The sequence below is a fragment of the Microcystis sp. M169S2 genome (genome assembly GCF_020245865.1).
In the GTDB taxonomy this organism is placed as follows: Bacteria; Cyanobacteriota; Cyanobacteriia; order Cyanobacteriales; family Microcystaceae; genus Microcystis; species Microcystis ichthyoblabe_A.
Genome location: NZ_JADBUB010000091.1, coordinates 1 through 56,416 on the forward strand (window position 1 = coordinate 1; position 56,416 = coordinate 56,416).

61 protein-coding genes (1 of these 61 cut by a window edge) are annotated in these 56,416 nt (G+C 43.1%); 33 read left to right on the forward strand and 28 right to left on the reverse strand.

All coding sequences use genetic code 11. The features are described 5' to 3' along the window. The first annotated feature begins 664 nt into the window (after positions 1 to 664). The 3 genes from IM485_RS09035 to IM485_RS09045 are packed head-to-tail and all read left to right on the forward strand — an operon-like array spanning position 665 to position 3,052. Positions 665 to 1,327: a potassium channel family protein gene (locus IM485_RS09035; protein WP_287701944.1), complete on the forward strand. Its 663-nt coding sequence runs from the start codon at positions 665 to 667 to the stop codon at positions 1,325 to 1,327. Between the two features lie 33 nt (positions 1,328 to 1,360). After that, a complete protein-coding gene (locus IM485_RS09040) occupies positions 1,361 to 2,137 on the forward strand; it encodes a DUF2092 domain-containing protein (protein WP_287742528.1) in 777 nt (258 codons plus the stop codon). A 21-nt stretch (positions 2,138 to 2,158) separates the two neighbouring features. Beyond that, on the forward strand, positions 2,159 to 3,052 hold the full coding sequence (locus IM485_RS09045; protein WP_104396905.1) for a DUF6515 family protein: 894 nt from the start codon (positions 2,159 to 2,161) through the stop codon (positions 3,050 to 3,052). Here the strand turns inward: IM485_RS09045 and IM485_RS09050 are convergent. After that, positions 3,049 to 6,111 (reverse strand): sll1366 family intein-prone helicase, encoded by a 3,063-nt coding sequence (locus IM485_RS09050; RefSeq protein WP_287742530.1) that lies wholly within the window; start codon positions 6,109 to 6,111, stop codon positions 3,049 to 3,051. The genes IM485_RS09045 and IM485_RS09050 overlap by 4 nt on opposite strands. Positions 6,112 to 6,312: 201 nt before the next feature. Between IM485_RS09050 and IM485_RS09055 the strand changes: the two genes are divergently transcribed. Continuing rightward, complete coding sequence (locus IM485_RS09055) at positions 6,313 to 7,101, forward strand: pentapeptide repeat-containing protein (RefSeq protein WP_287742532.1); 789 nt, start codon at positions 6,313 to 6,315, stop codon at positions 7,099 to 7,101. Here the strand turns inward: IM485_RS09055 and IM485_RS09060 are convergent. Together IM485_RS09060 and IM485_RS09065 are read right to left on the reverse strand one after the other, a co-directional pair. After that, positions 7,098 to 7,532, reverse strand: a complete 435-nt coding sequence (locus IM485_RS09060; protein WP_172456225.1) for an ArsR/SmtB family transcription factor — start codon at positions 7,530 to 7,532, stop codon at positions 7,098 to 7,100. The two genes, IM485_RS09055 and IM485_RS09060, sit on opposite strands and share 4 nt — an antisense overlap. A gap of 35 nt (positions 7,533 to 7,567) precedes the next feature. Next, positions 7,568 to 7,732 carry a metallothionein gene (locus tag IM485_RS09065; RefSeq protein WP_287742536.1) on the reverse strand — a complete coding sequence of 55 codons (165 nt, stop codon included), beginning with the start codon at positions 7,730 to 7,732 and terminating at the stop codon, positions 7,568 to 7,570. Between the two features lie 654 nt (positions 7,733 to 8,386). Between IM485_RS09065 and IM485_RS09070 the strand changes: the two genes are divergently transcribed. Next, entirely contained in the window at positions 8,387 to 9,031 is a 645-nt protein-coding gene (locus IM485_RS09070) for a Uma2 family endonuclease (RefSeq protein WP_287742539.1), read from the forward strand. 87 nt (positions 9,032 to 9,118) lie between these two features. Here the strand turns inward: IM485_RS09070 and IM485_RS09075 are convergent, their stop codons facing one another. Then, positions 9,119 to 9,691, reverse strand: coding sequence for a DUF2808 domain-containing protein (locus tag IM485_RS09075; RefSeq protein WP_287742542.1), 573 nt, complete (start codon positions 9,689 to 9,691; stop codon positions 9,119 to 9,121). A 197-nt stretch (positions 9,692 to 9,888) separates the two neighbouring features. Here IM485_RS09075 and recF point away from each other — a divergent pair, with 197 nt between their 5' ends. Then, on the forward strand, positions 9,889 to 11,016 hold the full coding sequence (recF, locus tag IM485_RS09080) for a DNA replication/repair protein RecF (protein ID WP_287742545.1): 1,128 nt from the start codon (positions 9,889 to 9,891) through the stop codon (positions 11,014 to 11,016). Between the two features lie 98 nt (positions 11,017 to 11,114). Here the strand turns inward: recF and rpiA are convergent, their stop codons facing one another. After that, positions 11,115 to 11,825: a ribose-5-phosphate isomerase RpiA gene (gene rpiA / locus IM485_RS09085; RefSeq protein ID WP_002780520.1), complete on the reverse strand. Its 711-nt coding sequence runs from the start codon at positions 11,823 to 11,825 to the stop codon at positions 11,115 to 11,117. 72 nt (positions 11,826 to 11,897) lie between these two features. After that, the gene (locus tag IM485_RS09090; RefSeq protein ID WP_002757731.1) at positions 11,898 to 12,425 is read right to left on the reverse strand and encodes an RNA recognition motif domain-containing protein; all 528 of its coding nucleotides are present in this window, start codon (positions 12,423 to 12,425) and stop codon (positions 11,898 to 11,900) included. A 565-nt stretch (positions 12,426 to 12,990) separates the two neighbouring features. Between IM485_RS09090 and IM485_RS09095 the strand changes: the two genes are divergently transcribed. Further along, positions 12,991 to 13,191 carry an NblA/ycf18 family protein gene (locus IM485_RS09095; protein WP_002739006.1) on the forward strand — a complete coding sequence of 67 codons (201 nt, stop codon included), beginning with the start codon at positions 12,991 to 12,993 and terminating at the stop codon, positions 13,189 to 13,191. 133 nt (positions 13,192 to 13,324) lie between these two features. Continuing rightward, positions 13,325 to 14,206: a universal stress protein gene (locus IM485_RS09100; RefSeq protein ID WP_287742549.1), complete on the forward strand. Its 882-nt coding sequence runs from the start codon at positions 13,325 to 13,327 to the stop codon at positions 14,204 to 14,206. A 79-nt stretch (positions 14,207 to 14,285) separates the two neighbouring features. On the opposite strand, the gene arsC is transcribed toward IM485_RS09100, so the two are convergent. From arsC to IM485_RS09120, 4 genes are all read right to left on the reverse strand, one after another. Continuing rightward, entirely contained in the window at positions 14,286 to 14,681 is a 396-nt protein-coding gene (gene arsC, locus IM485_RS09105) for an arsenate reductase, glutathione/glutaredoxin type (protein ID WP_287742552.1), read from the reverse strand. Between the two features lie 23 nt (positions 14,682 to 14,704). After that, positions 14,705 to 15,352 carry an arsenical resistance protein ArsH gene (arsH, locus tag IM485_RS09110; protein WP_002793734.1) on the reverse strand — a complete coding sequence of 216 codons (648 nt, stop codon included), beginning with the start codon at positions 15,350 to 15,352 and terminating at the stop codon, positions 14,705 to 14,707. A 9-nt stretch (positions 15,353 to 15,361) separates the two neighbouring features. Then, positions 15,362 to 16,507, reverse strand: a complete 1,146-nt coding sequence (gene arsB, locus IM485_RS09115) for an ACR3 family arsenite efflux transporter (protein ID WP_002737294.1) — start codon at positions 16,505 to 16,507, stop codon at positions 15,362 to 15,364. A 125-nt stretch (positions 16,508 to 16,632) separates the two neighbouring features. Then, complete coding sequence (locus IM485_RS09120; RefSeq protein ID WP_002737698.1) at positions 16,633 to 16,971, reverse strand: ArsR/SmtB family transcription factor; 339 nt, start codon at positions 16,969 to 16,971, stop codon at positions 16,633 to 16,635. Between the two features lie 194 nt (positions 16,972 to 17,165). Between IM485_RS09120 and psb30 the strand changes: the two genes are divergently transcribed. Both psb30 and IM485_RS09130 read left to right on the forward strand, forming a co-directional pair. Next, positions 17,166 to 17,285: a photosystem II reaction center protein Ycf12/Psb30 gene (gene psb30, locus IM485_RS09125; RefSeq protein WP_002736367.1), complete on the forward strand. Its 120-nt coding sequence runs from the start codon at positions 17,166 to 17,168 to the stop codon at positions 17,283 to 17,285. Between the two features lie 276 nt (positions 17,286 to 17,561). Further along, entirely contained in the window at positions 17,562 to 19,118 is a 1,557-nt protein-coding gene (locus IM485_RS09130) for a M16 family metallopeptidase (RefSeq protein ID WP_287742555.1), read from the forward strand. 165 nt (positions 19,119 to 19,283) lie between these two features. On the opposite strand, the gene IM485_RS09135 is transcribed toward IM485_RS09130, so the two are convergent. Next, positions 19,284 to 19,685 (reverse strand): sll0565 family protein, encoded by a 402-nt coding sequence (locus IM485_RS09135; protein ID WP_002735395.1) that lies wholly within the window; start codon positions 19,683 to 19,685, stop codon positions 19,284 to 19,286. A gap of 72 nt (positions 19,686 to 19,757) precedes the next feature. On the opposite strand from IM485_RS09135, the gene IM485_RS09140 reads away from it, so the two are divergent. Next, entirely contained in the window at positions 19,758 to 20,039 is a 282-nt protein-coding gene (locus IM485_RS09140) for a DUF6439 family protein (RefSeq protein ID WP_104396893.1), read from the forward strand. On the opposite strand, the gene IM485_RS09145 is transcribed toward IM485_RS09140, so the two are convergent. From IM485_RS09145 to menA, 4 genes are all read right to left on the reverse strand, one after another. Then, entirely contained in the window at positions 20,036 to 20,437 is a 402-nt protein-coding gene (locus tag IM485_RS09145; RefSeq protein ID WP_104396892.1) for an ATP-binding protein, read from the reverse strand. The genes IM485_RS09140 and IM485_RS09145 overlap by 4 nt on opposite strands. A 341-nt stretch (positions 20,438 to 20,778) precedes the next feature. Beyond that, positions 20,779 to 22,146: a 23S rRNA (uracil(1939)-C(5))-methyltransferase RlmD gene (gene rlmD, locus IM485_RS09150; RefSeq protein ID WP_104396891.1), complete on the reverse strand. Its 1,368-nt coding sequence runs from the start codon at positions 22,144 to 22,146 to the stop codon at positions 20,779 to 20,781. A gap of 82 nt (positions 22,147 to 22,228) precedes the next feature. After that, positions 22,229 to 23,923, reverse strand: a complete 1,695-nt coding sequence (locus IM485_RS09155; RefSeq protein ID WP_002737662.1) for a helicase HerA domain-containing protein — start codon at positions 23,921 to 23,923, stop codon at positions 22,229 to 22,231. A 187-nt stretch (positions 23,924 to 24,110) separates the two neighbouring features. After that, positions 24,111 to 25,019, reverse strand: coding sequence for a 2-carboxy-1,4-naphthoquinone phytyltransferase (menA, locus tag IM485_RS09160; protein ID WP_287742557.1), 909 nt, complete (start codon positions 25,017 to 25,019; stop codon positions 24,111 to 24,113). A 229-nt stretch (positions 25,020 to 25,248) separates the two neighbouring features. Between menA and IM485_RS09165 the strand changes: the two genes are divergently transcribed. Continuing rightward, entirely contained in the window at positions 25,249 to 25,542 is a 294-nt protein-coding gene (locus IM485_RS09165) for a hypothetical protein (RefSeq protein ID WP_002760270.1), read from the forward strand. Here the strand turns inward: IM485_RS09165 and hrcA are convergent. Both hrcA and IM485_RS09175 read right to left on the reverse strand, forming a co-directional pair. Further along, on the reverse strand, positions 25,529 to 26,605 hold the full coding sequence (hrcA, locus tag IM485_RS09170; protein WP_287742559.1) for a heat-inducible transcriptional repressor HrcA: 1,077 nt from the start codon (positions 26,603 to 26,605) through the stop codon (positions 25,529 to 25,531). The genes IM485_RS09165 and hrcA overlap by 14 nt on opposite strands. Positions 26,606 to 26,985: 380 nt before the next feature. After that, a complete protein-coding gene (locus IM485_RS09175) occupies positions 26,986 to 27,324 on the reverse strand; it encodes a rhodanese-like domain-containing protein (RefSeq protein WP_002760272.1) in 339 nt (112 codons plus the stop codon). 208 nt (positions 27,325 to 27,532) lie between these two features. On the opposite strand from IM485_RS09175, the gene IM485_RS09180 reads away from it, so the two are divergent. From IM485_RS09180 to recJ, 5 genes are all read left to right on the forward strand, one after another. Continuing rightward, on the forward strand, positions 27,533 to 27,760 hold the full coding sequence (locus tag IM485_RS09180; RefSeq protein WP_004163204.1) for a hypothetical protein: 228 nt from the start codon (positions 27,533 to 27,535) through the stop codon (positions 27,758 to 27,760). Continuing rightward, positions 27,760 to 28,209 carry a type II toxin-antitoxin system VapC family toxin gene (locus IM485_RS09185; RefSeq protein WP_104396888.1) on the forward strand — a complete coding sequence of 150 codons (450 nt, stop codon included), beginning with the start codon at positions 27,760 to 27,762 and terminating at the stop codon, positions 28,207 to 28,209. Before IM485_RS09180 ends, IM485_RS09185 begins: the two co-directional genes overlap by 1 nt. A gap of 285 nt (positions 28,210 to 28,494) precedes the next feature. Beyond that, positions 28,495 to 31,518: an exonuclease subunit SbcC gene (sbcC, locus tag IM485_RS09190; protein WP_104396887.1), complete on the forward strand. Its 3,024-nt coding sequence runs from the start codon at positions 28,495 to 28,497 to the stop codon at positions 31,516 to 31,518. A 19-nt stretch (positions 31,519 to 31,537) separates the two neighbouring features. Next, on the forward strand, positions 31,538 to 31,792 hold the full coding sequence (locus IM485_RS09195) for a MoaD/ThiS family protein (protein WP_046662990.1): 255 nt from the start codon (positions 31,538 to 31,540) through the stop codon (positions 31,790 to 31,792). Between the two features lie 276 nt (positions 31,793 to 32,068). Beyond that, entirely contained in the window at positions 32,069 to 34,351 is a 2,283-nt protein-coding gene (gene recJ, locus IM485_RS09200) for a single-stranded-DNA-specific exonuclease RecJ (RefSeq protein ID WP_287742566.1), read from the forward strand. Positions 34,352 to 34,615: 264 nt separating this feature from the next. Here the strand turns inward: recJ and IM485_RS09205 are convergent, their stop codons facing one another. Further along, on the reverse strand, positions 34,616 to 35,563 hold the full coding sequence (locus tag IM485_RS09205; RefSeq protein ID WP_287742569.1) for a fused MFS/spermidine synthase: 948 nt from the start codon (positions 35,561 to 35,563) through the stop codon (positions 34,616 to 34,618). A 174-nt stretch (positions 35,564 to 35,737) separates the two neighbouring features. Here IM485_RS09205 and accA point away from each other — a divergent pair, with 174 nt between their 5' ends. Further along, a complete protein-coding gene (gene accA / locus IM485_RS09210; RefSeq protein ID WP_002737858.1) occupies positions 35,738 to 36,727 on the forward strand; it encodes an acetyl-CoA carboxylase carboxyl transferase subunit alpha in 990 nt (329 codons plus the stop codon). Between the two features lie 232 nt (positions 36,728 to 36,959). Here the strand turns inward: accA and IM485_RS09215 are convergent, their stop codons facing one another. From IM485_RS09215 to rplU, 3 genes are all read right to left on the reverse strand, one after another. Beyond that, positions 36,960 to 37,892: a phytanoyl-CoA dioxygenase family protein gene (locus IM485_RS09215; RefSeq protein WP_287742571.1), complete on the reverse strand. Its 933-nt coding sequence runs from the start codon at positions 37,890 to 37,892 to the stop codon at positions 36,960 to 36,962. Positions 37,893 to 38,039: 147 nt separating this feature from the next. Further along, complete coding sequence (gene rpmA / locus IM485_RS09220) at positions 38,040 to 38,309, reverse strand: 50S ribosomal protein L27 (RefSeq protein WP_002744094.1); 270 nt, start codon at positions 38,307 to 38,309, stop codon at positions 38,040 to 38,042. A gap of 34 nt (positions 38,310 to 38,343) precedes the next feature. Continuing rightward, on the reverse strand, positions 38,344 to 38,733 hold the full coding sequence (gene rplU / locus IM485_RS09225; RefSeq protein ID WP_002785944.1) for a 50S ribosomal protein L21: 390 nt from the start codon (positions 38,731 to 38,733) through the stop codon (positions 38,344 to 38,346). 195 nt (positions 38,734 to 38,928) lie between these two features. Here rplU and murQ point away from each other — a divergent pair, with 195 nt between their 5' ends. The 9 genes from murQ (at position 38,929) to IM485_RS09270 (ending at position 45,762) form a co-directional block, all read left to right on the forward strand. After that, positions 38,929 to 39,849: an N-acetylmuramic acid 6-phosphate etherase gene (gene murQ, locus IM485_RS09230; protein ID WP_287742573.1), complete on the forward strand. Its 921-nt coding sequence runs from the start codon at positions 38,929 to 38,931 to the stop codon at positions 39,847 to 39,849. A gap of 27 nt (positions 39,850 to 39,876) precedes the next feature. Next, a complete protein-coding gene (locus IM485_RS09235) occupies positions 39,877 to 41,367 on the forward strand; it encodes a site-2 protease family protein (protein ID WP_287742575.1) in 1,491 nt (496 codons plus the stop codon). A 180-nt stretch (positions 41,368 to 41,547) separates the two neighbouring features. After that, on the forward strand, positions 41,548 to 41,913 hold the full coding sequence (locus IM485_RS09240; protein WP_287657242.1) for a DUF4164 domain-containing protein: 366 nt from the start codon (positions 41,548 to 41,550) through the stop codon (positions 41,911 to 41,913). A gap of 109 nt (positions 41,914 to 42,022) precedes the next feature. Next, positions 42,023 to 42,601, forward strand: a complete 579-nt coding sequence (locus IM485_RS09245; protein WP_046662998.1) for an esterase/lipase family protein — start codon at positions 42,023 to 42,025, stop codon at positions 42,599 to 42,601. Positions 42,602 to 42,695: 94 nt separating this feature from the next. After that, positions 42,696 to 43,034, forward strand: a complete 339-nt coding sequence (locus IM485_RS09250; protein ID WP_287742577.1) for a ssr2422 family thylakoid membrane protein — start codon at positions 42,696 to 42,698, stop codon at positions 43,032 to 43,034. 69 nt (positions 43,035 to 43,103) lie between these two features. Beyond that, positions 43,104 to 43,562: a 50S ribosomal protein L9 gene (gene rplI, locus IM485_RS09255; protein WP_002737358.1), complete on the forward strand. Its 459-nt coding sequence runs from the start codon at positions 43,104 to 43,106 to the stop codon at positions 43,560 to 43,562. A 99-nt stretch (positions 43,563 to 43,661) separates the two neighbouring features. Further along, the gene (locus tag IM485_RS09260; protein WP_287742580.1) at positions 43,662 to 44,246 is read left to right on the forward strand and encodes a chromophore lyase CpcT/CpeT; all 585 of its coding nucleotides are present in this window, start codon (positions 43,662 to 43,664) and stop codon (positions 44,244 to 44,246) included. Between the two features lie 22 nt (positions 44,247 to 44,268). Continuing rightward, positions 44,269 to 45,069 (forward strand): exodeoxyribonuclease III, encoded by an 801-nt coding sequence (gene xth / locus IM485_RS09265; protein WP_287742587.1) that lies wholly within the window; start codon positions 44,269 to 44,271, stop codon positions 45,067 to 45,069. A gap of 138 nt (positions 45,070 to 45,207) precedes the next feature. Next, complete coding sequence (locus tag IM485_RS09270; protein ID WP_104396876.1) at positions 45,208 to 45,762, forward strand: hypothetical protein; 555 nt, start codon at positions 45,208 to 45,210, stop codon at positions 45,760 to 45,762. Here IM485_RS09270 and IM485_RS09275 read toward each other — a convergent pair whose 3' ends face one another. The 4 genes from IM485_RS09275 to IM485_RS09290 form a co-directional block, all read right to left on the reverse strand. Further along, positions 45,763 to 46,080, reverse strand: coding sequence for a hypothetical protein (locus IM485_RS09275; RefSeq protein WP_002782546.1), 318 nt, complete (start codon positions 46,078 to 46,080; stop codon positions 45,763 to 45,765). It lies immediately after the preceding gene. A 122-nt stretch (positions 46,081 to 46,202) separates the two neighbouring features. Continuing rightward, positions 46,203 to 47,093 carry a beta-carotene hydroxylase gene (crtR, locus tag IM485_RS09280; protein WP_104396875.1) on the reverse strand — a complete coding sequence of 297 codons (891 nt, stop codon included), beginning with the start codon at positions 47,091 to 47,093 and terminating at the stop codon, positions 46,203 to 46,205. 259 nt (positions 47,094 to 47,352) lie between these two features. After that, positions 47,353 to 47,760, reverse strand: a complete 408-nt coding sequence (locus tag IM485_RS09285) for a PIN domain-containing protein (RefSeq protein ID WP_104396874.1) — start codon at positions 47,758 to 47,760, stop codon at positions 47,353 to 47,355. After that, complete coding sequence (locus tag IM485_RS09290) at positions 47,750 to 47,971, reverse strand: hypothetical protein (RefSeq protein ID WP_104396873.1); 222 nt, start codon at positions 47,969 to 47,971, stop codon at positions 47,750 to 47,752. Before IM485_RS09290 ends, IM485_RS09285 begins: the two co-directional genes overlap by 11 nt. A 371-nt stretch (positions 47,972 to 48,342) precedes the next feature. Here IM485_RS09290 and IM485_RS09295 point away from each other — a divergent pair, with 371 nt between their 5' ends. The 6 genes from IM485_RS09295 (at position 48,343) to gltB (ending at position 55,023) form a co-directional block, all read left to right on the forward strand. Beyond that, positions 48,343 to 48,894: a PEP-CTERM sorting domain-containing protein gene (locus IM485_RS09295; protein ID WP_287742592.1), complete on the forward strand. Its 552-nt coding sequence runs from the start codon at positions 48,343 to 48,345 to the stop codon at positions 48,892 to 48,894. Between the two features lie 119 nt (positions 48,895 to 49,013). Beyond that, positions 49,014 to 49,313: a nucleotidyltransferase family protein gene (locus IM485_RS09300; protein WP_190381225.1), complete on the forward strand. Its 300-nt coding sequence runs from the start codon at positions 49,014 to 49,016 to the stop codon at positions 49,311 to 49,313. A 47-nt stretch (positions 49,314 to 49,360) separates the two neighbouring features. Beyond that, complete coding sequence (locus tag IM485_RS09305) at positions 49,361 to 49,534, forward strand: hypothetical protein (RefSeq protein WP_287742595.1); 174 nt, start codon at positions 49,361 to 49,363, stop codon at positions 49,532 to 49,534. Between the two features lie 79 nt (positions 49,535 to 49,613). Beyond that, complete coding sequence (locus tag IM485_RS09310; protein WP_061430510.1) at positions 49,614 to 49,895, forward strand: DUF433 domain-containing protein; 282 nt, start codon at positions 49,614 to 49,616, stop codon at positions 49,893 to 49,895. Further along, the gene (locus tag IM485_RS09315) at positions 49,892 to 50,239 is read left to right on the forward strand and encodes a DUF5615 family PIN-like protein (protein ID WP_104396871.1); all 348 of its coding nucleotides are present in this window, start codon (positions 49,892 to 49,894) and stop codon (positions 50,237 to 50,239) included. Before IM485_RS09310 ends, IM485_RS09315 begins: the two co-directional genes overlap by 4 nt. Positions 50,240 to 50,448: 209 nt before the next feature. Beyond that, a complete protein-coding gene (gene gltB, locus IM485_RS09320; protein ID WP_287742601.1) occupies positions 50,449 to 55,023 on the forward strand; it encodes a glutamate synthase large subunit in 4,575 nt (1,524 codons plus the stop codon). Positions 55,024 to 55,089: 66 nt separating this feature from the next. Here the strand turns inward: gltB and IM485_RS09325 are convergent, their stop codons facing one another. The 3 genes in view from IM485_RS09325 to IM485_RS09335 are tightly spaced (at most 20 nt apart) and all read right to left on the reverse strand, a layout consistent with a single transcriptional unit that may run on beyond the window. After that, positions 55,090 to 55,689: a hypothetical protein gene (locus IM485_RS09325; protein WP_287742604.1), complete on the reverse strand. Its 600-nt coding sequence runs from the start codon at positions 55,687 to 55,689 to the stop codon at positions 55,090 to 55,092. Between the two features lie 20 nt (positions 55,690 to 55,709). Next, the gene (locus IM485_RS09330; RefSeq protein ID WP_287742607.1) at positions 55,710 to 56,087 is read right to left on the reverse strand and encodes a hypothetical protein; all 378 of its coding nucleotides are present in this window, start codon (positions 56,085 to 56,087) and stop codon (positions 55,710 to 55,712) included. Then, positions 56,071 to 56,416 carry the 3' end of a TIGR04255 family protein gene (locus tag IM485_RS09335; protein WP_106909646.1) on the reverse strand. The gene runs 446 nt beyond the window's last position, so only the last 346 of its 792 coding nucleotides appear in the window; its start codon lies beyond the right edge, outside the window — the gene reads right to left on this strand; the stop codon is at positions 56,071 to 56,073. Before IM485_RS09335 ends, IM485_RS09330 begins: the two co-directional genes overlap by 17 nt.

Here is a 56,416-nt window from a genome sequence, read left to right on the forward strand (position 1 = left end):
GCTTTCAAGACTCGGTTAACAATTTGTAATATTCCTTGTTGACACCCTTACTGACAAAGAAAAAACTGAAATCAAGTCAGGATAAGGGTTGGAGTGCTTACTGCAAAAATTGTTAAGAAAGATCCCTATAAGGGATAGCTTGATCAGGGGGGTGCCGATAGGCGGGGGGATCTGAAAGTTTTTAATACCTACCTACTTATCAAGGGGGAGCGATCGCTATACTGAAGAGAGGGACAACCAAATAACCTCCGATGCTTACCTTCCCCAGCGACTGAGGGCAGCTGCTCCCGCCGCCCTCAAGTTTTTCTCCTGTCAGAGTTTGATACAATTGTCTAGCATGAAGCCTTCTGCAAGGGATTGGGATTATACGGCTGATTGAGCCATGAGGTATCTATTTCATACTCAGACCCTCAATGAATAGGCTGAAGCAGTTGAGGTTGCTCAAGCGTTCATAAACGCGATCGAGGATACAGTTTATCGAATTAGGGAGTTTCCAACCCGTTAGGCTGTCATTATTATAGTTGGAGGGGCCTGTCTCTCTTTCGCCAACACTTTGTCTTTTTTGTCAAGTACACTTTATGCCATTTTACATAAGCTTACCCTGAGAGAAAAGCCCTCAAAGCGAGAGTTGATATATGGTTAAGTCAATTAAAGGTTCGCTGCTATGAAATTTCGTCAATTGATGCGGGCAACAGAAAATAAATACAATCGGCTGCTGGCAAATCTAGTCTTGCTCTACATTATTTACCCATTTTTAGTATATCTACCCCTGGGAGATTTGCTGATTTTCTTTTTCTTCTCCCTCTCCCTGATCATCGCCGTCTATCAGATTGATCGCAGTAAATTGGCTTTAAGATGTAATATCAGTCTGTTTGTAATTGCACTTATCCTGAGAGTATTCGGCAGGATTATCCCTATTTATAGCGATTTAACCGGTTGGTTCGATCTGTCTAGTACATTAATTTCTCTAGCTTTTATTAGTTTATGCGTGTACTCGATTTTACGAGAATTAATTCTCGCCGAACAGGTAACATCCGATATCATCAAAGGGGGAATTTGTGTCTATTTTCTCCTAGGATTTTTCTGGGCATCCGCTTATAGTATTGTTCAGATTTTCGAACCCGATTCCTTTAGCTCCGCCGCTAAAACCGTCAACCAGGCGGATATAATTCATTTCAGCTTTACTACCCTAGCTACGGTTGGCTACGGTGATATCGTTCCTACCAGTAAAGTCGCTAGAGTTTTGGCCAATTTAGAAGGAATGGCTGGAGTTCTGTATCCCGCCGTTTTTATCGCTCGTTTAGTCAGTTTACACAATGGTCGTTAACCAAAACAATCCAGCGCCTTGGGGGAATATTAGATGATTATGCGTCGCTTCATGCCGATTCTTTCTTTACTTTTGCCTTGGATCACTGCCGCAGGAGTCTTGGCGGAAATACCGACTCTGGCCCAGGAAATCCGCCCAAAAACGGCGGAACAGGTGATCGAGCAACTCTGTGCTAATTTAATCAAACAGCGAGGGTTCACTGTCAATATGGATGTCACCTATGACGATGTACTCGACTCTGGGGCAAAAGTTCAGTACAGTGCCTATCAAAACATCTGGGTAGAGAAACCCGATCGCCTGCGCTCGGACTACACTGGAGATGAACGAGTTACCCGCTTTTTTTACGACGGTAAAACCTTCACCCTTGCGGATATGGAACGGGATCTATACGTCACGAAACCGGCTCCGAATACTCTAGATGAAGCCTTAGACCAAGTAGAGCAAAGGTACGGAATCACCATTCCCATGTCAAATCTAGCGGCGAACGATCCCTGTGCAGATCTAATGGCCGATGTCGGGCAAATTATTTTTATCGGCAACAACATGGTCAACGGCGAACAGATGTATCATCTGCTGCTGATCGGTAGCGATCGCGATTATCAAATCTGGGTCACGCAGGATGCCACCCCCCTACTGAGGAAAGCGATTATCACCTATAAAACTCTACCCGGTTCACCCCAGTACACGGCAATATTATCCGATTGGAATTTTAATCCCAGTACCTCCGCCGATACTTTCACTTTCCAACCGGGATCAGAGTCGATCCCTATCGAACTTCTACCCCCTAGGGATAATCAATCCCAGCCATAAAAAAATCAAGGAGTCCGGGCCATGAAAAGATCTTTATGTCAAAACTTATGTGTTCTTGCCGCCCTCCTCTTGGGTACAAGTTTACTGATCACGGATTATGTGGACGCTCGCGGTGGCGGTGGCGGCGGTAGTCGTGGCGGTGGCGGTGGTAGTCGTGGCGGTGGTGGAGCTTCCCCACGGGTCAACCGCAGTAGTGATCTGCAAAACCGGGGGAATTTTAGTAATCGTTCCCAACCTTCCAGAGATTTTTCTGGAAGACAGGGGGAACGGCAAACCAGTCAACAAAACCGTCAAGGGGAACGCAGCGCAAGACAGGGGGAAAGACAAACTAATCAACAAACTCGTCAAGGGGAACGCACGGAAAGACAGGGTGAACGGCAAACCAGTCAACAAAACCGCCAAGGGGAACGCACGGAAAGACAGGGTGAACGTCAAGGGGAACGCAGCGAAAGAACCGATATCCGTCAAGGGGAACGCAGCGAAAGACAGGGTGAACGGCAGCAGCAGGTTAGCGATCGCCAACAGAACCGTCAGAACTTTATTGACGATAATCGCAACGGTTACTGGCGTGGTGGCGGTTGGTACGGTGACGGTTATTACGTCCCCCCGGGTTGGGGTTGGGTAGGGTTAACCACTGGCTTAGTCATCGGTTCAGCGATCGCCACTCTCCCCCCCTACTACAATACCGTCTATGTGGGTTCCACTTCCTACATTTACTCGGACGGCATCTATCTTCAGCCTAGCGGCAGTTCCTACACGGTGGTGGCCCCGCCAATCGGCGCAATTGTCACCTATATCCCAGACGGCTGCACCACAATTACGGCTGACAATACACTTTATTACAATTGTAGCGGTATCTACTATCAGCCCCTGTTTGAGAATGGTTCCACGGTTTATCAGGTGGTTCGCTTCTAATCGGTTTCTTCTTCATCAATAATTGCCGATCGATCTAATAATAATAAATCTCGCAGGCGATCGGTATCTAATTCGGTTAACCAATTTTCCCCAGCATCTACGGTTTGTTCCGCTAATTGTTTTTTGCTTTCGATCATCTCATTAATGCGTTCCTCTAGGGTTCCCGTACAGATGAATTTATGTACCTGAACATTGCGTTTTTGTCCGATGCGGAAAGCGCGATCGGTGGCTTGATTTTCTACGGCTGGATTCCACCAACGATCGATATGAAAAACGTGATTAGCGCGGGTTAAATTTAATCCTGTTCCCCCCGCTTTCAGGGAGAGAATAAAAATCTTTGGTCCTTGGGGATCATTTTGAAAGCGCTCGATCATTTCTACCCGATCTTTTGTTTTGGTAGAACCGGAGAGAAATAATATTTCCTCGGCTAATTTTTTCTGGAGATGGGTTTGTAGGAGTTTTCCCCACTCGGCAAATTGTGTAAAGATTAAAGCTCGATCTCCTTCTGCTATCACTTCCTCTACCATGGCTTCTAAGCGTAATAATTTACCCGATCTTTGACTGCTTTCTAAACTATTTTCTTTCAAGAAATGGGCGGGATGATTACAAACTTGTTTTAGTTGCATTAGCAAGGTTAAAATTAATCCATGTCTCTGAATTCCTTGAGTTTCTTCAATTTTCTGTAGCGTTGTCTCGACTAATTGTTGATAAAGTTGTCCCTGTTCTTTTGATAAACCACACAGGACATTCATTTCCTGTTTTTCTGGTAAATCTTCAATAATAGTTTTATCGGTTTTTAATCTCCTTAAAATAAAAGGACGGACAAGGGAACGCAAATTGTGCAGGGATTCTTGATCGCCGTATTTTTCAATGGGAAGGGCAAAACGACGCTGAAAAAAGGCTTGAGTTCCTAAAAAATTGGGATTGAGAAAATCCAAAATTGACCATAATTCCGTCAGGCGATTTTCTACGGGAGTTCCCGTTAAGGCAATGCGAAATCCTGCGGGTATTTTTCGCACTGCTTGGGATTGTTTTGCCGTAGAATTTTTGATATTTTGAGCCTCATCTAAAACTAAACCTTGCCATTGTACTGCTCCCAAAGTGGAGAGATCGCGATAGATTAAAGGATAACTGGTAATAACAACCGATTTATTTTTTACCTCCTGAGCAAAAGCTTGACCTTTTAATCTTTTTTCGCCATGATGCACAAAAACCGCTAGGGTGGGAGCAAATTTTCTTAATTCATGTTCCCAGTTATTGACCACAGAAGTGGGAGCCACCACTAACACGGGATTAACTAACATATCCTCTTCTTTTAATGCTAGTAAAAAAGCGATTAGTTGCGGGGTTTTTCCTAAACCCATATCATCGGCTAAACAAGCACCTAAACCCCACTTTTCTAGGAAAGCTAACCAACTAACTCCCTTGAGTTGATAGGGACGTAATTCCCCCCGAAATTCCCTCGGTGGGTTGATTAATTGAATCCCTTGATTGTTATTTAAATTATCAATTAATTCCCTTAATGCTCCCTCCGCTTGGAAATTGACTACCGGCAGTTTAGCCATGACGTTATTATCCCCTGAACTCAAACGCAGAGCATCTTCCACCGAGAGATTCAGGGGAGCGATGGTATTATTTAAAATTGCCTGGGCTGCTTTAACATCGGTAGGCTGTAGGATTAACCATTTGCCCCCCACTTCCACCACTGGCGATTTTTTCTCTAATAACTTATCAAAATCTTTTTTCGATATTTCCTGTTCCCCTACCACTAATTTAAGCTGAAAGTTTAATAAACTGGTTAAACTTAATCTTTCTCCTTTTTTGGGAGTTACACTGGCAGCAATCTTAATTCCTAATCTTTGTTCATTACTACCGGCAGTTAAACCCGTGGGCAAAATTACCCCTAATCCCTGATCTTGCAATTGCCAAGCGATTGAGCGAATAAACTGATAAACTTCGATCGAATCAAGAGAACATTCCTCTGGGTGTCTCTGCTCTAAACTAATTCTAATCGGTTCGTACAATCGCGCCGCTAATCCCAATCCTTTTAAGAGAATTTCCTGGGGATTATTGACAACTCTTTGATAACTATGATAACTTTCTTTACCCTCTAACCAAATCAACTTGGCACTAATGAGAAATTCGGGATCATCTAACGCTTGTAAATAATAGGTGAGTTTCCATACTGTCCCTAAACTGGGAGGTTGTAAGGATAGACAGACACGGTATTGATTCTCGATTAATTGGCGATTATTGCCATTAACTAAACTTTCTTGGATAGGAAACACCCAGTTATTATAAGCATTTTCTATGCGCTGTAAATTCTTGGCTTCTAAGGCAATCTCATGATGATCACCGCTTAAAGATTGTAGCCAGGGTTTCACCATCAATGACGGCGAAATATTAACAGTACTATCTATTTTTTGTCGCAAACGAGCATCGACAATATTTTTTAAGCAATCGAGAATAATTGTTTGTGGTTCGCTATTTTCTTGATAGGCAAGACAAACTGGGGGGATGGTTTGGATAAACTTAGCTAAACGAGTGCGATCGATGGTACTATCTAGCAGGGGATACCAGCAACTTTGACCTTGATTTATTCCCGCTAAAAATTTCCCCCTTGCTAATAAATCTAAACTCCAACGGTGCAAATACAGCCAAAATCGTAGATCATTGCCGATAAATTCGGCCTTAGCTAGGGGGAATTTCTCCCATAACCGCACTATCATCCCCGCAGAAAAAGTTAATCCCGATACCTGCCATGGTTGCCAAGACAAGGATTTAGGTGTGGGTTCGAGAATTTGCCCCGACAGCAGCGGTAAAAAATATTTTTTCCTAGGGGGAGAATAACTAGGCAAACTGAGCTTGATTGATTCTGGAGAATACTGGTTAAGCGGAGGAGAAAATTTCTCGATAAATTGGGCTAATGCCCCAGATTCTAGACAAAAAGGATGATTTTCTTGGGTTTCACTTAATTCCTTCCCTTGCCACTGTTCACCCCAAAGAAAAAAAACACTATCCTGCGAACCAATCAGCCAATTACCGTGTAGAGTAGTCATTATAAAATAGGGAAATTCCTCTAAAAAACCTGCTGTTGAAAAGGCAAAAAATCTCGATTTTGTCGCTTCTTCTGACCTTAAGAGCCTCTAATCTTCTATTTTAGTGGACAAGGGCTAATTTCTCAAGCAGAATCTAGTTCAGCGATTAGCCCCGATCAAATGGTTATTATCAATAATAATAAATAGAGTTATTTTTAAACTATGTACAAATCGATCGCCCTAACCCTCGTCCTCAGTCTTCCCCTGAACTTCTCCCTAGTTGGTCAGACGGAAGATCTAAACCACCTACAGCAATTATTATCGACCCGAAAATGTCCCCAATGCGATCTGAGCGGTTCGGGGTTAGTGCAATCGAATCTAGTCGGGGCAAAATTAAATGGGGCTAATCTCGTCGGTGCTAATCTTAGTCAAGCTAATTTAAGTGGAGCGGATCTGAGTGGAGCAAATTTAACTGGAGCCTCTCTTTTTGGTGCTAATCTGACTGGAGCGAACTTAACTGAGGCAATCTTGACGGGTGCGGATTTAAGAGGTGCTTATCTCAATAATGCTAACCTCGACAACACTAAACTAGACACTGCCTATGTGCAGGGTGCGGTGGGAATTCCCAGTAGTGCTGGTACTCCTGAACTATTCTACGGACTAGGGATGGTGGAAGGAAAACAGGGACGCACCAGCACCGCTATAGAAAATTTTAATAAGGCCTTGACAATTAACTCGGAATATGCTCCAGCCTACCTGGCCCGGGCCATGGCTCACTATCGTCAGGGACAAAATGCTCTAGCAGCCCAGGATGCTCAAATGGCTTCGACTCTCTTTGAACGGCAAGGTAACACCCCCGGTTACGAAGCAGCAGAGAATTTTATTAAAGGCATGGAAATCGCCCTAAAACCACGAGAACAAGGTGGTGGCAACGCTCAATTAGACCAAATGGTGCAGGGGATTGGTTCTCTGCTCTTACAGTTTGTTTTACCCGCTTTGGGACTGTTTTAATCCTCGTCCGCCGGTTCTTCTAAATGTTCCGAGACCGCGTAATAAAGGTCAAGAACATGATGATCGGCAAGACGATAAAAGACTCTCCGTCCCTGTTTTTGGTATTTAACTAATCTTAAGGCTCTTAGGGTTCTTAACTGGTGCGATACGGCCGATTCACTCATCCCTAAATCGTCGGCTAAGTCACAAACACATAATTCTTGTTTGGCTAAAAGCGACAGAATTCTTAGGCGGTTGGCATCCCCCAAAAGGCTGAAAAATTCGGCCATTTTTTGGGCTTTTTCTAGTTCTAATCCCTGCAAGTGCTGGAATTTCGCCTCTTGGTGATGGGATTCCCCACAAACCGGCACTATTTTCTCTATGGCCATGTTTTTTCCTGATCGGTTATTAAGGGAAAGTTGAGAAAGGGAGGTATCGCTCGAATCTTCCATGCCGATACTTGTCCCCTTCTCCCCAATAACTAAATTTAACCGCAAATACAGCCCTGGTGTCCACAGCCTTTCCCGTCAACGTGACCATCGGCACAAGCTTGGCAACAGTAGTATTGATCGTTTTTTTTGATGGCATCGGCGATCGATACTTGACACTCACAGGATTTACAAGCACATTTCATGGTGGTGACAGCGATCATGGTTACTACCTCTGAACTTCTTTACTGAGTTTAGTATAACATCTGAACAGATGTTCATGGATTGAATAAAGTTAAATTTTTCTAAAACTCAGACGGGAAAGTTGAGGCCGTTATCTCAAGGGTGAGGTGGGAAGTTATCAGTGATCGGTTATCAGTGGGTAAGTTAACAGTTATCAGATGTGAGTTTTTAAGTGTGCAGTATTAAATAGGGTCTGCTGAAAAAGTTTATTGGTGGGGTTAGGAGTCAGTAGCCGGTAGTCGGTCGTCGGTCGGGGAAGTCAGAATAACAGAATGACCTCGCAGGTCTGGAAGCGGAACCCTTCGAAATCGAAGAGCGAAAGTGCAAGGGTTTTGAGTCCCTCGGATCGATTTCTCAACGTTTGTTTATTGCACTTTTTTGGCTAAAAAAGTCGCAAAACCGTTTTCTAGTAAGGCTTCCAGTAATTTTCAGCAAACGCTATATATAGCGTTTCCTAAGCTAGTGAGGTACACATATTTTTCTTCCCTTTTGACTTTTGCCTCTTGCATGAGTGCCTAAAACCCATAACTTTTGTACCTCAGCAGACTGAAAAACGCTATAATATAATCTAAGGTAGAAAAAAGTTAAATACTGACTAAACCGCCCAATCATAACAACTGAGGCGACAAATTCTGATGTTATTAGCATTAAAACAACTAACTGTTACCCCAGGCGACCGCCTGTTGTTAACTTCACTCACTTGGCAAGATTATGAAAAAATTCTTGACGAATTGGGAGATCGACGGTCAATTCGCCTATCTTATAGTCAGGGAACTTTAGAAGCAATGACTCCTCTTTTTATTCATGAAAATACCAAAGTTTTAATCGGGGATTTGGTTAAAGTTCTCCTGGATGAATTAGGGTTAGACTATGAACCCGCCGGATCAACAACCTTTAAAAATCAACAAATGGATCAAGGAATAGAACCAGATGAGTCTTTTTATATCGAAAATTGTAACGCTATTCGGGGAAAAACGCGACTTGATCTGGCGATTGATCCCCCTCCCGATTTAGCAATTGAGATTGATATTACTAAGCGAACCCGATTTAATAATTATGAGCGATTGGGTGTTCCTGAATTGTGGCGATATAATGGAGAGAGACTGGAAATCAATGTTTTGCAAGGATCAGAATATGTTGAATCTTGCCAAAGCCGACTATTTTCTCAATTTAATCTAATAGAAAAAATTCCAGAAACGCTACAAAATAGTCAAAAAATCGGTAGTGCAATGGCATTAAAACAATTCCGAATTTGGGTCAAGCAAACGCTTAATCCCTAACTTCAAATGGACAACGAAGTCAGGGAACTGAGGTTTACTAATGTCTTTTTACTGCTGACTGATTGCTGTTTTTAGACGCAGAACGACCTACCAGCGATCGCCAGCATCATAAATTGCTAAACGTCCGACACCTAGATATAATCCTGGAGAATTTTCCCCGGGGGGATAAGCAGTGATTCCAAACTGATAGATACCAGCATAATCGGGATTTCGTACTGGTTTCAGACCGATGGAAACGGTATTACCAGGGGGGACAGGAGGATCAAAAATGACCGTAATCGTCTGAGTATTGGGGTCAAAAGTAGTGGATTTTAGGGTTAATTTTTCGCCTCGCTGATTGCGATCGCCAAGAAAAGCAAAGGTTTGATCAACAAGAAAAGCAATAGTTTGAATATTAGGCTGCTGTTGTAGGGTTACTTTGCCCAAGGGGGCCCCGAGAGACGGCGGCAGAGCGATGGTAAGATAGTATTTTGCTCCCCAAGCACGCACGGATTGGAAAGTAGCGAAGAAATTAACCAGAGTGGGGGAACTCTCAAAAAATACTCTGCCATCGGGAAATTGTCCTGCGAGAGAGACAGAAGCATCAAAAGCGAGTATAGCAATCAAAGCCAGCTTATACAGACTTTCAATCTGTTTTAAAGACAAAAAAGGGATTTTCAAAGCAAAAGCTACTATAAAATAGTGATTGTCAAGGGGAATTATACCAAATTCACTTAACCCTCAACCGCTGCCATTGTCAGTGATCAGGAGTCAGGAGTCAGTATTCAGTATTCAGGAGATTATTTTATTTATTATCCCCACTTCATAATTCATAATTCATAATTGATAATTCATAATTCCCCAACCCCCAACTTGCAATGTATCTAGAACACCTGCACCTTCACAGTTTTAGAAATTATGCCGAACAGGTGCTAAAATTCGAGTCCAAAAAAACAATATTATTGGGCAATAATGCTCAGGGAAAATCCAATTTACTAGAAGCGATCGAACTTTTGGCGACTCTCAAGAGCCATCGAGTCAGCAAGGATCGGGATCTGGTGCTAGAATCGGACTCAGAGGCGAGGATTTTTGCTCGAGTTAATCGTCTTTATGGCGCATCAGAATTAAGTTTAATTCTCCGTTCTTCCGGTCGTCGTACCGTGATCCGTGACCGTCAACCCCTGCGCCGTCATCTCGATTTTTTGGGCGTGATTAATGCGGTGCAATTTTCTAGTCTCGATTTGGATTTAGTGCGCGGTGGTCCGGAAGCTCGCCGAGATTGGTTAGATACTTTATTAATTCAATTAGAACCCCTATACGTTCATATTCTACAGCAATATAATCAGGTTTTACGACAAAGAAATGCCCTCTTAAAAGAGATTCGTAAACAGGAATTAGAGGGAAAAGTTTATGGAGATTTATCCCAACTAAAACTCTGGGATTTACAACTAGCAGAAACTGGTTCAAGAGTAACGAGAAGAAGGGCGCGAGTCCTGCAAAGATTAATTCCTTTAGCCCAAAAATGGCACGAAAGTATTAGCGGAAAAACCGAACTTTTAGAATTACAATATATTCCCAATGTGCCTTGGGTAGAAGATGATGTCCATGGGGTACAAAGGGCTTTTTTAGATAAGATTGAAACCCGTCGTTTGGCAGAGAAACAACTAGGGACATCGGTAGTCGGTCCCCACCGGGATGAAGTGGATTTTTTAATTAACCAAAACCCCGCTAAATCCTACGGTTCCCAAGGACAACAAAGAACCTTAGTTTTAGCCTTGAAATTAGCGGAATTACAGTTATTAGAGCAGATTATCGGGGAACCTCCCCTACTACTCCTCGATGATGTTTTAGCGGAATTAGATATCGAGCGACAAAATCAATTATTAGATGCGATCGAAGACCGTTTTCAAACTTTAATTACCACGACTCATCTCAGTTCTTTTGAGTCTCGCTGGTGGCAATCTTCCCAGATATTTTCTGTCAAAAAGGGACAGATTTTTTATTAGCCTATAGCCTCTCTTTATTTGTCTCTTTGTCTGTATGCACCCATAATAATAAAACAGGCCTGCGGCCTGTTTCACTATTAGATTAAGAATAATTAATCCTACCTAATCTCGCGGACTACCGGCTTACCGTCGATAATTTCACCGACGAGAATCAGATCAGCAACCCCGACAAATAAACCATTTTCTAAAACCCCCGGCATATTATTAATAGTTCTTTCCAAATCAGCCGGATCATCGATACTATCAAATTTAACATCGATAACTAAATTGCCTTGATCTGTCACCACGGGGCCAGCTTTTTTCACTCCCATGCGCAGGGAAGGTTTACCACCGAGGGCCTCTAATTTCAGCATCACTGGAGTCATGGCCATGGGTAACACTTCCACCGGCAAAAGAAAAGTCGATCCCAACTTATCCACCAGCTTATTGCCATCCACTACCACGACAAAAATATCGGCGAGACTATCGACAATTTTCTCCTGAGTATGGGCAGCACCGCCGCCTTTAATCAGGTTTTTCTGGGGATCCACCTCATCGGCCCCATCGATAGCGATATCCATCTTGGCGATGACATCGAGGGTAGTGAGGGGAATTCCGTACTTCCTAGCCAAAACTTGCGCTTGAAAAGAAGTAGGAACCCCGACAATATTGCTGATTTCCCCGCTTTGCAGTCTAGCGCCCAGATACTCGATCGCGTAGGCCGTCGTTGAACCAGTTCCCAATCCCACGACTGAATTAGATTGAACTAGATTAGCGGCGGCCTTACCGACCTCCTGTTTCATAAGAATGACCGGATCGATTGCTGTCATGATGCACATTCCTAAAAGCGATATTTTGAACCTCTTAGTTATCGGCTATCCCTTGCCCTCTTGTCAATGGAATTAGGGATTAGTGGCCTGAGCTGCTAACATTTCCTTGAGTTTAGCCAATTCATTGGCCCAACGGGGATCTGGCTGTAAAGCGTCACCATCGCTGGTAACTTTCGGGGCATTATTGCCACCCCGTTCAGCCTTGCGTTTTTTGCCGCCGCCACCACCACTACTGGATTTGCGCGGTGCTGCCGTCGTCGGTTTCGGAGTCGGTCTTTCGACTTTTTCCGGGGTTTCTACGCTGGCCTCCGTGCCTTCTGCTTCTTCTCCTTCTTCTTTACCTCCCTTGCTGCGGGGGAGAGCTTTCTCGATTTTGATCGGGTTTTCCATGAAGGATTGACCGTTGTATTTTTCGATAAACTGGTCAGCTAGTTCATCGCTAGGGACGGTAACGAAGGCAAAACCGCGACATTTGCCAGTTTTGCGATCTTTGATGACTTTAGTGGTGATCGTATCCCCTTCATCGGCAAAAAGCGCCTGTAATTTTTCGCGCTCGACGGATTCTTTGGGCAAATTACCAACGTATAGACGAACGGACATGATGGATTCCTCCAAGTATAGGTTGATGTAAAAACTTGTGCGACATTCCGTGCCTGTATCCTGATTTTTTTAAGGCAAACAGAGCTAGGGAGAATTTTCCCCAGCGATAAGCTTGTAGTTTCTGCACGATAGCGGCTGTGGCCGTCAATTTTGACTATCCTTAACGATTTCAACGAGAGGGACGGAATCTAGGGGTTACGTTTTTAGCTTTTAACAGGCCTAATCATTCAACTTACCCGATTTATGTCGCTCTCTTCGATTATTACAGAATGTTTACACAATTTGTCAAATATTTTCTCTCGCTCTGGGCTGCCTAAGTATAACTACTTAAGTATTTGTTCACAGTAAGCAAAATTTTATGAAAACTCTTGCTAAATGTATCATTGTATGCTTCTTTGCTTTTGGCGGCGGGGTATCCTAGCTAACAGGAAGGAGAAAGCAAAACCCTCTCTACAGATACATTGACACTTTGTCAAGTATTTGTTACATTAGTTAAAGAAAAGAGGTGATACCAATCACCCATCTCGCTTGTGATCAACCACTGTCTTCATCGAGGAGGAACACCATGTCTCAACCGATCGAACTTTCCTTAGAACAACAGTTCAACATTCGTTCTTTTCAGACTCAGGTAGAAAAAATGAGTCAGGAGCAAGCGCAGGACTTCCTGATCAAGCTCTACGAACAAATGATGGTCAGAGAAAATATGTACAAAGCTTTTCTCAAACACCAGTGGGGTCTAGATTCTAATCCCTGGGCCCCCCAGTAACTCATTTCACCCCTTCGGGCGACCTCTTTCTCCGGCTGGGTTTCTCCGGAAACGAGCTAGGGATGCGGGGCGCATTTCTTCACCTTTTTAGCTATTCTTAGGGAAGAATAACCGAATTGCTAGGGGTTAATTTATGTTCGAGCGCGCTTTGATCTGTACAGATCTTTTCGATGGTCTCCATCGTCTTGTCCATTGTGTGCCACACTTAGCCCTGAGCGGCTTAAAACAAGTTATCTTCCTCCACAGTATTCCGGTTTGGGAACAACCCACCCTAGCTGCCGTAGATCAAGGAAAAATTGACGCGGCTAAAGAAAAATTATCCCCAGCTTTAGCAAATATTCCCGACGGCATGACAGTTATTGTCGAAATCTCTAACCGTCGTCCCGTGGATGCCGTGCGGGAAATCCTCGCGCATCACTCTATTGACGTGATTTTGATGGGCAATCCCATGCGCGGTGCCGTCCAAGAAAAATTATTCGGTAGTACCAGTTTAGCGATCGCAGGTATGACCGATATTCCGCTGCTGATTTTCCGACCGCAATTATTATCAGTTTATACTCGCGATGAATTGGCCCTGCGCTGTCAGCATCTCTGGAAACATTTATTAATTCCCTACGATGGCAGTCCCGACGCGATTTATCTAATTGAACAGATGGAAAAATACGCCCAAACCCGCGCCCCCGGTTCTTTTGAGCAATGTCTCCTCGTCCGGGTAGTGGAAAATATCAGTCGCGATCCCAGTGTCACCGAATCTCGTTTAAATGATGCCCGTCGGGAATTAGAATCGGTGCAAGTGCGACTAGAAAAACTCGGTTTGCAAGTACAGAGCCAAGTGCGACAAGGAACACCTGTATTAGAAGTTTTGACGGCAGCGGAAGAAGATGACATCAGTGCCATCGCAGTGGCTACCTGCCATCGTTCCAATATGTTGGAATGGTTAGCCGTGCGTCGAATTAATGAAGATATTCTTCATCAACTGTGGTTCCCCTTATTATTTTTCTCCCCCAAGGGATAGGCTAGAAAAAAGATCCTCTTGGGGAGAAACCACAGAGACACAAAGGACAGAGAGAAGAGCCGAAAATTTTTTGGGAAAATTAACTTAACTGCTCGATTAATCCAATAACTTTATCCTTAATTTCATCGCGAACTCGGCGAAAAGTTTCGATGGGTTGACCATCGGGATCATCAATTAACCAATCCTCGAAAATTTCCTGTAAAACCCATCCTTCCGGCAGATTGACACCGCAACCACATAGGGAGATAACGGCATCATAATCTTCGGGATTAAAATCCCTAATTGGTTTAGAAGTTTGGTCGGTAATATCGATACCAATTTCCCCCATAACTGCGATTGCTCCGGGGTGAACTTTGGCCGCTTCTAATCCGGAACTGGTGACAGCAATTTTACCCGCACCTAAAGTTTTAGCGAAACCTTCGGCGATTTGGGAACGACAGGAATTTTTTCTACAGGCAAACATGACTTTTTTCATGATTTTAACTCCTAGAAATTGATTTAATTAATAGCTTTATGGGCAATTGTGGCTATTTCTTGGGCGGCTTTTTCTTTCCTTTCACTATAGCGATCAGTCAGATAATCTACCTGATCCCGCAGGAGAATGGTAAACTTATAAAGTTCCTCCATTACATCAATAACTCGATCTCGATAGGGGGAATCTTTCATCGTGCCATCCTCGTGAAACTCTTGATAAGCTTTAGCCACCGAAGACTGATTGGGAATAGTAAACATTCGCATCCAACGACCAAGAATTCGCAGAGTATTAACCGCGTTAAAAGATTGGGAACCTCCGCTTACTTGCATGACTGCTAAAGTGCGTCCTTGAGTAGGTCTAACCGCACCAATACTTAAGGGAATCCAATCAATTTGGTTTTTGATAATGCCGCTAATATTGCCGTGAAGTTCGGGAGATGACCAGACTTGACCCTCAGACCATTGACTTAATTCTCGTAATTCTTGCACCTTGGCATGAGTATCGGGAACACTGCCATAAATCGGCAATTCACGCGGATCAAAAAAGCGCACTTCTGCCCCATATTCAGTGATAATTCTGGCAGCTTCTTCTGCTAATAAACGACTGTAGGAACGTGGCCGTAAAGAACCATACAGGAAAAGAATTCTCGGTTTGTGAGTCGATTGGATCATGGTGAATAATTATTTATAAGAACTCAAGCAACGAGGATCAAGAAGGGTGGCTTTTTCTGGATCTCTGGGAAACCAAAAGGCGGTTTTTTTACAGAATTCTACCAACATTAACATCACAGGTACTTCAATCAATACCCCCACTACTGTCGCTAAAGCAGCCCCCGAATTCAATCCGAATAACATCACCGCAGTGGCGATCGCTACCTCAAAATGATTACTAGCACCAATTAAAGCAGCGGGAGCGGCATCTTCGTAAACTAAATTGAGTTTGAGAGCGGCCACATAACTAAGTAAAAAAATCAGATTAGTTTGAATAAACAGGGGAATAGCAATCAGGAAAATATGCAGGGGATTACTAACAATTAAATCGCCTTTGAAAGCAAAGAGGAGGATTAAGGTTAACAATAAGGCAGTGATTGCCACAGGACTGAGATAGTGAAGAAAACGCGATTCAAACCAGGCGCGTCCTTTATGTTTAAAAATCCAGTGACGGCTATAGATACCAGCAATAAGCGGTAAACCAACGTAGATTAACACAGAAAAAACAATGGTCTGCCAGGGGACTACAAAATTATTAGCTGCCAGCAACCATTTACCTAGAGGAGCGTAGAGAAAAAGCATCGCTAGGGAATTGACTGCTACCATAATTAGGGTATGACCCTGGTTACTGTAGGAAAGATAGCCCCACATCAAGACCATAGCCGTACAGGGAGCAATTCCTAGTAAAATAGCTCCAGCAGTGTAGGAACTAGCTAAACTTACCGTCTGTCCTCGGATAATCTCCGTTTGACTCAACCAAGGCAGAAACAGCCAGCCGAGAAAAAATTGAGCCAGCGCCACCATGGTAAAGGGTTTGATCAGCCAATTAACCACTAAAGTTAAAATAACTGGTTTGGGAGTACGGGCAGCCCGGAGAGCCTGAGAAAAGTCGATCTTAACCATGATCGGATACATCATGAAGAAAAGACAGATGGCGATCGGAATAGAAACGTTATAGATACTCATGGCATCTAAAGTCCGCGCTACGTCCGGAAATGACCGACCGAGGGCAATTCCCGCCAAAATACAGAAAATAACCCAAAGGGTAAGGTATTTTTCAAAAATACTAAGGCTACCGCCAGCTTTGGCGGCTTTAGGATTGATTTGATTAGTCATCGCACAAAGGTGGAAAGAGAATAATGGGAGATTGGGTAATCCACCTTTATTATTTCAAAAAAAGTTGATATGTCAAGAGGAAAAGCTAGTTATAAAGCTTTAATATTTCTAAAAATCTTGATTGGTTACTGATTTTCCTCGCAGAAACGAGCGGGGACAAGGGCGGCAAAACGACGATATTCGGATAGATATTCTTCTAGGAGAAGAAATTGAGATAGATTTAGGCTGTAGTAGATCCAACGACCCTCTTGACGACTGCGGACTAAATTAGCTTCTTTTAGCGTTTTTAGGTGAAAAGATAATTTAGATTGGGCGATATCGAGATGATCGCGCAATTCACAGACGCATAATTCCTGATGTCGCAACAGTTGCAAAATTTGCAGCCGTAGGGGATCCGAGAGTGCCTGAAAACCAGTATAAATCTGGGTTAACGAGTCGGGAGATGTGGTCAGAGAGTTGAACATTGAGATAGTCCCTCGGTGGGAAGGAAATAAGAAAGCGGGAAAATTCAGAATTGCAACAAAACTTTATGTATTTTTGTATCGAATCAGGAAAACCAGCGAATCATCCCCTGTATGATAGACAATGGTTTTGACCAGAGACAATGGTTTTGACCAGATTAGCCTTTTAAATCATTGTAAACAGGTTAGGAGACATCATGGAATTATTTGCGGCTCTCAATTTAGAACCCATTTTTCAACTCACCTTCGTGGCGCTAATCATGTTAGCTGGCCCCTTTGTCATTTTCCTACTAGCTTTTCGTGGTGGCGACCTATAAAAATCGCCTCCCCCCCATTGTTATTCGTGCTTTTTTGACTTCTCTCCTCTTTAGGGAGAGATTTTTTGTCTAAAAGTTAGGAGATAGGAGATAGGAGTCAGGAGATTGCTTTTATTTATTCTCCCCACTTCCCCACTTCCCCACTTCCCCACTTCCCCACTTCCCAATTCATAATTTATAATTCACAATTCCCACTCCCCCTCTCCTAACAATCGACTGCTAAGATCGAACAGAGCGATCGATCTCTCGCTCCCACGATACCTGATAAAACTATCTATGATCATTAAAAATAACCCCTATTATCGGGCTGTAATCGGCTTTTGGGTCGCTTTTCTTGTGTTTTGGGGTTTTGGGAGTTTCTCACCCCTTCTTGCCCAAGCGAAAGAGGAACCAGCCGATGTACAATCGATTACCCCCTACCTTAAGCAATTTCAACAAAAAATTACCGAATTTAGCCTCGATAACGGAATAAAATTCATTATCCTAGAAAATCGCGATGCCCCGGTTATTTCCTTTGTCACCTATGCGGATGTGGGAGGTGCCGATGAACCGGACGGTAAAACAGGAGTTGCCCACTTTTTGGAACATTTAGCCTTTAAAGGCACAAAAACCATCGGTACTAGCGATTATCTTAGCGAGAAAAAAGTCCTCGATCGCCTTGAAGCTATAGATAAAGAACTGCAAGCGGCCAAAAAAGCGGGTAAAAGCGCAGAAGTGGCTAAATTAACGGAAGAATTTCAAAAAACTAAGGCAGAGTCCGAGAAATTCGTCCAACGCAACGAATACGGGCAAATTGTCGAAACTCAGGGAGGAGTCGGTTTAAATGCCACCACTTCCAGCGATGCAACTAGCTATTTTTACAGTTTCCCGTCGAATAAATTGGAATTGTGGATGTCTTTGGAATCGGAACGATTTTTAGAACCGGTGTTCCAACGGGAATTTTACAAAGAAAAAGACGTAATTCTGGAAGAAAGACGGATGCGGACGGATAATAGCCCCTTGGGTCTATTAATCGAAGCTTTTCTCGATCAAGCTTATACTGTCCATCCCTACAAACGTCCCGTTATCGGCTACGATCGAGATATTCGCAATCTGGAACCCTCAGATATCCAAAACTTTTTCGATAAATTTTATCCTGCCAGTAATTTAACCATAGCTATCGCCGGGGATGTGGACCCAGAACAGGTCAAACAGTTAGCTAAGGTTTATTTTGGTCGTTTTCCCGCTAAACCGAAACCCCCACAGGTGACGGTAGTGGAACCGAACCAAACCAAAACAAAGGAAATTACCCTAAAATTAGCCTCGCAGCCTTGGTATTTAGAAGGATACCATCGTCCCGCCCTCAATCATCCCGATCATGCGGTTTACGAGGTTATCGCCACTTTAATGAGTGAAGGAAGAACTTCGCGACTGTATAAAGCTTTAGTGGAGGACAAACAACTGGCCCTCGCTGCCCAGGGATTTAACGGCTTTCCGGGAGATAAATACCCGAATTTGCTGTTATTCTATGCTCTGAGCGCTCCTAATGCCAGCCTGGAGGAAGTAGCGCAGGGTTTAAATTTGGAGTTGGAAAGATTGAAAAATGAACCGGTTTCGGAACAGGAATTAGAACGGGTTAAAAATCAACTACGGGCAGCCCTATTAAGAGGTCTTGATTCTAACATGGGCATGGCGCGATCCTTGATCGAATACGAGGTAAAAACCGGCGATTGGCGTAATTTATTCGCCCAATTAGATGCTTATAATGCTGTCACGGCAGCTGATATTCAACGGGTGGCTAAAGAGACTTTTACCCCGGAAAATCGCACTATTGGCCGAATTTTACCGAAATAGAGAGATGGGGAGATAGGCGATTTTTCAGTGAGCGGTATTAAGTGAGCATGATTAAATGGCAGTTTTCTCCTGTCTTTTCACTGATTACTGTTTACCGATCCTTGAAAAAACCTACCTTCTCTCCTCCCCAGTGCAGTCTTAACAAGTAATTTAGATACCAGTTCATCACCCACTGCAGGATCGCAGAATCCAACCCAGTAAGACTCCAATACCACCAAAGCGGACAATTTGCCAAAAAACTTCCCCCAGCAGTCCGCGACGGATTCCTTCCCAGAATAGGCGCTTTAATTCCCCTTCTTTAAGTAAATTGCTTTCTAAAATTACCTCTAATTCTTGAATCTGTTCGCGAATTTGTACTAATTCCTTTTCTAGTTCAGGTAGGGGATTTTCGCGCCATTGGGGTTCTATTTGGCTAAATTGTGCTTCTAGGTCTTTTTTTTGCTGTTCTGCTTCGTTGATCTGTCGATAACGGTCTTTTAGTGATGCGATCGCCGCTTCGACTTCTTCAATCGCTTCGGTAAATTCTGCCGATTCATCGTTAGGGTATGGGTTTTCTTCTAAGGACATGGACTCGATCCGATTGCCTGCGTCTAAACTATAGTTATAGACGATTTTACGGTTTTACGAAACCTTTTGATTATGATTCCATCCCCTGTCTCTTCCTCATCTCAGACTATTGATGATCTATCTACCTTGGAATTGGCGCGGATTTTGGCGGAACGTTTGGCGATCGCACCGATTGACTGGCATCGTCTGAAGTCCAACCGTAATGCTCGGGCCGCTGAACAATTAGGGACGGCTTTGGTGTTTTTATTAGATAATCAGCCAGAAGAAGCACTTCCTCGGCTACAACAGGCTACAGGCTGGCTCGATCGCTCGATTTCTGCTCCTCCCTGTCCTTCTCACGGTCATGGTCATTAATTAAACCAGCGTTCCTGTTTAATTTGTTTACAAAGTTTCAGTTGGGTTCCTTTTTGATTCCAGTGAACTTGGTCGAAGATTTGATATAACATACACAGTCCTCGGCCATTTTCCGCTTCTTCGGGGGGAAAATTGGGACAATCGCAACTACAGCCATGATGGTGACAACCTGGCGTAAATCCACAACCTTCGTCGGTAATTACCCAAGAATACTCGTCTTTACTGCTAGAAAATTGAACGACCACGGTTTTGCTGGGATCGAGATGATTGCCGTGTTTAGCGGCATTAACTAAAGCTTCCTGCAATCCTAATCTAATTTCTGGTTCTAATTCTTCGGGAATACTAGCGGTCAATAAATCTAAAATCGGACAAAGATACAAGGTGGAAGCGAAACTCATAGTGTTCCAGCTTCGTTTGCTTGTTGGCAGTGAAATAGCAATCACACGTTTTACCTCTAGCTTTTATTAAATGACTGTTCTCTTACAGAAAGATTAAGGTCTCTTAACCGTCGATCTAGATGATTGCCATACCTAATGAGTCATATTTTGTCCCTTTTCTGTCTCTGAGATTGATTAGATATTTTTATGATTGATCTACACACCAATCGAGAATCAAGGCAGCTTTGAGAGAGTAGTTAATCAAAAAAGTAGTTAACTGGAACGGGGCTTAATATGCTATTATCCTTAACCGTTGACTTTTCAGCTATAAACGGCTAAAGGGTCGGGTTTTTCCCCTTATTTCATCCTACCATATTTGTGTTTTTTTGTCTAAGAAAAGCAGCGCATTCGACGTGGGGAGTTTGGGGAAAGAAATCGGCGGTTTGCACTTCTAGCAGTTGATAATCGCCTGTTTGACAGAGATATTGCAAGTCTCTGGCTAAAGTTGCACTTTGACAACTTATATAAACAATGCGTTGACTTTGCAGCTGTAACAGGCTATCAAGGACAGAGCGATCGCAACCTTTGCGGGGCGGATCGAGTAGAATAATGTCGGGTTTAACTGTCAGTTGCGGTAAAGTTTTTTCTACGGCCCCTAAAATAAAGGTTGTGTTGGTAATATTATTTAATTGGGCGTTAATCTTGGCTCGATCGAGGGAAAAGCTATAGGATTCTAGTCCAATCACCTCTTTAACCCGTTTAGCAAGGGGTAAAGTAAAAGTACCGATACCACAGTAGGCATCAATAAGAATTTCTTCACCTTTAAGCTCTAATTTCTGGCAAATAAGCGCAAATAAGGCTTCAGCAGCCTCTGTATTAATCTGAAAAAAGGTATCGGCAGCCAATTGATAGGTTAATCCGGCGAACTTTTCGTTAATATAGTCCCTTCCGGCGATAGTTGTGGTCTGAGTGCCAAAAATAGCATTACCTCGATCGGGGTTATAATTCAGGGTTACACCGACTAAATTGGCGTATTTTGCCAGCCATTGCTGCGCCTGTGCCTCAATTCCCTGTAAATTATTATCGGTACTAATCAGGGTTAATAAAATTTCTCCGGTGTGGCGGCCAATTCTTAGGGATAAATGGCGTAATTGTCCTTGATGGGTCTTTTCATCATAAATTGACCAGCCTTGCTCCTGAATATCCTGTTTTATCTCTGCTAGAAACGGATTTAAAGCCTGATCTTGAATCGGACATTGATTGAGATTAATCAGATGATGGCTGCCGCGACGATAATAACCTGCTTGCACATTGCCGGTGGGGGAAAATCCGAGGGGATAGGTAGCTTTATTGCGATAAGCGAGGGGAGAATTACCGGTGAGGGGAGGATAAACCAAAGGATCGGTAAAACCACCAATTCTGGTTAATACCTCTTGTACTTGCTCTTTTTTGACCTGAAGCTGAAATTGATCCTCGATGTGTTGCCATTGACAGCCACCACATTTATCGGCAACGATGCAGCGGGGCCGGATACGATGGGGAGATGCTTGGAGAATAGTTTGTAGTTTGCCGATCGCATGACTTTTTTTGATATAGGTGATGCGAGTTTGAATGCGATCGCCAATGACCGTATCTGGCACAAAAATCACCTGTCCTCGGTATTTTCCCACACCTTCGCCCGTATGGTTGAGGTCGGTAATCTCGATCTCGATTAAATCACCTTGTTGCATAGTTAGGGAAACCAGTTTTCATCTAGGGTTTCTTCTCAGTAAAAATAACCCAACTCTATTCTACAATCAAAAATTAATTTTTCTAAAATCCTAGATCAGCTTTGGCAATTTTGGCCGCCGCCAAAACTTCCTCATCGGGTAATTCTCGCCAGTCGGTCGCACCTATTTCAGTATAGAATTTTTGATCGTAGGCGCGAGTACGAATTACTACCGGCATGGGGACTGCATGACCTAAAACTAAAGCCTGTTGTTTTGAGTCTAATTTCGCTAACACTGATCGCAAACTTCCCCCTCCAGAAACACCAGTAAATATGGCTTCGATGTCCTTTTCATCGTTTAATAAACAGGTGATTCTCGTCCCTACCTGAGACATAACTTCGTTATCAATTCCTGAAGGTCTTTGATCGACAATTAAGAGAGTAACAAAGTATTTTCGCATCTCCCTGGCGATAGTTCCAAAAATAGTTTGATGCACCACGGCAGAATCGAGAAATCGATGAGCTTCTTCAATGGTAATCACTAACTGTTGCGGCCGATCAACGGGGTTTTTAGTTTGTAAAAAATATTCAGCTTTTTTAACATAATTAGCATGAATCCGACGGGTGATCATATTGGTGGCTAACATATAGGAAAGCATATTACTTTGGGAGCCAAATTCAATGACGACGTGCTTACCTGCATCTAAAGCTTGCAACACCTGATCGATATAATTGTGGGGACAAGAACTTCTTAAATATTTCAAACTATCTAGACGCATTAATTTTCTCTGGAGGGACATGATTGATCCCGCATGGCCCTGTTTTTCGGTACAGAAGATTTTAATATCCTCGTTACTCATATTCAATAACTGAGTAATCCAAGATTCTCCATACTCGTTATAGAGAATATTGGCATTATCTAAACTAGCTTCCGAGATGCCTAATTCCCGACCGATTAAACGAATATCCTCGATTTCAATCTGATTATAACTTAAGAATAATTCCTGCGCTCCTCTTACTCCCCGGCGTTTGGTAGAATCGGGATCGAGGGTATAAATTTCTACCTGTCCGGGGAATAATTGACATAATCCTTTCACCGTAGAAACCTCCTTCCCTTCTTTCATCGCTTCCCAACCGTATTCCGAGTGCATATCAAACATGAGGTTAACCCCTGCTTGTTTGCGAATAATACCCGAAATTAAGAGCCTGGTTAAAAAGGATTTTCCCGTCCCGGATTTGCCAAAAACGCCGTTACTACGTTCCACAAAGCGATCAAGATTAATACATATTGGCACGTCCATGTCAAGGGGTTGACCAATAGCAAAATTCTTTCTGGTGGGATCATCTTCCCAACCGAAAACCATGCGAAAATCCTGCTCACAAGCTTCATAAACTTGGCTAAAATGCGCGGGAATAGTTTTAACTGGCAGTAATTCTAAATCGGCGCTGGTTTGGGGTTGAAAAGAGCCTAAGGAAGTGTCGGAAACTGCCGGGGAATTACCTCCAGTCGGAGTAAACATGAGCATAGGTGATAGTTCAATAGTACCATAAGTACCGCTACCCGCTAAAACATCCCGCATAAAACTATCATCGGGATGGGGAGGATTCGCGATAATCCGGGGACTGGAGTTACCCAGGGAGACATCGGTGAGGAGACAGAAAAAACGCGAGCGAGTGCCTTGCACCACTAAAAATTTACCGACGCGCATATCCTCCACGGAAATATCCGGATAAAGACGGATTTCTAAACCTTCACTCAGGGAACCTTGAATAACCGATCCGAGGGGTTGTTCACTCATGCTAACCTTTATTTGTGGCGATCTATCTCCCTATTCTGTCACTTTTCCGTTAATCGGTGCAAACTCGATCGGGTACAGTCATCAGTGATCAGTAAACAGTAATCAGTGAACTTAAAACTCAAAACTAATAACTGATAACTGATAACTGATAACTGATAAAGGGGTTTAAGAAAAAAAATCGGGTTGATCAACGGGAAGCAAGGAAATAGCCAAGGGAGAAGAGAATGCCACTAAAAAAGTGAAGATTAACCGCTATAAACTTGCAGTTACTGACTAGCTGAGGTTGATCGTGATTTTGGTTAACGTGGTGGACTAATTGCCAAGCGAAAGGGAGACTAAGGAAGATTAAAAGGGTGAGAGGAGGATAAACTTGCAGCAGGACAAAAACTACCGTTAAAACGTAAACGAGAACCGTCACCACCGTTAAAACTTTAGAACCTTTTAAAGTACCTAAACGAGCAATAGGTGATTTTTTACCCGCTTTGAGATCATCGGCAACTTGATGGAAATGGGAACAAAAAAGGATGATAGAAGTGGTAATCCCGATAATAATTGAAGCCGCTAGACTAGAGACAGAAAAAGCACCAACTTGGGAATAGTAGGCAGCGGCAATCGCCAAGGGTCCAAAAGTAAAGAAACAGATAATTTCCCCTAATCCTTGATAACCGAGACGGAAGGGAGGCCCTTGATAGGTATAGCCCAAAAAACAGCAGAGGGCGATTAATTCTAGGATAGTCCAATCACCTCGCCAATAACTAATAGCAAAAATGCCAGTAATACCGACTAATAGAAAAAGATTACTGAGCCAGAAAATTAAAGATTTATTGCCAGTTAAATTAACGATCGAATGTGCCTTATTAACATCGATCCCAGTATCGGCATCAAAAACATCATTACTGAGATTTAACCAAGCGAGAATTAAAATAGCTGAGAGGATAAAAGTGGCAAAAATCGGCAGAGAAAATCCACCTGTTTCCTGATAAGCGATCGCTGTTCCCAAAATAATCGGTATAATCGCCACACTATACATTGGTGGTTTAAGGGCTGCTAACCAGAGTTTTTTGGGTGAGGGATTGGTGATAGTATCGGTGGTCATAGCTGAATAATAATCAGGAAAACTCGATCGCTCTAGGGATAAAAAATGAGGGTTTAAGGTAGAATTATAGCTTTTTGTGCCTCAACTAGAAAGACGACATTTCCTATTTGTGGTGATCAACAGAAGTTATTAAAAATGGTAGGGGTGCAGGGGATGCGCCCAAAATTTCCTATAGGGTGTTATTCTCTAGACGGTAAGCTGAAAATTCCTATAACTTTCCTAGCCACCGATGAGAGCGATCGCTAAAGATGATATTCTTTATATTCACCATGAAGATGTGCCAGTTTATAAAAAAGGCGGTTCGGTGGTGAGAAATAGTTATTTTTGGGCGCTAAAATCGATCGCCTGTGGAGCGCGTCGGGGACAGGATTGGGAGTTTGATGCAGAGGTGTGGGTGGCGCTGGTGCGGATGTTGCTCTGTTTTGCCAATTCTGGCTATTTGGGGGATGGTGAGACAATTTTAGAGTTTACTGTCGATTGTCCTATTCCCGAACCTTTGCGGGGGATATCTACTTACTTATAGCCTCGCTGAGATAGTTAGCGGTGGATTCCACTAGGGGAATAGTATTTTCGTATAACATTCGCGTCGGTCCGATAATGCCGACACTACCGACGGGAGTATCTCCCTGTTTATAAAAAGCGGAGATAAGAGTACAAGGGCGCATGGATTCCAGAGGATTTTCGGAACCAATGGTGATTTTGACTTTTTTAGCTGATTTTTCTAGTTCTGGTCTTTGTAAAATCAGGGGTAAAAGGCGATCCTGTTCTGCTTCCAATAGATGCAGTAACATTTGTACTTGTTGCCATTGGGCGAATTCTGGCTGTCGAATGACTTCAGCGACACCATGGACGATAATCTCCGGGGTGGCAGTGGATTGGAGACTAGCGCTGATTTCTTGGCTTAATTGTTGGAGAAAATGGGTATAACGGGTAAATTCTCGCTCGATTTGCTGCCAATCGAGGTTAATTAAATCTGCCAAGCAATAACCCTTTAATTTTTCCCCGAGAAAATTAGACAGGATTTGTAATTCTTCTGCTAATCCATCCTTCTTGTCCGTTGCCATAGACTCAGGAATTTCTATCATAACTGAGCGTGTTTGTAAACTATCTGTAACAATAATTAACATAATCTGCCGGTTCGAGACGGGGATTAATTGCAGATGACGCAGGGTATTAGTGAGGGTGTGGGGAAGGGTAACGATAGCGATATAACCGCTTAAACCAGCTAAAAACTGGGTGGCCCGTTGCAGCAGACTTTCGAGACTCCAAGCGGGAGATTTAGCGTTTTGATGCAGATAATAGCCGATTTTTTCGCCGATACGGTCATCGGGAGTCATTAACTCATCGACGTAGAGACGATAACCCCAATCGGAGGGAATGCGTCCGGAGGAAGTGTGGGGTTGATAGAGTAAACCTTCTTTTTCCAGTTTACCGAGAGCATTGCGAATCGTGGCGGAACTAACAGTAAATTTGTACTCCTCTAGCAGAGTTTTCGAGCCAACCGGTTCGGCTGTGGCGATATAATGTTGGATTGTCGCCTTTAAGATATGTTGATAGCGATCGCTGAGATGGGTTCTAGCGGACATAGGGGAATAATCTTAACAAAAGATTTATAACATTTTTCTAGACAGTATAACGCTTATTCAGTTATCAGTTATCAGTAATCAGTTATCAGTAGTCAGTTATCAGTAATCAGTTATCAGTAGTCAGTCATCAAGGTTCTTCGTTACTTGGGATGGTTCGATCGGGTGGCATAAATCGACTATATCCTTATCTGGCCAGAGATTTAATTGATTAGTTCGCTCTAGATCAAAAACAATTGACAAAAATCGCGGCAATGTCTGTCTCTATAAGGGTTTCATTCCTTATAGAGACAGACATTGCAGAAGACAAACCGAAGGACCGTAATCAATGGGGAGAAGGGGGATAGTTTACCCCGCTCTTTTCCCGATGGGGGCGATCAAAATTAGTAACGGGGAATATTAGGATCGACGAGGAGGGAATAAGCATCAATGCCGCCGTTAATATTTTTAACATTGGTAAAACCCTGACTTTGTAGCCATTGGCACATCTGTAGGGATCTCATGCCATGGTGACAGATAACGAGGGTTTCCGCTTGGGGGTTGAATTGGCTGGCAATAGTGGGCGACCATTCTTGGTATTGACTCAAGGGTAAAATGGTAAAATTGGCCACAGATGCCATGGCAACTTCCTCCGGTTCGCGCACATCAATAAGTTGTAAATTAGGATCATGATCGGCTAAACGGAGAGCGAGTTCATGGACGCTAATTTCGGGAATGCTCATAGATTTGGTTTTAAGAATCGGTTATCTTTCCTTTAGAGTAGCAAATCGAGGGACCCTGAGCGGTTAGGGACTTGCGTAGGAATAATATCGCAGCCAAGTGGGGGGATTTGGTCAGTGCCAGAGCGGGGGGTGATATAATGGGGAAACGGCAGGTATTGAAGAGATTGATGCTTTTTAGTACGCCGATTAATCGACAAGCTGAATTTTGATGAATATTGAACAAGCCGTTATCGAAAACTTGCGAAAACTTCCTTTAGAAAAACAACAAGAAGTCTTAAACTTCAGCCAATTTCTAACTCAGATAACTTCGCCAAAAATTGAAGAGATGACCTCCCAAGAAAAAGCAGAAGATTGGCTAAAATTTCTGGAAAGTCAACCCAAGGATACCCCGGGATTACCTGATGAAGCCTTAGGGCGTGAAACTATCTATGACTGATGGCTAACTATCTATTTGATACCAATATTTTCCTGAGGCTGAGTGACCGAATTTCCGCTAATTATGCCTTAGCAAGAGATGCGACCTATATCTTAATAGAGCAAGGACATAAATGCTGCTTGACCTCACAAATTATCATTGAGTTTTGGGTAGTTGCCACCCGTCCTACTGAGGTTAATGGGTTAGGCTGGACTCCTGAAAGAACTAAAAATCAAATCAATCAATTTCTAACCAGATTCACTGTCCTCGAAGAAACGCCAGAGATATTTACCCTTTGGTTTCAATTAGTCACTGACTATAACATCAAGGGAAAAAGGACTCACGATATTAGGCTTCTGGCTGTTATGAAAGCTCATAGTATCACTCATTTATTAACCTTTAATCCTGATGACTTTGTTCCCCTTCCTAATATCATCATCCTTCAGCCGCAAGACTTACTTAATCCCTAATGGTGAGGGGAATTCTGGGGAACAGAAAAAAGCGCATTTGCCCCCGGCTGGATTTCAGTTAAGCTTTGATCAGAGGTTATTGCAGGAGGGAGTTATTGATACCGAATAGATTCACCCAGATGTATTGCGCTGAAGCTATCTTTTCCCCAGTTTTTTATCCTCTGATTAATTTCTAACTTATACTGCATTCTCCCCACTTCCCCACTCACCATCTCCCCATCTCCCCACTTCCCCACTCACCATCTCCCCATCTCCCCACTTCCCCACTCACCATCTCCCCAACTTATGATTCCCCTACAATTAACCCTAAAAAATTTTCTCAGTTATCGCGAGGCAGTGCTAGATTTTCGCGGATTACATACTGCCTGTATTTGTGGTGCCAATGGTGCGGGAAAATCCTCTTTACTCGAAGCAATTACTTGGGCAATTTGGGGAGAAAGTCGCGTCTCGATTGCTGATGATGTGATTCATGCGGGCAGCGATTATGCGCGGGTAGATTTCGAGTTTAGTTATGGGGGAGAAATCTATAAAATTATCCGTAGTCGTCACCGGGGGGGAAAAGCTTCTGGTTTAGATTTTCAGGTGATTAATGATCAAAGTTTTCGTCCTTTATCGGGTAAAAGTATTAAAGATACCCAAGCACAGATTAATACTTATCTAAAAATAGACCATAAAACTTTCATTAATTCTGCTTATTTACGACAGGGACAAGCGGACGAGTTTATGAAACAGCCTCCTAGTGGTCGTAAACAGATTTTAGCAGAATTATTACAGCTTGATCGCTATGAAATTTTAGCAAATAAAGCCAAGGAAATATCGAAACAATTTGATGGACAGTCCCTCCAGATCGAGCAGCAAGTAGAAACGATAAAACTCCGTCTTCAGGAGAAAAATTCTTATCGGGAACACCTGCAAGAGTTAAGCACCCAAATTAACCAAATTAATCAAGAACAAGAGGTAAATAATCGGCGTTTACAGCAACTGCAAGGGGAAGAAAATCAGCGTCAGAATTGGGAAAAACAGCTGCAGTGGCAACGAGAACAGGAGCGAGCTTTATTAGCGGAAATCGAGAGATTAGACCGGGAAAAAGTTAGTCTAGATAATCAATTAAATCAAATAAGTACTATTCTTCATCGCAAAAATGACATTATTACCGCACACGAGCGCCTAATCAATTTAGACCAGAAAGAGGCAAGTTTGTCAAGTCAATTGCAAGCTTGGCAACAGGCCCAGTATGATAAACAACAATTAGAACAGAAATTACAGCAAAAAATTAACGAATTTACCCTTCCCATCCAACAAACGAGCGCTCGTTTAGAAGAATTGGGAAGACAGGAACAAGAAACTCAAAAAATTATCGAGCAAGCGGGGGATATTCAAGCAGCATTGGAGAAGTTAAATTATCATCGTCAACGTCTTCAGGAATTGGATAGATTAGCTTTAAAATATGCTCCTTTAAATAGCCGAAAAGCTGATCTAAATATGCAGTTGGAACGGGAAAAAGCCAGGATTAATGCTCGTCGGGAACAACTGCAAAGAAATCGGCAACAATTAGAGACAGAAATCGCTCGTATTCCTCTACTAAGAGAGGAGGCTCTCAATTTAGCCAAACGGATTAAGGAACTAGACAAAAAACAAACCTATTGTGAACGAGTGGAAGAAAAGGAAACCGTTAAACAAGTGGATAAAAAAAGTTTATTGGAGCAACAGAAAAGATATGAAGAACAACTTTTAGAGTTAACTGATAAATTGGAAAAATTGAATATTCCCGATTCGGTTTGTCCTTTATGTGAACAGAATTTAGACAGTCATCACCGTCATCAGGTAATCAGGAAAACCCATCAACATCAAGAACAAATTCAAGAGCAAATTTGGTCCCTACAGGAACAGATGGCAGACTGCGATCGAGATTTAAAACGTTTAGGGGAGGAATTAGCCCAAATTAAACAAGAATTGCCAGCAAGATTGAATCTACAACAAAAATATGTGCAGTTGGAAGTCAAGTTAGAAACTATTGAAGAAAAGGAAATAGAACTAGAGAAAACCGAGGAGATACTCGTCCAGTTAGAAGCACTTTTAAGCAGTGGTAATTATGCCTTAGAACTACAGCAAGAATTGCAAATTGTCAATCAAGAAATCGCCTTCTTAAACTATGATGAACAAAGTCATGCTTTAGTCAGAGGAGAAGAAAAAAGATGGCGTTGGGCAGAAATTCAAGAATCAGAACTTAAGCAAGCAAACCGTCGTTTAGCTAATATCAAGGCTGAGAAACCTAATTTAATTAATCAATTAGCTAGACTAGAACAAGAGAAGCAAGAACTAGGTCAAAATTCCCCAATTAAACAGGAAATTGAACGCTTAGAAAAGCTTATTCAAAACTTAAATTATGATCGCAGTGAACATCAGAATATTCAAAATCTGATCCGACAATTACAGGGGGTAAGATTACAGTATCAAGACTGGCAACAAGCAGAAAAAAATTATCCAGAAATAGCCGCTAAAATCGCTGACATTGAGCAAAGATTACAGCTGCGAAATGAGGATCGCCAAAAGATAAATCAGGAGTTAGCAAATATTAATCAAAAGATTGGGACTTTGACCGACTATCGCCAAGAAATCGCTGCTTTATCGACTAATATTCAACAGCGAAGACAGATAATTGATGGATTGCTCTCCCAAAAAGGTCGGGTTGAGGAGAAATTACATCAACTAGAAACTTTAGGTAAACAACTGACAGAAAAAGAAAGCGATTTAGCTAAAGTTAAAAAACAATATAGAGTTCATAAAGAGTTAGCCCTAGCTTTCGGCAAAAATGGTTTACAAACTCTGATGATTGAGAATGTTTTACCAGAGTTAGAAGCCCAAACTAATCATATTTTAGCTCGCTTAACTGGTAATCAATTTCATGTGCATTTTTTAACCCAAAAAAGTGGTAAAGGTACTAAGAAACAGCAACAAAAGTCAATCGATACTTTAGATATTATTATTGGTGATACCCGGGGATCCCGTCCCTACGAAACCTATTCAGGAGGGGAAGCTTTTCGGATTAATTTCTCGATTCGATTAGCTTTAGCGAGATTATTGGCACAAAGAGCCGGAACAGCCCTACAAATGCTCATTGTTGACGAAGGATTCGGAACTCAGGATGCGGAAGGATGCGAGCGCTTAATCGCGGCAATTAACGCTATATCCGCCGATTTTGCCTGTATTTTGACTGTAACTCATATGCCCCAATTTAAAGAAGCTTTTCAACATCGCATCGAAGTCCGCAAAACCGAACAGGGTTCCCAATTGATGTTATTATCCTAGGAAAAATATTGATGTAAATATGGAAAAAATTACGGTTACAGTAAAACTATTTGCTATTTATCAAGAAGTCTATCAAACTTCACAATTAAACCTCGAATTTCCTGCCCACACTTCCGTGGCAGCAGTGTTAAACTATATTATAGCCCCCTATCCTCAATTAGAAAGATGGCGCGATGTTACTCGTTTTGGAGTTAATCTTCAGTTTGTTTCGGGAGAGAAAATCCTCGAAAATGGCGATGAGATAGTTCTAATTCCCCCCGTTAGTGGTGGCTAAATGGGGTTTGCTGAAAAAGTACGGGCGAAGCATTCGGATAGAAAATCTACGGTTTCACCGATAGGTTATTGTCCGAATGCTTCGCCCCTACAGGACGCGGGCTGATGAAGACGCAAGGTTTTGAAGCACGATTCTCTCAAAATCTTGCACCTGTTTCGCGAGAAAAGCCACAAAACCCTTACCTTGCCTACATTTCACATTTGTTCAGCAAGCCCTAAATGGAGATAGGGAAAATCACAAAAACTGCCACCTTTTTTACTTTTTCCCTGATATCCCGTGTCTAACTGGCAAATTCCCCCATCGGTAGCTCTTCCCCAAGAGTTTTTAAAAATAGTCCAAGACTACACCCCAGAGTCGGATGGCAGCGTCGTGGCACAAATATTATGGCATCGCGGTGTCCGGGATGGGGCGACTCTGCGGACGTTTCTGGATGAGAAAGCTTATCAGTCAAAAACTCCCTTTGATTTTGGGCAAGAAATGAACTTCGCCGTCAAAAGACTGGAAAAAGCCCTAAATAAAGGCGAAAAAGTGACTATTTGGGGTGATTTTGATGCCGATGGTGTCACCGCTACCAGTGTCCTCTGGGAAGGATTGGGGCAGTTTTTCCCACCCTATCAACAGTTAGATTATTACATACCCGATCGCCAAAAAGAATCCCACGGCCTCAATTCTCCTGGTATCGAGAAACTAGCGCGTCAAGGAACCAGTTTAATCGTCACCTGTGACACGGGAAGCACGAATATCGCCGAAATTGACTATGCAAACAGTCTAGGCATCGATATTATCATCACCGATCATCATACCCTACCCGACGAGCGCCCCGAGGTGATTGCCCTGATTAATCCCCGCTACTTTGTGGAAACCCATCCTTTCTATTATCTTTCTGGGGTTGCTGTTGCTTATAAATTAGTGGAAGCGATGTATATAACCCTGCCAGATATTCCCAGAAAACCCCTAGAAAATTTACTGGATTTAGTTGCGATTGGTTTAATTGCCGATTTAGTCAAATTGACGGGAGAATGTCGTTATTTAGCCCAAAAAGGTATTCAAAAACTCCAAAACACTCAGCGTTTGGGAGTTAAAAAATTACTCGATTTATGTAACAAAACCGGAGATAGACCGATGGATATATCCTTCGGTATTGGACCGCGAATTAATGCCGTCAGTCGCATTTATGGCGATGCTAGATTTTGTGTGGAATTACTTACCAGTGAAGATGAAAAACGTTGTCACGAATTAGCTGAACAAGCGGAATTAGCCAATATTCGTCGCCAAGAAATCCAACGGGATATTATTAAACAAGTTCAGAAAAAACTAGAGAGAATTGATCTTTCCACCACTAATGTAATTATTTTAGATGATCCCCAATGGCCAGCGGGAATTTTAGGATTAGTTGCGGGACAAATTGCCCAAGAATACCAGCGACCAACAATTTTATTAAGTACCAGTGAACCACCTTTTGCTAAGGGTTCCGCTCGGTCAATTCGCGAGATCGATCTCTATCAATTAGTATCCTCTCAATCCCATCTTTTACATCGTTTTGGTGGTCATCCTTTGGCCGCAGGTTTAAGTTTAACCATAGAAAATTTACCCCTATTTATTGAGGGAATTAATCAACAGTTGCGACGCACAGGAATTGATTTAACTTCCCTTTCTTCCCAGATAGAAGTGGATGCGGTGGTGACGGTTTCCCAATTGGGAAAAAATCTATTTAGAGAATTAAAATTACTGGAACCCTGCGGGATGGGTAATCCGACACCGAAGCTATTAGTTCAAAATTGTTATTTTCAAAATCTTTGGCATAAAAATCTTGAGGATTTCAAAGGCAAAAAAATCGCTTATCCCCGGACAACTTTTGAGATCTGGGATAGTTCAATCGAGCAGGGTTTCCCCGGTATGTGGTGGGGTCATCACAAAGACGAAATTGCTGCCGATACCCGTTATGATGCCGTAGTTGAATTAGATTTTAATACCTACAAAAATCGCTATGAAGTGCGCTTAATTGCCCTGCAAACTTATCAACAACAATCCCTAACCTATAGCAATAAAAAAGATTTTTTAATCGACAATCGCCATCGAGAAATTAGTCAAGAAGTTAACCAATTAAATCCCCTTTTTCTCCTGGAATGTCCCCGGGATTGGACAAAACTTTCCAGGGAATATCAACAGGCAATTTTACGCGACAAAAAGTTAGTTCTTGCCTATGCTAGTCCTTTAAAAAAATCCGCTCACACTCCATGGATAAACCTTGTTGGCATTGGGAAATATTTAGCTAGAACTAAAACCAGTATTTCCCATCAACAATTACAAAATCGCTTAAACCTCAGTTATTATACCCTAGAATTAGGATTAATTTCTCTAGCAGAAAATGGCTTTAAAGTCAAGAAAAATCAAGAAGATTTATCCTTTGAATTAGTCAATCATGAGGCGAAAATTAATAAGATTGAGCAATTTCTAGAAGCGGTGGACCTAGAGAACTTTCTCCAGCAATACTTTGCTACTGTTCCCCTAGAAATTCTGCAAACAATTCTTAATCATGAAGACTCGATCGATTTCTAATTAGGGTTTGCTAAAAAAGTTTGTTGGTGGGGGGTGGGAATTATGAATTATGAATTATGAATTATGAATTATGAAATGGGGAAATGGGGAAATGGGGAAATGGGGAAATGGGGAAATGGGGAAATGGGGAAATGGGTAAATGGAGCATTTGGCTGAAATTTCCCTAAACCCCTAAACCCCTAAACCCCTAAATCCCTATCACCCTATCACCCTATCTCCTGACTCCTGACTCCTGACTCCTGATAACTGATAACTGATAACTGATTACTGATTACTGATTACTCCTTGACCGAAGAATTTCGGGGGTTTTGCTAGGGTATAAACTTCCGTATTTTGTGCGATTGCTTGACGAATATAGAGAGGAGTTTGTAATATTCCGAGCAAAGTCATGCCATCAATTAAACGTAATCCTCCCGTAGTTGTATCGCTGATTAATTCATCCACCACATCGGGATCGGGACGAGTATTTAAAGGATGATTAGCACAGAGAGTAAAACCCCAAGGGGAACCATAACTAGGAGTAGGAGCGCAATAGGAATGAACGTAGGGAAAAACTGCTTTTAAAGTATTCACCAAACGCGCATGATACATCACCGAAGGAGGAGAAACCGGGCCAGATTGGACAACAACAATGCCATTTTCGGCCAAAACTCTTTGTAGTTTTTCAAAGTATTCTTTCGTGAATAGGGGGAAAGAAGGACCCTCTCCGATGGGATCAACCAGATCAGAAATAATAATATCCCATTTATCATTAGTGGTGTCTAAAACCTCTAAAGCATCAGCGACAACTAACTGAAAACGAGGATCATCAAAAGTGCCTTGGTGCATTTCGGGAAGATGTTCCTTACAAGCTGCCACCACATCCCCATCGATATCGATCATCATCACTTTTTCGATTGTTTTCCAACGCAATAACTCCCGCGTTGTCGCACCTTCACCACCCCCCAGAATTAAAGCAGTTTTTGCTTCTTGGTGGGCAATCATTGCCGGTTGCACTAATGCTTCATGATAAATAAATTCATCCCCCGTACAGGATTGCCATTTGCCATCCAGTACCAAGGCTTTTCCATAGGCCCCCGATTCAACAATATACATCTCCTGAAAAGCGGTTTTTTTGTAGGCTAAAATCTGGGAAACCCCATGACTATAAATGTCCCAGGGGGTAATATATTCGTTAACCCATAGATCCGCTTTTAGTTCACTTCCTGCCATAACTAATCCTCCTTGGGGTGAAAAAGGCACGATCTACTATTATACGACAATTGACAGATTTAGATCGTTAACCTGAAATTATCTCCAGGTAATCCCGAAGCTGCCGATAATCGATCGCTGAAAAACGGTAAGCTAGAAAAGATTAGCTTCAAGTAAACTTCTAGCCACTAACCTATGACTAAAAACGAGACTACCGAGAAAAAGATTTTTCTCCTAGATTTTGAGAAACCCCTTTACGAATTAGAATCCCGCATCGAACAGATTAAAGAATTAGCCCAAGAAAATAGCGTAGATGTCTCGGAACAAATTAGTCAACTAGACGAACGAGCTAATCAATTACGTCGCGAAATTTTTAGCAATCTCACCCCTTCCCAAAGGCTACAATTAGCCCGTCATCCCCGGCGCCCCAGTACCCTAGACTATATTCAAGCCATCACCGATGAATGGTTCGAGTTACACGGGGATCGCGGTGGTTACGACGATCCCGCCCTTGTGGGGGGTGTTGCCCGTTTTAACGGTCGTCCCGTGGTGATTATCGGACATCAAAAAGGCCGGGATACTAAGGATAATGTGGCTAGAAATTTCGGCATGGCTGCCCCCGGGGGTTATCGTAAAGCCATGCGTTTAATGGAACACGCCCATCAGTTTAATCAGCCAATTTTAACCTTTATTGACACCCCCGGCGCCTGGGCGGGGGTGGAAGCGGAAAAATTAGGTCAAGGAGAAGCGATCGCCTATAATCTTCGGGAGATGTTCCGTTTAGATGTGCCGATCATTTGTACTGTTATTGGCGAAGGTGGTTCCGGCGGCGCTTTGGGCATTGGGGTCGGCGATCGCCTATTAATGTTAGAGCATTCTGTCTATACTGTGGCGACTCCCGAAGCTTGTGCCGCCATTCTCTGGAAAGATGCCAAAAAATCCGATAAAGCAGCAGTTGCCCTCAAAATTACCTCGAAAGATTTAAAAGAGTTAAATATTATCGATCAGATCGTTCCTGAACCCTCCAGAGGGGCCCATGCTGATCCGATTAAAGCGGCAGCCAATTTAAAAGCCGCTATTAGTGAAAATTTAGAGACTTTATCTTTGTTAACTCCCCAACAACGGCGCGAATCTCGTTATCAAAAATTCCGCAATTTAGGCGTATTTTTAGAGGCTACAGCTTAATCAGTGAGCAGTGATCAGTTACGGCAAATTCTGTTTAAAAAGTAGAAGCATTCGGATAGGAAATCTACGGTTTCAGCGATAGGTTATTGCCCCAATGCTTCGCCCCTACTTTCAAAATCTTGGACCTGCTTCGCAAAAAAGCCCCAAACCCCTTACCTCGTCTATATTTTACCTTTATTCAGCCAGCCCTAATTAGTCCGATTATTTCCGAGTTATTATTGGTACATTAATCTTACCAATTAAAAGGCCCCAAAGCCCGATCGTTGTAATCGCCACCCTCGGCAATAAAATGAATTACCATCGATTTACGGGTTAGCAGGTTATTATTAATCTTCCCCCCACCATGAATTAACATTCCGTGCCAGAGAAGAATCTCTCCTTTTTTAGCAGTAAATGATTGACAATCATAATTCTGAGCGCGATGGTTAACATAATCTTGGTATTGGGGAATTTGAGCGGCAGTAATATTTTTAAGATTGACGGCGGGATAGTCTGGAAAAAAGTCAGTTACTTTGATATTTTTATGAGATTTAGGATAAAAAATTAGTGGGCCAGCATCGGCGGAAATATCTTCCAAGGCAATCCAAACACCGACTAAATGATTAGCAGGATGAACATAAAAAACTGCCATATCCTCATGCAACCCCTGCTCTGTACCGTGCAGAAAGTTGATGGAATATCTCGGTTCGCAGGATTTGCCAATAATTAAATTAACTAAATCTCTCAGATTTTGATTGTCAAAAATTGCTCGAGCAGCGGGGGAAATCTCATGAAAGGCATGGAGTCGCCAAATAGAATTAACTAAGGCTTTTCTTTGCTCCATATCTAGGGCTAAAACTTGCTCGTGACTTAAACTCGCCGGTAGATTTTCTGCTTGAATGCCTTCAATTCTTAATCCAGGGATAGCCGATTCTAGGAAAAATAAATCGGCTAATTCTGCTACTAAATTATCGATCGCCGTTGCGGGAATTAAATCTTTGACAATACAATAACCCAATTCTCGCCAATGGTCAAGGAGTTGATATTCTCGTTCGGAAATTCGCCGTTGTTGACGAGCTTTTTGCAGGGATTTTTCGGCTTGCGAGCGATCTAACCAGGGTAATTCGGCAGTAGAATCGAAAGACCAGGGCAAATTTTTTAAGATATCGGCAATTTTAAGAATCATACTCAGTTCATCTTTTCCGAGCTACTTTCGGACTATTTTAATCTATGAGCGCTCGATCTACCCTGTCAACAGATATAAATTATCTGAAAAAACCCCCTAGGATGAGTTAGGAGGTTACAGGGAAAAAATTAATCAGAGTTGATGGGATTAACTAGCGCTAACTTCAGCGGGATAAACGCTAACTTGACGGCGACTTTTATCCTTGTATTCAAATTTGACCACACCATCAATTAAAGCGAATAAAGTATCATCGCCACCACGACCAACATTTTTACCCGGGTGAACTTTAGTACCCCGTTGACGGATGAGAATATTTCCCGCTTTTACCACTTGACCACCGTAGCGCTTAACGCCTAGGCGTTGGGAACGAGAATCGCGTCCGTTGCGGGTACTACCCGTACCTTTCTTATGAGCCATAATTTCTCTCCAAATGCTTTTTTGATTCTAAAAGTTATTCTTCTTCATCGCTACTATCTTCCACAACTTCAGCACCGGAGGTAGCAGCAGTGGCGACTAGGGTCTTACCGTTATAATTGATTGAATCAATCATAAAACGGGTAATTTCTTGACGATGACCGCGTTTTTTACGGGTTTTCTTTTTCGGGCGCATTTTATAGACAATAACTTTTTTGCCCCGACGATGTTGCATGACAGTCCCTTCCACGGTGGCCCCTTCGATAAAGGGTTGACCGATGCTAATATCATCCTCATCATGGATTAATAGCACTTTGTCGATGGTATGGGTACTTTGTTCATCGACGGGAAGAAGTTCTATATCGTAATAGCGACCGGGTTCTACCCGAATCTGTTTGCCACCGGTCTCAATAATTGCGTAACTCATGAATTTTCTGCGCTCGTTTTGCCGTACAGGTAGCTGAAAAAAATTCCAGCTTTTGTGCTAATGTCCTCACCTGATCCGAGCAGGAATTGACACAATTTACTATTATCTAATATCTAGGGTGCAATTGTCAAGCTTTTTACCCACCGATTGGCTATATACTGAAAATAATCTTACGAAAAGCTCAATTAAACCGTTATGGAACAGTGGGAAAGCAGAGGACACCTGTTAACCGAACAAATTAACCCAAACAGCCTAAATTTAGACCAATTAAACCCGCTCGAATTGGTGGATCTCTTCAATCGCGAGGATGCCCAAACCCTAAAAGCGATCGCCATGGCCCGGCAAGAATTGGCTCGGGCGATCTCCCTGACCGGTCAAGCTCTGGCTAAAGGTGGCAGACTCTTTTACATTGGAGCAGGAACCAGTGGCCGGCTGGGGGTTTTGGACGCGGCCGAATGTCCTCCCACCTTCTGCACTCCCCCGGAATTGGTACAGGGAATTATTGCCGGTGGAGCGGCGGCGCTGGTGCGTAGTTCCGAAGATTTGGAGGATAAAGCGGAAGATGGGGCGGCGATTATTGCCCAGCGAGAAATTCACGAATTAGACGTGGTAGTGGGGATTACCGCTGGGGGTACTACCCCCTACGTTCATGGGGCTTTACAGGCGGCAAAACAGCGAGGTGCGACAACGATTGCCATTAGTTGTGTCCCCGCCGAACAAGTGGAGATCGCGGTGGATGTGGATATCCGCTTATTGACCGGACCAGAACTTCTGGCCGGCTCCACCCGTCTGAAAGCGGGAACGGTGACGAAAATGGCTTTAAATATCCTTTCCACAGGGACAATGGTAATGTTAGGCAAGGTTTACGGCAACCAGATGGTCGATGTGGCTGTTACTAATCATAAACTCCATGACCGCGCCCTGCGGATTATCTGTAACCTTAGCGATATTAGTCGTGAGGAAGCGGCAATTTTACTGGAAAAAAGTGGCCGCCGGGTTAAACTGGCTTTGTTAATGCAGAAAACGGGACTTTCGGCGGCGGCAGGACAAGAATTGTTACAAAAGCATCGAGGGCAATTACGGGCCGCCCTGCAAGCTTATAATCAAATTGATTGATAAAAACCTATTGATTTTGACTTTCCTATGGTTAATATTTCTTCGGAAATTGCTGCGGTCGCTGTTATTTTCCTCGTCGCTGGTGCTATCTTGACTTGGAGTTTTTATCGAGCTAAACCCTACGGCCAACTGGGAATTTTACCTTGGTTACAATCCTTGGTACTAATCGCTCCTTGGTTAATTTTTTTCGGGCTATTTGCGGCGGGAATTTATCTCAATCTAGCGGTAATTCTCTTTTTACTGGTTGCTTCCACCATTATCTATATTTATTTGGGCAACCGTTTACGCTTACTGAAAACCAATCAAATAATTGAACCGAAAGTTAACCTGGCAGTTAGCCAGTCCGTTACTCCTCTAGAAACCCCGGCAGCGGTGACAGCAATTGTACCCGATGTGATGCCAATTCCCGAAGAGGATTTAAAAGTTATTCAGAGCATTTTTGGGATAGATACTTTTTTTGCCACCGAGACTATCTCTTTTCAGGAAGGGGCAATTTTTAAAGGCAATTTACGGGGAGAACCAGATAGCGTTCACTCTCGCTTAACCCAGAAATTAAGTAATCATTTTGGTGATAAATATCGTTTATTTTTGGTGGAAGGAACCGAGGAAAAACCTGTGGTAATTATCCTCCCCAAAACTAACGATCCTAGTCCTGCAACTCTTGCTCAAAAAAATCTCTCTTTAGTTTTGTTAGTCGCCACCATTGTCACTAGCTTAGAAGCGGCTGGAATTTTATTAGGTTTTGATTTGTTTAGTAATTGGCAGAGATATCGAGAAGCAATTCCCCTCAGTTTGGGTTTATGGTCGGTATTAATTGCCCACGAAATTGGTCATCTAATTATCGCTAAACGCCATAATGTTCGTCTCAGTTTACCCTATTTTCTTCCCACTTGGCAGATTGGTTCTTTTGGGGCGATTACTCGTTTTGAATCTTTATTACCTAACCGCAGTGTCCTATTTGATATAGCTTTTGCTGGTCCTGCTTTGGGAGGTTTGGTTTCTTTAATCTTGTTAATTGTTGGACTGACTTTATCTAATTCTGCCAGCCTTTTTCAAATCCCTAGTACCTTTTTCCAAAGTTCAATTTTAGTGAGTTTTTTAGCGCGGATAGTTTTAGGTGACGAGTTACAAAATGCCGTTATCTCCGTGCATCCTTTAACTGTTATTGGTTGGTTAGGATTGGTGATTACTGCCCTTAATTTACTGCCCGCCGGACAGTTAGATGGTGGCAGAATTGTTCAGGCTATTTATGGCCGCAAAATTGCCCGCCGTACCACTGTGGCCACTTTGGTTATTTTGGGCATTATTTCCTTAGTTAATTCTAGCAATCCCATTCCTCTCTATTGGACAATTTTAGTCGCTTTTTTACAAAGAGAGTTGGAAAGACCTAGTTTAAACGAGTTGACCGAACCCGATGACAACCGCGCTGGTTGGGGTTTATTACTGCTCTTTTTAATGTTAGCGACTCTGATTCCTTTAAGCCCTAGTTTAGCGGGACGTTTAGGCATCGGTGGCTAAATACTTCCCCGAAATTCTTGCCATTGATTGCCGTCAAAAAAAAGCTTGACAAAAACTCAAGTCTTGACTTATAATTTTATTATAATGGGAATCCGTTTCCGCCTATAGACCCCTGATTTTTCGGTAAGATATAGCCTCCAGCATTTACCCCTGAAGATTTGACTTTTGGAGTTGCTCAAAATGTCTAACGAAACTGTCACTTATTCCCTAGAAGCTGTCCTGACAAGGATTGAGGGGAAAATCGACTCTCTGGAAAAACGCCTTGACGAGAAAATCGACTCTCTGGAAAAACGTATTGACGAGAAAATCGACTCTCTGGAAAAACGTATTGATGAGAGATTTGACAAGATAGAAGACCGGTTAACTAAAGTAGAAATAGGACAGGCCGAACTCAAGGGAGATATTAAAGCTTTAGACGAAAAAATCAATGGATTAACTGCAAGGGTTGCCTATCAGGAATTCACCAATCGAGGGATTCTGATAGCATTGGTAGTCGCTATTTTAGGAGGTGCCGCTAAACTTTTTGGTTTTTTCCCTAATCCTTAGAAGTTGCCGGTAGCCGTACCTAGTAGATAGGCTCTTCCCAAAAATTTTTCGCTCATTACCCCGATCATCCGTTAGAATAGATTCAGAATTTAAGGATAAAACCTCATCTATGAATCCCGTTGTTTTGGTGCATGGTTTTCTGGACACTACTGCTGTTTTTAAACCGATGAGCGAGTATTTAAACTATCATGGTTGGCAGGTGCATAGTTTTAACCTAATTCCCAATCATGGTTACGAAAAGTTAGAAGTTTTAGCCAGTCAGGTGGAGAATTATATCGAGAAAAACTTTGCTAAAGAGCAGAAAGTAGATCTGATTGGGTTTAGTATGGGAGGATTAATTACCCGCTACTACCTGCAAAGATTAGGAGGGGTGGCAAGAGTGCAACGTTACCTAAATATTTCTGCCCCGAATCGAGGCACTTTAACCGCATATAGTTTACCCTTAGATGGGATTAGACAAATGCAGCCAGGGAGTCAATTTCTAGAGGATTTAAATCAAGATTGTCAACAAATTTTAAATAAAATTAAAACCACAATTATCTGGACTCCCTACGATTTAATGATATTTCCCGCCCATAGTTCCCGTTTATCGGTGGGCAAAGAAATTTCGATTCCCGTATTGCTTCATGCTTGGATGGTCAAAGATAGCAAAGTTTTAACAACAATTAAAGAGACCTTATTAGAATAGAAATACTGGTTGTCTCCAACACTGGAACAAGGTCAAAATATGACCAATAAAAACGTTAATTATCATCAAAAAAGCTTGACTTAGGGTTATAATTGTGCTAGGCGATCAAATTCCCCAAGGTGTCACCATGTCCACTCAAGAACCCACCCTAACCGATGTTCTCAACGAACTGAAAAGCTTCCAAACAGCAGTAAATCAACGTTTTGAGGCGATAGACCAACGTTTTGAGGAAATAGACCAACGCTTTCAGGAAATAGACCAAAGATTAGACAAGCTCGACTATAAATTTGACACCTACGAAAAAGCCTCCGAGAAAGTGCTGAGATTAGCCACGACAATTATTATCGCAGCCGCCACCGTAGCGGTTTTACCCTCGGCCTTTCAGGCAATCGGTCCCCTATTAACCCAAATCATCGCCGCCGGCAATAACTAACTTGTGATCAACACTTGACGATTGCATGGTATGATAAAGGTTTTGGAACTATTGTTTTAGGTCAAGATCATGGCGAAACGAATGCAGGTTATCCTCAATCAAAAAGTCAGCAAATTAGGTGAAAATGGCGATGTGGTGGAAGTGGCACCCGGTTATGCCCGCAATTACCTTATTCCCCAAGGTGTGGCCGTTTTAGCCACCAAAGGCGCGATTAAACAGGCAGAATTTAGGAAAGAAAAAGAGCGTCAACGTCTCCTCGCCGAAAAACAAGAAGCGGAAACCAGAAAAACTGCGATCGAAAAACTCAGTCCCTACACCATCCCTAAACAGGTGGGTGAAAACGAGGCGATTTTCGGTACTGTCACCAGTCAAGATGTGGCTACGGTTATTCTAGAAAATGCCAAATTAGAAATTGATCGCCGTGGTATTACCGTTCCCGATATCGGTCAATTGGGAGTCTATAAAGTACAAGTCAAACTCCATCCCGAAGTTAGTGCCGATATCGAAATTAAAGTAATTGCACAATAAAAATTGTCGGGGCATAGTTATCAGTAATCAGTGAAAATTTATCAGAGCGATTAACTAGCTGATCGCTGATAGCTAATAGCCATTAAAATATCAAAAATTATGACTCATTCTACGGATATAAAAACCCTAGCACGCTGGATGGCGGCGGATTTTAGTAATCAAGAACAAGCTTTTGCTAATCCGCCTTTTTTTGCCCATATTCGCGTGTGTATGCGTCCTTTACCCGATGAATTACTGAAGGGAACCAGTTTATTTTTAGAGCAGGCCTACGATTTTATGCTCAATACTCCCTATCGTTTACGAGTATTTAAATTATCGGTAGTCGATGACCATATTGAACTAGAAAACTTTAAAGTTAAAGAGGAAGCTAACTTTTTTGGTGCTTCTAGAGAACCCCAGCGTCTCAAAAATCTCAGCTTAGAACTATTAGAACCGATGGCGGGTTGTGATATGAATGTAACTTGGACAGGTAACAGTTTTAAAGGGATGGTGAAACCGGGGAAACAATGTTTAGTCTTTCGCAAAGATAAAATGACTTATTTAGATAATAGTTTTGAAATTAGTGAACGGGGATTAATTAGCGTTGATCGCGGTTTAGATCCCGAAACCGATCAATTAGTCTGGGGTTCGATCGCCGGTCCCTTTGAGTTTGTGCGTCGCACCAGTTTTGCTGAGGAAGTGTGAGAAAAATTCTTGGTTTTTAGCTATGAAAATCGCCACATGGAATGTCAACTCGATTCGCAGCCGACAAGAACAGGTAATTAACTGGTTACAACTCAATCCCGTTGAGGTTTTATGCTTGCAAGAAACCAAGGTAATCGATCAAGATTTTCCCAGAGAAGCTTTTGAATCTTTGGGTTATCATCTCTATATTTCTGGACAAAAAGCCTATAATGGTGTAGCGATTTTTAGCCAGAAACCCATGGACGATATCACTGTGGGATTTAGTCCCATTATCGGAGAAAATTTAACGGGAGAACTCGACGAACAGAAACGTTTAATTACTGGAGTAATCGGCGATATTCGGATTATTAATCTCTACGTTCCTAACGGTTCTTCCCTAGATAGTGATAAATATATTTATAAGCTTAAATGGTTAGAAACTCTCAGGAAATATCTAGATAAAGTTATTAATTCTCAACCTGAAGAATTATGTATCTGTGGTGATTTTAATATTGCCTTAGAAGATAAAGATATTTATGATCCCAAAGGCAAAGAAAATCATATTATGTCTTCAGCTAAGGAAAGAGAAGCTTTAGAAAAGGTCTTAGAAATTGGCTTACAAGATGCCTTTAGAAAATTCACCTCGGCACCAGGACATTATAGTTGGTGGGATTATCGCAGCGGTGGTTTTGCTCGTAACCGAGGTTGGCGAATTGATCATCTTTATTTAACTCCTCAGCTATACGAAAAAGCCGTTAATTGTCTGATTGATCGAGAACCCAGGAAACAAGAAAAACCTAGCGATCATACCCCTGTTATTCTGGAAATATCAAGCCAAAAATAGCTAAAGGATCAGCCTAGACTTTGCACAGCCAGAATTTTGCTCTGTTAGCTTCCCTAACCGGGGACTTTCAGCTTGAGGATTTATTCGGTAACGAGAAAATGCTATGATTCGGGTTGAATTTACCAAGTTTATTAAATTATGCGTTCTCCCCAATTAATTGTTCTATTGCTCGGTTTATCCCTTCTCCCCAGCATCTCCCCCCCTTTTGTCCACGCTAATCCCTCGATAGTGCCGGTGAAACAATCGAGTAATCGCGATGGGGGACAAACAATCAAGGAAGCGGAAATTAAAGCAATGATTCAAGACATTGAAACCGCTATTAAAGATAAAAATATCGCCCTAATCCTCAAACACTATGCCCCGTTTATTTCCTCGCAATTGACCATTAAAACCGATGCTAGTACCGAAATTTTTGAGTTAGATGGCATCACGGAACATAAAATATTTTTAGAGGAATCCTACAAAAATATTAAAAGTATAGAGGTTCTTTCTGAGAATTGGGACGTGGATATTCTTGCTAATAACGAGATGGCGATTATCACTCGCGAGCGGGTAGTCAATATTACCAACACCGAGGGTGATAACTATATAGTGGCATCGGCAGCGGTGGCTAAAGTCGCTCCCATCGACGGCAAATTGAGGATATTTTCCATTCAAGAAACCGCCGAAGTGGGACGCAGACCAAAAAAATAATCAACCTCTCCGGTTGGGACTGGACCAACCCGACTCCCGCCGTCTTCTTCCCTCGATAAAACCGTCATCGTAGTCTCTGGAATTGCGCGGATTATCATAGCGGGCAAAGTTAAACCCGTCCTCTAGTCCGCGCTGAAATTCTTGCTCTGGTGGCACAAATCGATAACGTTGTCTATTATCCTGTACCGCCCGGTTGATTAACAAGGCCCCCGCTCCAATACCCACGGCCTCACCAAAGGTTAAAGACCTAGCATAATCGATGTTAATTGTCAAGAAAGTTGTTGTTAAAATTAAGGCTTTTCCCCAATGCTGACCCATAAAATCCTCCTTCAAAAAATCAAGTTGACAACGAAACCAGTACAGATACAGAGTTTCTCATAAAATCGACCACCGACTTCCCAAAATGAAAAGTTTGTACCTCACCATTACGATAAGTGAGATCAAGAAGTTTTAGAAGAATGGGAGTGAAAGCGAATCCCCAAAAAGACATCGTAGAGGAAACTCCAGAAATTCTTACCTTGCAGTAAACCTAAAGACTGTTCACACTCTTTTGCGTCTAAAAGCGGTTTAGTGGCATAGTATGCCGGTTGGTATTTGTACCAGGGAATCGACGGCCAGAGATGATGCACGAGATGATAATTCTGCCCTAAAATCAGCAGATTTAACAGGGGACTGGGGTAAACGCGGGCATTTTTCCAACGATTGCGCTCTTGGAAAGGACGATGGGGGAGATAATCGAAAAATAAACCGAGGGCAATTCCCACCACTAAAGCGGGAACAAACCAAAAATTCATCACATAGCTGATAAAACCGTATTGACAGGCGACGATAACTATGGTAGCCACAAAAAGACGACTGAGGAACCATTCCAGCAGTTCGTATTTCCGCCAGAGTTGCCGCTTAAAAAAGAAAATCTCGTGATAAAAAAATCTGGCCGCAATCATCCACAAAGGGCCGCCAGTGGAGACAAAATGATCTGGATCATTTTCGGGATCGTTAACGTGAGCATGGTGCTGTAAATGGACTCTAGTGAAGACCGGAAAGGCAAAACCGAGCATTAAAGCACTACCATGACCTAAAATAGCATTAAATAGCCGATTACTATGGGCAGAATTATGAGAGGCATCGTGGATAACTGTCCCCGATAAATGTAAAGCGAGGACATTAGCACTAAAACAAATCCAGTCCGGCCAGGACCATAGCCAATAGCCACAGGTAGATAGGGTTATTAGGCTCAAGGCACTGAAAAACATGGTAACGTTTGGGTTGAAGCCCCCCGGTGCTTTTAAATACTCTTTGGGGACTGTCAGCAACATCTCGGCCGACTGCATTATGGGTGTTGCTCCTTATTGTGTTCGCTTTACTGGCGTAAATCATCATACTACGGCTTTTTCATAAAGTTTTGTAACATTATCTTAATTAATCTAAAGTTATGAAGAAAGTAAGGATTTGTTATATGGTCTTCCCCCCTCAGTCCCCGAGGGAAAGCGAGGCTACAAGAGAAAATCACGGGCGCTTAACGCCAGTTTCGCACTTAAACGATTAAAAAATTCGGCTAGAGACTCGGCTTGAGAAGGAGCGATCGCACGATTAACCAAAGGGATTAACGATCGTCAATTGATTCTCGATTTGCTGACCATCTTGTAAATCTTCACTGTACAGAATTTGACAGCCCGCTTCCAGAGCGCTGGCCAGTATTAAACTATCAAAGTAACTATATTGATAACGTTCCGCTAGATTCAATGCTATCTCTATCGTATTAACAGAAACGAGGATGATTGGGAATCCCTTAGAAATCTCTTGTACAGCGTCTCGAATTTGCGAATAGCTTAGGGAAAATTTCCGTTTTAATACATTTATCGTTTCATTTAAAACCTGTGTACTAATCCAAGCCTCACCCGATCGAACACAATCAATCGCTCGCTGTCGTTTATCAGGCTCATCCTCAGAATACGCGTAAATTAAGACATTAGTATCGATAAAAACTTTATCGGGCATTAGCCTCGTCCCGATCGAATCTAAATCCCCGTGTATTTAAAGAAATCGCCTCGAACATCGTTTTTTCAGTTTTCTGGCTCGGTTCGGGGACGATTTCCGAGTCATCCAAAACAATCACCCGCATCATCTTACCTTCCCATCGAGAAGAATATCGGGGGGGAACGCTCACCTGACCCTTATGAATAACCGTCCTAAATTCGATCGCTTCCATACATGACTCCAATTAAACCCTATCTCTACTTTAGCTCTAGAGTTAGGCGAGCGATTAAATCCTATCAGGGGAACTGGGACAACGGGAACACCGAAACGGAGACTATAACTATTTTAATGCTAGTTATTTTGTTTGTCTTTGGCCAATGAAAAGAGCGATCGGCGGCTAGAGTATTTCTTTGATGATGGGAACTATAACCCCCCGCACCCCAGAAAAGCGCACCCCTTCGCCGCTCTCTTGGCAGATCGCCCTAAATCCCGAATCGAGTAATCAATAGCTAGATGAAGCATAATAAATATAAATAGCAACAACCTTGACAAAATCGGGGGGGGGGGTAGAATGCGTGGGAATTTAGCTAAACAATGTATTCTATGCCACTCAAAAGTTCCCTTTGTTATTCCGTCGCCCTCGCCACGGTAGCCACCGCCACCCTCGCACCAGTTGCCAGCGCCGCAACTTTTAACTTTTCCTTCGGCAACGTAACCGGTCCGGTCTCTGGAACCGTACAGGGGACGCTCACCCTACCAGACGGAGATGGAACAAATTTGGCCGCCACTTCGCTGATCGTGACTTCCGCTCCCGCCGCTCTGGGCTACACACTCCCCTTTGATGTTCTGGCGAATTTTACTACTGTATTCGGTAATAGTTTTACGGTCAGTGGCGGGGTGATTACCGCGAGTTCATTTGGCGCTCTGAGTATTGGCGGAGCTTTTACTCTAAATTTTTCCCCTGGCAACTTCGGGAGTCTATTCAATGTCCAGGGATCAGGAGCTGCACTCAGTGGTGTCGTCGATGTCAATAGTACAACCCTAACCTACTCTCCCGCCGCTCCTACCACCGTTCCCGAACCAGCGACGGTTCTCGGTTTACTCTCCGTTGCCGGGGTGGGTTTATTGTGCAAAGGCCGGAAACTGGAAGGGTAATTTTGACCGACTAAAAATTAAATTGATTGGGAACGGGTTGTGCGATTGTGGCAGCCCGTTTTAGTCTTTTATTAGCATCGAGAGATCGATCGCACGATTAACTAAAGGGAGTAAATTAGATGGTAGATAAAATCACCGCCAACGAGATATTGGAACATTTACGAACCCTGAAACCCGAACTGGAGGAACGATACGCGATCGATCGAATCGGCATTTTCGGCTCGGTAGCCAGAGAGGAAACCCGACCGACGAGCGATATAGATATAGTGGTATATATGCCCCCCGATCTGCTTAAAAGAGTCAGACTGAAAGCCGAACTAGAGAACCTATTCGGACGGGAAGTGGACGTGATCCGCTATCGGGATTCTCTGAATCCTTACCTCAAGGCACGGATCGATCGAGAGGCCATCTATGTGTGATCGATCGCTTCTATTCGAGTTAAAAATCGCTTGCAGGGTTTACGGTGATGGAAGAAAAAGAAACAGGACTAAATGAACGGGAACTAGAGGAAATTCTGGAAATGGCGCGGGATGCGGCGGAAAAAGCCCGATCGATGTGCGAGGTAATTACAGAAAATTCAAAAAAATGGCGAGAAAGAGCAGAAAGAATCGCCGCAAGTGAGATCGGGTGGCTGAAGTAACCGAACCGATATTTATGGGGAATAGTCGGGGGTTCGATCGATACGATAAACTAAACGATATCCACTCCAGAAAACCGCGATGGTTCAAGCGACCGAATATCTCTATATCGTTCGAGACGACGAGATTTTACACGGGGAACCAATTATCAAAGGAACGCGTACACCCGTCCGCGCCATCGTCGAAACTTGGCGTCTGGGGGTCGCTCCCGAAGAAATCCCCCTAGGAATGCCCCATCTGACGTTAAGTCAGGTCTTCAGTGCGTTGACCTATTACAGCGACCATCTAGAGGAAATTAACGCTTATATCGAGCGTAACCACATTCCCGACGACTTAATCGATCCGCTGCTAAAAAATTCGTGAATAATCTCTTTATCCGTCTCTATCTAGATGAAGATGTTAACGTTTTAATCGCCGAGTTGTTGAGAGCGAGGGGGTTTGACGCGATTACTGCGAGGGATGCGGGACAACTTAACGCCACAGATAAAGCACAACTCGCTCACGCGGTGAGTCAGGGGAGAACCTTAGTCACTCACAACCGAACCGATTTTGAAGAACTGGTTCGCGATTACTTCGATGCCAATCGAACCCATTACGGGGTGATTTTCGCTGTCCGTCGCCCTCCGCGAGAGATGGCGAACCGTTTACTGATTATTCTTGATCGAGTGACTGCGGACGAAATGCGAAACCAAGTTCGATATATTTAATCGCCAAGAAAAATCGCCGTGACCCATTTTTAGGTTCTAGAATGGTCGGAAGTTGGATTCGGCATAAAGGAACCCTTGTCACATCGAAACATTTCCTTAAGATATAAGACCGAAGGTCCAGTCTGGATACAAAATTGATATACCTAGAATCGCTACTCTGGCTCACCCTCTAGGCCATTCCCTTCCAGACTGCTAGGCTATTAGACAAGATGAATAACAATCAAACTCCACGGAAACAAGGACTATACGATCCCCAATTTGAACATGATGCTTGTGGTGTCGGTTTTATCGTTCATAAAACGGGGAAAAAGTCCCACGATATTGTTGAACAGGCCTTAACAATTCTACTAAACCTCGATCACCGTGGCGCGTGCGGTGCGGAAAAAAATACGGGAGATGGGGCGGGTATTTTGTGCCAAATCCCCGACCTATTTTTCCGGAAAGTGACGAGTAATCTAGGTTTTACCTTACCGGCAGCGGGACAATACGGGGTAGGAATGCTTTACACGGCCCCTGATGCCGAAATTCGCGGGAAAGGTCGGCAGGAATTCGAGAAAATCGCCGCCGAAGAGGGGTTAAAAGTTCTCGGTTGGCGTGATGTTCCCACGGATAACTCCAGTTTAGGCAATTCGGCCAAATCTACCGAACCCTTTATCGAACAGGTTTTCATCGAACGCGATGCCAATTTAAGCGATGATCTGGCCTTTGAACGCAAATTATACGTTATTCGCAAACGTTCCCACCTCAGTCGTCAATCTTTTAATCGTTACTGGTATCCTTGCAGTATTTCTAGTCGTACCATTGTCTATAAAGGGCAATTAATGCCGGTACAGGTGGGTGACTATTTTCCCGATTTACACGACCCCGACTTTCAAAGCGCTTTAGGATTAGTCCATTCCCGTTTTAGTACCAATACCTTCCCCAGTTGGGAACGCGCCCACCCTTACCGTTATATTGCCCACAATGGCGAAATTAATACCCTGCGAGGTAATATTAACTGGATGCACGCCCGTCAGTCGATGTTTGCCTCACCCTTATTCGGGGAAGACATCAAAAAAATCCAGCCGGTCATTAATATCGAAGGTAGTGACTCCTTAATTTTTGATAATGCCCTAGAATTAATGGTTTTATCGGGGCGTTCTCTTCCTCACGCTGTCATGATGATGATTCCTGAACCCTGGGCGGCCCACGAATCGATGAGTGACGAGAAAAAAGCTTTTTATGAATACCATTCCTGTTTGATGGAACCCTGGGATGGTCCGGCCTCGATCGCTTTTACCGATGGTACGATGATGGGAGCAGTGTTAGACCGCAATGGTTTACGTCCTTCCCGTTACTATGTCACCAAAGATGACCTAGTAATTATGGCATCGGAAGCGGGAGTTTTACCCATTGAACCGGAACGCGTCGCTTTTAAAGGTCGTCTGCAACCCGGCCGGATGTTCCTTGTGGATATGAAAGAAGGTCGTATCGTGGCCGATGAGGAGATAAAAGAAGCTATTGCCAAAGCTCATCCCTATCGCCAGTGGTTAAACCAAAATTTAGTCAATTTAGACGATTTACCGGCCGTTGAAACTGCCCCGCCGGAAACTGCTGTTTCCCTAATTCAACAGCAAACCGCTTTCGGTTACACTTTTGAAGAATTACGTCTTTTATTAGCCCCCATGGGCCGGGATGGAGTGGAAGCAGTGGGTTCCATGGGTTCCGATACACCCCTAGCCGTCTTGTCCGATCGCCCAAAACTGCTTTATGATTACTTTCAGCAGTTATTCGCCCAAGTCACTAACCCCCCGATTGACTCAATTCGCGAAGAAATTATCACCTCTCCCATCACCACTATCGGTGCGGAGAGAAATCTTTTGGATCCGCAGCCGGAAAGCTGTCACCTGATTAAACTTAACTCTCCCATCCTCACTAACGCCCAATTAGCGCGTTTACAGGGCAATAGCGAATTTAAAACCGTGACTATTCCCATTCTCTTCGATCCCACTTCGGGAGTTGAGGGGATGCGTAGCACAATTGAGGCAATTTGTCAAGAGGTGGACGAGGCAATTTTAGCGGGCGCGAGCATTATTATTTTAAGCGATCGAGGTATCGATAAAAATCACGCCCCGATTCCCTCACTGCTGGCGGTTGCCGGTTTACACCATCACCTCATCCGGCAGGGAACCCGCACCAGAGTCGGCCTTGTCCTGGAATCTGGCGAACCCCGGGAAGTGCATCACTACGCCCTTTTACTCGGTTATGGTTGCGGTGCGATTAATCCCTATCTAGCCTTTGCCACCCTCGGCAGTATGATCGAGGAAGGTTTATTGGTAGGAGTTGACCACCAGACCGCCTGTAAAAACTACATAAAAGCCGCCACCAAGGGCGTAATTAAAGTGGCCTCTAAAATTGGCATTTCCACCCTGCAAAGCTACCGTGGGGCGCAAATATTCGAGGCTATTGGCTTAAATCGATCGGTAGTCGATCGCTATTTTACTTGGACAGCTTCCCGCATTGAAGGGGCCGATTTAGAAATTATTGCCCGAGAATCCCTACTCAGACACGGCCACGCTTTCCCCGACCGGGATGTTAATGTGCATACCCTCGATATTGGCGGTGAATATCAATGGCGTAAGGACGGGGAAGCCCATCTTTTTAGCCCAGAAACCATTCATACCCTGCAACAAGCGGTAAAATTGGGCAAATACGACCTCTTTAAGAAATATTCCCAACTGGTCAACCAACAGAATCAAAAATTCTTCACCCTGCGGGGACTATTAACCTTTAAAAACCGGGAAAGTATCCCCATCGAAGAAGTGGAACCGATTGAAGCGATTATGAAACGCTTTAAAACCGGGGCCATGAGTTACGGTTCCATTTCCAAAGAGGCCCACGAATCCCTCGCTATTGCCATGAATCGTATCGGTGGCAAGTCGAACACCGGGGAAGGGGGCGAAGATTCCGAGCGCTACACTTGGACAAATGAACGGGGAGACTCGAAAAATAGTGCCATTAAACAGGTGGCTTCCGGCCGTTTTGGTGTCACCAGTCTTTACCTCTCCCAAGCGCGAGAATTGCAGATAAAGATGGCCCAGGGGGCAAAACCGGGCGAAGGCGGTCAATTACCGGGTAAAAAAGTCTATCCTTGGATTGCCAAAGTCCGTCACTCCACCCCCGGAGTCGGTTTAATCTCTCCCCCACCCCACCACGACATCTACTCCATTGAAGACCTCGCGGAGTTGATTCATGACCTAAAAAATGCCAATCGCGCGGCCAGAGTGAGCGTAAAACTGGTTTCTGAGGTGGGAGTTGGCACAATCGCCGCCGGAGTCGCTAAAGCTCACGCCGACGTGGTTTTAATCTCTGGTTTCGATGGTGGGACCGGTGCCTCACCCCAAACCTCGATTAAACACGCGGGTTTACCCTGGGAGTTGGGACTAGCAGAAACCCATCAAACATTGGTGTTAAATAATCTTCGCAGTCGCATTGCGGTGGAAACCGATGGCCAGATGAAAACCGGCCGCGATGTGGTGGTAGCGACGCTATTGGGGGCCGAAGAATTCGGTTTTTCGACCGCGCCACTGGTGACGTTAGGCTGTATTATGATGCGGGTTTGTCATCTTAATACCTGTCCGGCGGGGGTAGCGACCCAGGATCCGTTATTACGGAAGAATTTCATCGGGGATCCTGAATATACGGTGAATTTCATGAAATTTATCGCCCAGGAAGTGCGGGAAATTATGGCCGAATTGGGATTCCGCACCTTAAATGAAATGGTGGGGCGAACTGATGTATTAGAGCCGAAACAGGCTGTAGAACATTGGAAAGCGAAAGGAATTGACCTAACTCCGATTCTCTATCAACCGGAGGTAGATGCAGAGGTAGGACGCTATTGCCAGATTCCCCAGGACCACGGTTTAGATAAGTGCTTGGATATAACCGTTTTACTGGATTTATGCAAGGATGCCATTGAAAAAGGCGAAAAAGTCAAGGCGACACTACCGATTAAAAATATTAACCGCGTGGTGGGGACGATTTTAGGCAACGAAATCACTAAACGTCACTGGGAGGGTTTACCCGAAGATACCGTACATCTCCATTTTCAGGGCAGCGCGGGGCAGAGTTTCGGTGCTTTTGTTCCCAAAGGGGTGACACTGGAGTTAGAAGGGGATGCCAATGATTATGTGGGTAAGGGTTTAAGCGGTGGCAAAATCATCGTTTATCCGCCCAAAGGTTCCACTTTTGTGGCCGAGGAGAATATTATCATCGGTAATGTGGCTTTATACGGTGCAACCAGTGGTGAGGTGTATATTTCTGGGGTTGCTGGGGAACGTTTTGGGGTGCGTAACTCTGGGGTGACTACGGTGGTTGAGGCTGTTGGCGACCACGCCTGCGAGTATATGACGGGGGGTAAAGTCGTTGTTTTAGGGCCCACCGGTCGCAATTTCGCCGCCGGGATGAGTGGTGGTGTCGCCTACGTCCTCGATGAGTCGGGGGATTTCGCCACTCGTTGCAATACCCAAATGGTGGCTTTAGAGGCGCTAGAAGGGGAAGAAATCAACGATTTACGCGAGTTAATTCAACGCCATGCTGATTACACCCAAAGTCAAAAAGCGTCCCTAGTTTTAGCAAATTGGTCGGAAATGTTGCCCAAGTTTGTTAAAGTAATGCCCAAGGATTATAAGCGGATGTTGCAGTGTATTAAAGAGGCGTTAGATTCCGGTTTAACCGGCGATTCTGCCCTCGATGCGGCTTTTGAAGCCAACGCCCGCGATGTGGCAAGGATTGGCGGTAGTTAGAGTTTAATGGGGGCTGAATAAGCCCCCTTGTTTATTCCTGTGGTTATTCTGATAAATTGTTAGTATTCAACCTTCCTTTTCGCTTTGGTATTGAAAAGGTAAAGCAATTCTGCCATGAAAATTATAAAATCTTTTAGAAAAATGTTCTAGATAAGGACTACTTAATATCGTTCTTCGTTTCGCTATTCCCAGTTCTATCTGACGATAAATTGTTTCAGAGTCTAAGCCAAAGACTATCTTAAAATCGGCGGTTAACTCTGGTAAACCTTCAGCCTGTAAATCACAGTCCTTAGGAATTGTCTCAAAAAAATAATATCTTTCATGACGGTGATCTTCAATCAATTTCCATTCCTTTGAGTTCATGCCACTTTTTGCATCTATAGTTCTTGTTTCTTGTGCCGTGGAAACCCGACAAAAAATTATGGAATTTAGTAACTTATGCGATTGATAACTACCAGGTTGCCTAGCTTTGTAATCCCAATCTAAATCGCAATCTTGAGAAACGACGATGACAAAAGGATGTGGTAGCACATCGAAAGAAAAATCTGGAGAATTTAAAGATATTTCGCTCGCAATCGGTTTATACTGAATGACATTGGTGAGTATTTCTCCCTGCCTCAACGCTGTTTCTCCACTAGCTTTTTTATAAATGATACGTTCTGCCATAAAATACCCGTACAAATAAATTAAGGTTCTAAAACAATAGGTGGTACAGGCTGTATCGCTCTCAATTTACCTCTAATACTACTGGCTGGAATTACAGGTACAATTTTCTCAGGACTAAGATTAGAATAAAAACTCGCAATGTCTTCCAGTTGTGTTACCGATTCATCTAACGCATCTTCAGGAAGAGACTGTAATATTAACAGACATTTAATAAGTGCAATTAATTTGTCTTGAGGAAATTCTCTCCAATGAGTTGTTAAAGATAAGGAAGAGTCAGACATCGTGAGATCGAAACTAGGATAGTTTCCAGTTATCGTTCTACCAGCTTTTCTATCAATTAACAAATGTACTAGAAAATCACCAGTTGAGGTTTGACTTTTGTTAGGACGGATCGACATTGGTCGGTCGTAATGCGTCGTGGAGAGTTTCGCTAATACTGCACCGGAAGAGCTTTCTGGCGGATTTGTTGAAGCTATCGAGTATGTTCCAGACATTTTCATCCCTCGCTATTTTTCTTTCTGTGTAAAAATCTGCATCTAATAGATAGGCTTCCTCTTCATCATTTGCTTTAGTATTTTCAACATATACTAATCCATGATTAAAATTCACCTGTCCATTATCTACTTTCAAAACCAAACTCTTGTTTATCGATTGAATAGATGCAGAAAAATCAGAATCGTAAAGTTCTGAAGCAATTCTTCTTGTGATTAGCTCTGACCACTTTTTA

Excerpts from the sequence above, each read along its gene's own strand:
- IM485_RS09065 (WP_287742536.1), bottom strand. The coding sequence starts at position 7,732 with ATGATCGCTGTCACCACCATGAAATGTGCTTGTAAATCCTGTGAGTGT.
- IM485_RS09155 (WP_002737662.1), bottom strand. The coding sequence starts at position 23,923 with ATGAGTGAACAACCCCTCGGATCGGTTATTCAAGGTTCCCTGAGTGAA.
- IM485_RS09300 (WP_190381225.1), top strand. The coding sequence starts at position 49,014 with ATGGTAGATAAAATCACCGCCAACGAGATATTGGAACATTTACGAACC.
- rplI (WP_002737358.1), top strand. The coding sequence starts at position 43,104 with ATGGCGAAACGAATGCAGGTTATCCTCAATCAAAAAGTCAGCAAATTA.
- crtR (WP_104396875.1), bottom strand. The coding sequence starts at position 47,093 with ATGCAGTCGGCCGAGATGTTGCTGACAGTCCCCAAAGAGTATTTAAAA.
- IM485_RS09145 (WP_104396892.1), bottom strand. The coding sequence starts at position 20,437 with ATGAGTTTCGCTTCCACCTTGTATCTTTGTCCGATTTTAGATTTATTG.
- IM485_RS09165 (WP_002760270.1), top strand. The coding sequence starts at position 25,249 with ATGAGAGCGATCGCTAAAGATGATATTCTTTATATTCACCATGAAGAT.
- accA (WP_002737858.1), top strand. The coding sequence starts at position 35,738 with ATGACTAAAAACGAGACTACCGAGAAAAAGATTTTTCTCCTAGATTTT.
- IM485_RS09205 (WP_287742569.1), bottom strand. The coding sequence starts at position 35,563 with ATGGCAGGAAGTGAACTAAAAGCGGATCTATGGGTTAACGAATATATT.
- IM485_RS09185 (WP_104396888.1), top strand. The coding sequence starts at position 27,760 with ATGGCTAACTATCTATTTGATACCAATATTTTCCTGAGGCTGAGTGAC.
- recF (WP_287742545.1), top strand. The coding sequence starts at position 9,889 with ATGTATCTAGAACACCTGCACCTTCACAGTTTTAGAAATTATGCCGAA.
- IM485_RS09285 (WP_104396874.1), bottom strand. The coding sequence starts at position 47,760 with ATGCCCGATAAAGTTTTTATCGATACTAATGTCTTAATTTACGCGTAT.
- IM485_RS09310 (WP_061430510.1), top strand. The coding sequence starts at position 49,614 with ATGGTTCAAGCGACCGAATATCTCTATATCGTTCGAGACGACGAGATT.
- IM485_RS09045 (WP_104396905.1), top strand. The coding sequence starts at position 2,159 with ATGAAAAGATCTTTATGTCAAAACTTATGTGTTCTTGCCGCCCTCCTC.
- rpiA (WP_002780520.1), bottom strand. The coding sequence starts at position 11,825 with ATGACAGCAATCGATCCGGTCATTCTTATGAAACAGGAGGTCGGTAAG.
- IM485_RS09050 (WP_287742530.1), bottom strand. The coding sequence starts at position 6,111 with ATGACTACTCTACACGGTAATTGGCTGATTGGTTCGCAGGATAGTGTT.
- murQ (WP_287742573.1), top strand. The coding sequence starts at position 38,929 with ATGGAACAGTGGGAAAGCAGAGGACACCTGTTAACCGAACAAATTAAC.
- rplU (WP_002785944.1), bottom strand. The coding sequence starts at position 38,733 with ATGAGTTACGCAATTATTGAGACCGGTGGCAAACAGATTCGGGTAGAA.
- IM485_RS09330 (WP_287742607.1), bottom strand. The coding sequence starts at position 56,087 with ATGTCGATCCGTCCTAACAAAAGTCAAACCTCAACTGGTGATTTTCTA.
- IM485_RS09175 (WP_002760272.1), bottom strand. The coding sequence starts at position 27,324 with ATGAGCATTCCCGAAATTAGCGTCCATGAACTCGCTCTCCGTTTAGCC.
- psb30 (WP_002736367.1), top strand. The coding sequence starts at position 17,166 with ATGGAATTATTTGCGGCTCTCAATTTAGAACCCATTTTTCAACTCACC.
- IM485_RS09140 (WP_104396893.1), top strand. The coding sequence starts at position 19,758 with ATGATTCCATCCCCTGTCTCTTCCTCATCTCAGACTATTGATGATCTA.
- IM485_RS09130 (WP_287742555.1), top strand. The coding sequence starts at position 17,562 with ATGATCATTAAAAATAACCCCTATTATCGGGCTGTAATCGGCTTTTGG.
- hrcA (WP_287742559.1), bottom strand. The coding sequence starts at position 26,605 with ATGTCCGCTAGAACCCATCTCAGCGATCGCTATCAACATATCTTAAAG.
- arsC (WP_287742552.1), bottom strand. The coding sequence starts at position 14,681 with ATGAAAAAAGTCATGTTTGCCTGTAGAAAAAATTCCTGTCGTTCCCAA.
- IM485_RS09040 (WP_287742528.1), top strand. The coding sequence starts at position 1,361 with ATGATTATGCGTCGCTTCATGCCGATTCTTTCTTTACTTTTGCCTTGG.
- sbcC (WP_104396887.1), top strand. The coding sequence starts at position 28,495 with ATGATTCCCCTACAATTAACCCTAAAAAATTTTCTCAGTTATCGCGAG.
- IM485_RS09235 (WP_287742575.1), top strand. The coding sequence starts at position 39,877 with ATGGTTAATATTTCTTCGGAAATTGCTGCGGTCGCTGTTATTTTCCTC.
- IM485_RS09240 (WP_287657242.1), top strand. The coding sequence starts at position 41,548 with ATGTCTAACGAAACTGTCACTTATTCCCTAGAAGCTGTCCTGACAAGG.
- IM485_RS09295 (WP_287742592.1), top strand. The coding sequence starts at position 48,343 with ATGCCACTCAAAAGTTCCCTTTGTTATTCCGTCGCCCTCGCCACGGTA.
- IM485_RS09120 (WP_002737698.1), bottom strand. The coding sequence starts at position 16,971 with ATGTTCAACTCTCTGACCACATCTCCCGACTCGTTAACCCAGATTTAT.
- IM485_RS09270 (WP_104396876.1), top strand. The coding sequence starts at position 45,208 with ATGCGTTCTCCCCAATTAATTGTTCTATTGCTCGGTTTATCCCTTCTC.
- IM485_RS09180 (WP_004163204.1), top strand. The coding sequence starts at position 27,533 with ATGAATATTGAACAAGCCGTTATCGAAAACTTGCGAAAACTTCCTTTA.
- rlmD (WP_104396891.1), bottom strand. The coding sequence starts at position 22,146 with ATGCAACAAGGTGATTTAATCGAGATCGAGATTACCGACCTCAACCAT.
- rpmA (WP_002744094.1), bottom strand. The coding sequence starts at position 38,309 with ATGGCTCATAAGAAAGGTACGGGTAGTACCCGCAACGGACGCGATTCT.
- IM485_RS09070 (WP_287742539.1), top strand. The coding sequence starts at position 8,387 with ATGTTATTAGCATTAAAACAACTAACTGTTACCCCAGGCGACCGCCTG.
- gltB (WP_287742601.1), top strand. The coding sequence starts at position 50,449 with ATGAATAACAATCAAACTCCACGGAAACAAGGACTATACGATCCCCAA.
- IM485_RS09245 (WP_046662998.1), top strand. The coding sequence starts at position 42,023 with ATGAATCCCGTTGTTTTGGTGCATGGTTTTCTGGACACTACTGCTGTT.
- IM485_RS09260 (WP_287742580.1), top strand. The coding sequence starts at position 43,662 with ATGACTCATTCTACGGATATAAAAACCCTAGCACGCTGGATGGCGGCG.
- IM485_RS09035 (WP_287701944.1), top strand. The coding sequence starts at position 665 with ATGAAATTTCGTCAATTGATGCGGGCAACAGAAAATAAATACAATCGG.
- IM485_RS09055 (WP_287742532.1), top strand. The coding sequence starts at position 6,313 with ATGTACAAATCGATCGCCCTAACCCTCGTCCTCAGTCTTCCCCTGAAC.
- IM485_RS09290 (WP_104396873.1), bottom strand. The coding sequence starts at position 47,971 with ATGGAAGCGATCGAATTTAGGACGGTTATTCATAAGGGTCAGGTGAGC.
- IM485_RS09060 (WP_172456225.1), bottom strand. The coding sequence starts at position 7,532 with ATGGAAGATTCGAGCGATACCTCCCTTTCTCAACTTTCCCTTAATAAC.
- xth (WP_287742587.1), top strand. The coding sequence starts at position 44,269 with ATGAAAATCGCCACATGGAATGTCAACTCGATTCGCAGCCGACAAGAA.
- IM485_RS09095 (WP_002739006.1), top strand. The coding sequence starts at position 12,991 with ATGTCTCAACCGATCGAACTTTCCTTAGAACAACAGTTCAACATTCGT.
- menA (WP_287742557.1), bottom strand. The coding sequence starts at position 25,019 with ATGACCACCGATACTATCACCAATCCCTCACCCAAAAAACTCTGGTTA.
- IM485_RS09275 (WP_002782546.1), bottom strand. The coding sequence starts at position 46,080 with ATGGGTCAGCATTGGGGAAAAGCCTTAATTTTAACAACAACTTTCTTG.
- arsH (WP_002793734.1), bottom strand. The coding sequence starts at position 15,352 with ATGATCCAATCGACTCACAAACCGAGAATTCTTTTCCTGTATGGTTCT.
- IM485_RS09305 (WP_287742595.1), top strand. The coding sequence starts at position 49,361 with ATGGAAGAAAAAGAAACAGGACTAAATGAACGGGAACTAGAGGAAATT.
- IM485_RS09135 (WP_002735395.1), bottom strand. The coding sequence starts at position 19,685 with ATGTCCTTAGAAGAAAACCCATACCCTAACGATGAATCGGCAGAATTT.
- IM485_RS09215 (WP_287742571.1), bottom strand. The coding sequence starts at position 37,892 with ATGATTCTTAAAATTGCCGATATCTTAAAAAATTTGCCCTGGTCTTTC.
- IM485_RS09100 (WP_287742549.1), top strand. The coding sequence starts at position 13,325 with ATGTTCGAGCGCGCTTTGATCTGTACAGATCTTTTCGATGGTCTCCAT.
- IM485_RS09195 (WP_046662990.1), top strand. The coding sequence starts at position 31,538 with ATGGAAAAAATTACGGTTACAGTAAAACTATTTGCTATTTATCAAGAA.
- IM485_RS09325 (WP_287742604.1), bottom strand. The coding sequence starts at position 55,689 with ATGGCAGAACGTATCATTTATAAAAAAGCTAGTGGAGAAACAGCGTTG.
- IM485_RS09090 (WP_002757731.1), bottom strand. The coding sequence starts at position 12,425 with ATGTCCGTTCGTCTATACGTTGGTAATTTGCCCAAAGAATCCGTCGAG.
- arsB (WP_002737294.1), bottom strand. The coding sequence starts at position 16,507 with ATGACTAATCAAATCAATCCTAAAGCCGCCAAAGCTGGCGGTAGCCTT.